Annotated in this window: 56 protein-coding genes, 1 tRNA gene, 2 rRNA genes and 1 pseudogene; 32 read left to right on the top strand and 28 right to left on the bottom strand. The window is 59.1% G+C overall.

Annotated features, from left to right (window positions below):
- The first annotated feature begins 378 nt into the window (after positions 1-378).
- The 3 genes from N2600_RS20255 (at position 379) to N2600_RS20245 (ending at position 3,846) form a co-directional block, all read left to right on the top strand.
- A 23S ribosomal RNA gene (locus N2600_RS20255) occupies positions 379-3,249 on the top strand.
- Between the two features lie 260 nt (positions 3,250-3,509).
- Positions 3,510-3,624 (top strand): 5S ribosomal RNA (rrf, locus tag N2600_RS20250).
- 145 nt (positions 3,625-3,769) lie between these two features.
- A tRNA-Met gene (locus N2600_RS20245) sits at positions 3,770-3,846 on the top strand.
- A 386-nt stretch (positions 3,847-4,232) separates the two neighbouring features.
- Here the strand turns inward: N2600_RS20245 and N2600_RS20240 are convergent.
- On the bottom strand, positions 4,233-4,637 hold the full coding sequence (locus N2600_RS20240) for a hypothetical protein (protein WP_260297233.1): 405 nt from the start codon (positions 4,635-4,637) through the stop codon (positions 4,233-4,235).
- Positions 4,638-4,694: 57 nt separating this feature from the next.
- Positions 4,695-4,865, bottom strand: coding sequence for a hypothetical protein (locus tag N2600_RS20235; RefSeq protein ID WP_260297232.1), 171 nt, complete (start codon positions 4,863-4,865; stop codon positions 4,695-4,697).
- A gap of 294 nt (positions 4,866-5,159) precedes the next feature.
- Here N2600_RS20235 and N2600_RS20230 point away from each other — a divergent pair, with 294 nt between their 5' ends.
- From N2600_RS20230 to N2600_RS20200, 7 genes and pseudogenes are all read left to right on the top strand, one after another.
- On the top strand, positions 5,160-5,972 hold the full coding sequence (locus N2600_RS20230; protein WP_260297231.1) for a hypothetical protein: 813 nt from the start codon (positions 5,160-5,162) through the stop codon (positions 5,970-5,972).
- Between the two features lie 85 nt (positions 5,973-6,057).
- The gene (locus tag N2600_RS20225) at positions 6,058-6,402 is read left to right on the top strand and encodes a transposase (RefSeq protein WP_163856647.1); all 345 of its coding nucleotides are present in this window, start codon (positions 6,058-6,060) and stop codon (positions 6,400-6,402) included.
- Positions 6,399-6,743, top strand: coding sequence for an IS66 family insertion sequence element accessory protein TnpB (gene tnpB / locus N2600_RS20220; protein ID WP_011053349.1), 345 nt, complete (start codon positions 6,399-6,401; stop codon positions 6,741-6,743). The genes N2600_RS20225 and tnpB overlap by 4 nt, the downstream gene beginning before the upstream one ends.
- A gap of 73 nt (positions 6,744-6,816) precedes the next feature.
- A complete protein-coding gene (tnpC, locus tag N2600_RS20215) occupies positions 6,817-8,409 on the top strand; it encodes an IS66 family transposase (protein WP_260297203.1) in 1,593 nt (530 codons plus the stop codon).
- Positions 8,391-9,128 (top strand): ATP-binding protein, encoded by a 738-nt coding sequence (locus N2600_RS20210; RefSeq protein ID WP_260297228.1) that lies wholly within the window; start codon positions 8,391-8,393, stop codon positions 9,126-9,128. The genes tnpC and N2600_RS20210 overlap by 19 nt, the downstream gene beginning before the upstream one ends.
- The gene (locus N2600_RS20205) at positions 9,125-9,925 is read left to right on the top strand and encodes an ATP-dependent Zn protease (RefSeq protein ID WP_170262988.1); all 801 of its coding nucleotides are present in this window, start codon (positions 9,125-9,127) and stop codon (positions 9,923-9,925) included. Before N2600_RS20210 ends, N2600_RS20205 begins: the two co-directional genes overlap by 4 nt.
- Before the next feature lie 654 nt (positions 9,926-10,579).
- Positions 10,580-10,732, top strand: a pseudogene (locus tag N2600_RS20200) (NADP-dependent oxidoreductase); the annotation flags it as partial.
- A gap of 663 nt (positions 10,733-11,395) precedes the next feature.
- On the opposite strand, the gene N2600_RS20195 reads toward N2600_RS20200, so the two are convergent.
- On the bottom strand, positions 11,396-11,896 hold the full coding sequence (locus N2600_RS20195; protein WP_017967227.1) for a YciE/YciF ferroxidase family protein: 501 nt from the start codon (positions 11,894-11,896) through the stop codon (positions 11,396-11,398).
- A 463-nt stretch (positions 11,897-12,359) separates the two neighbouring features.
- Between N2600_RS20195 and N2600_RS20190 the strand changes: the two genes are divergently transcribed.
- Positions 12,360-12,887: a sigma-70 family RNA polymerase sigma factor gene (locus tag N2600_RS20190; protein ID WP_170262995.1), complete on the top strand. Its 528-nt coding sequence runs from the start codon at positions 12,360-12,362 to the stop codon at positions 12,885-12,887.
- Positions 12,888-13,081: 194 nt separating this feature from the next.
- On the top strand, positions 13,082-13,882 hold the full coding sequence (locus N2600_RS20185; protein ID WP_222280630.1) for an SDR family NAD(P)-dependent oxidoreductase: 801 nt from the start codon (positions 13,082-13,084) through the stop codon (positions 13,880-13,882).
- A 58-nt stretch (positions 13,883-13,940) separates the two neighbouring features.
- On the opposite strand, the gene N2600_RS20180 is transcribed toward N2600_RS20185, so the two are convergent.
- Entirely contained in the window at positions 13,941-15,041 is a 1,101-nt protein-coding gene (locus tag N2600_RS20180; protein WP_260297227.1) for a flavodoxin family protein, read from the bottom strand.
- A gap of 175 nt (positions 15,042-15,216) precedes the next feature.
- On the opposite strand from N2600_RS20180, the gene N2600_RS20175 reads away from it, so the two are divergent.
- Positions 15,217-16,614, top strand: a complete 1,398-nt coding sequence (locus tag N2600_RS20175) for a cytochrome P450 (protein WP_260297226.1) — start codon at positions 15,217-15,219, stop codon at positions 16,612-16,614.
- A gap of 44 nt (positions 16,615-16,658) precedes the next feature.
- Here N2600_RS20175 and N2600_RS20170 read toward each other — a convergent pair whose 3' ends face one another.
- Genes N2600_RS20170 through N2600_RS20135 form a run of 8 tightly spaced genes read right to left on the bottom strand, consistent with a single transcriptional unit; the run spans position 16,659 to position 26,095 of the window.
- Entirely contained in the window at positions 16,659-17,420 is a 762-nt protein-coding gene (locus N2600_RS20170) for a TIGR04290 family methyltransferase (protein ID WP_162115716.1), read from the bottom strand.
- A 33-nt stretch (positions 17,421-17,453) separates the two neighbouring features.
- A complete protein-coding gene (locus N2600_RS20165) occupies positions 17,454-18,509 on the bottom strand; it encodes a UDP-glucuronic acid decarboxylase family protein (protein ID WP_162115715.1) in 1,056 nt (351 codons plus the stop codon).
- A gap of 10 nt (positions 18,510-18,519) precedes the next feature.
- Entirely contained in the window at positions 18,520-19,638 is a 1,119-nt protein-coding gene (locus N2600_RS20160; protein WP_017967234.1) for a CgeB family protein, read from the bottom strand.
- Positions 19,635-20,723 (bottom strand): CgeB family protein, encoded by a 1,089-nt coding sequence (locus tag N2600_RS20155; RefSeq protein WP_222280633.1) that lies wholly within the window; start codon positions 20,721-20,723, stop codon positions 19,635-19,637. Before N2600_RS20155 ends, N2600_RS20160 begins: the two co-directional genes overlap by 4 nt.
- Complete coding sequence (locus N2600_RS20150; protein ID WP_260297225.1) at positions 20,720-21,850, bottom strand: CgeB family protein; 1,131 nt, start codon at positions 21,848-21,850, stop codon at positions 20,720-20,722. Before N2600_RS20150 ends, N2600_RS20155 begins: the two co-directional genes overlap by 4 nt.
- Positions 21,847-22,926 (bottom strand): glycosyltransferase family 4 protein, encoded by a 1,080-nt coding sequence (locus N2600_RS20145; protein ID WP_260111077.1) that lies wholly within the window; start codon positions 22,924-22,926, stop codon positions 21,847-21,849. Before N2600_RS20145 ends, N2600_RS20150 begins: the two co-directional genes overlap by 4 nt.
- A gap of 23 nt (positions 22,927-22,949) precedes the next feature.
- Entirely contained in the window at positions 22,950-24,992 is a 2,043-nt protein-coding gene (locus N2600_RS20140) for an NAD-dependent epimerase/dehydratase family protein (protein ID WP_162115714.1), read from the bottom strand.
- Positions 24,989-26,095, bottom strand: coding sequence for an NAD-dependent epimerase/dehydratase family protein (locus tag N2600_RS20135; RefSeq protein WP_260297224.1), 1,107 nt, complete (start codon positions 26,093-26,095; stop codon positions 24,989-24,991). The genes N2600_RS20140 and N2600_RS20135 overlap by 4 nt, the downstream gene beginning before the upstream one ends.
- A gap of 273 nt (positions 26,096-26,368) precedes the next feature.
- On the opposite strand from N2600_RS20135, the gene N2600_RS20130 reads away from it, so the two are divergent.
- Together N2600_RS20130 and N2600_RS20125 are read left to right on the top strand one after the other, a co-directional pair.
- Positions 26,369-27,355 carry an MDR/zinc-dependent alcohol dehydrogenase-like family protein gene (locus tag N2600_RS20130; protein WP_222296022.1) on the top strand — a complete coding sequence of 329 codons (987 nt, stop codon included), beginning with the start codon at positions 26,369-26,371 and terminating at the stop codon, positions 27,353-27,355.
- A complete protein-coding gene (locus tag N2600_RS20125; RefSeq protein ID WP_260297223.1) occupies positions 27,355-28,377 on the top strand; it encodes a Gfo/Idh/MocA family protein in 1,023 nt (340 codons plus the stop codon). The genes N2600_RS20130 and N2600_RS20125 overlap by 1 nt, the downstream gene beginning before the upstream one ends.
- Before the next feature lie 39 nt (positions 28,378-28,416).
- Here N2600_RS20125 and N2600_RS20120 read toward each other — a convergent pair whose 3' ends face one another.
- Positions 28,417-28,629: a hypothetical protein gene (locus N2600_RS20120; protein WP_170282043.1), complete on the bottom strand. Its 213-nt coding sequence runs from the start codon at positions 28,627-28,629 to the stop codon at positions 28,417-28,419.
- Positions 28,630-28,834: 205 nt separating this feature from the next.
- On the opposite strand from N2600_RS20120, the gene N2600_RS20115 reads away from it, so the two are divergent.
- From N2600_RS20115 to N2600_RS20085, 7 genes are all read left to right on the top strand, one after another.
- Positions 28,835-29,392, top strand: coding sequence for a DUF1003 domain-containing protein (locus N2600_RS20115; RefSeq protein ID WP_170282042.1), 558 nt, complete (start codon positions 28,835-28,837; stop codon positions 29,390-29,392).
- A 233-nt stretch (positions 29,393-29,625) separates the two neighbouring features.
- Positions 29,626-32,025, top strand: a complete 2,400-nt coding sequence (locus tag N2600_RS20110; protein ID WP_260297222.1) for an FdhF/YdeP family oxidoreductase — start codon at positions 29,626-29,628, stop codon at positions 32,023-32,025.
- A gap of 134 nt (positions 32,026-32,159) precedes the next feature.
- A complete protein-coding gene (locus N2600_RS20105; RefSeq protein ID WP_162115708.1) occupies positions 32,160-32,765 on the top strand; it encodes a c-type cytochrome in 606 nt (201 codons plus the stop codon).
- Entirely contained in the window at positions 32,762-33,754 is a 993-nt protein-coding gene (gene coxB / locus N2600_RS20100) for a cytochrome c oxidase subunit II (protein WP_162115707.1), read from the top strand. Before N2600_RS20105 ends, coxB begins: the two co-directional genes overlap by 4 nt.
- A complete protein-coding gene (ctaD, locus tag N2600_RS20095) occupies positions 33,751-35,664 on the top strand; it encodes a cytochrome c oxidase subunit I (protein ID WP_260297221.1) in 1,914 nt (637 codons plus the stop codon). The genes coxB and ctaD overlap by 4 nt, the downstream gene beginning before the upstream one ends.
- Positions 35,661-36,263 (top strand): cytochrome c oxidase subunit 3, encoded by a 603-nt coding sequence (locus N2600_RS20090; RefSeq protein WP_162115705.1) that lies wholly within the window; start codon positions 35,661-35,663, stop codon positions 36,261-36,263. Before ctaD ends, N2600_RS20090 begins: the two co-directional genes overlap by 4 nt.
- Positions 36,264-36,654: 391 nt before the next feature.
- Positions 36,655-37,062 (top strand): c-type cytochrome, encoded by a 408-nt coding sequence (locus tag N2600_RS20085; protein ID WP_017967250.1) that lies wholly within the window; start codon positions 36,655-36,657, stop codon positions 37,060-37,062.
- Between the two features lies 1 nt (position 37,063).
- Here the strand turns inward: N2600_RS20085 and N2600_RS20080 are convergent, their stop codons facing one another.
- The 5 genes from N2600_RS20080 to N2600_RS20060 all read right to left on the bottom strand — a co-directional run bounded on the left by N2600_RS20080 (position 37,064) and on the right by N2600_RS20060 (position 40,785).
- The gene (locus N2600_RS20080; RefSeq protein WP_261327174.1) at positions 37,064-37,924 is read right to left on the bottom strand and encodes a c-type cytochrome; all 861 of its coding nucleotides are present in this window, start codon (positions 37,922-37,924) and stop codon (positions 37,064-37,066) included.
- Positions 37,925-38,066: 142 nt separating this feature from the next.
- Positions 38,067-39,869, bottom strand: a complete 1,803-nt coding sequence (locus N2600_RS20075; protein ID WP_260297220.1) for a thiamine pyrophosphate-binding protein — start codon at positions 39,867-39,869, stop codon at positions 38,067-38,069.
- Between the two features lie 114 nt (positions 39,870-39,983).
- Positions 39,984-40,154, bottom strand: a complete 171-nt coding sequence (locus N2600_RS20070; RefSeq protein ID WP_168724663.1) for a hypothetical protein — start codon at positions 40,152-40,154, stop codon at positions 39,984-39,986.
- Complete coding sequence (locus N2600_RS20065; RefSeq protein WP_168724662.1) at positions 40,154-40,306, bottom strand: hypothetical protein; 153 nt, start codon at positions 40,304-40,306, stop codon at positions 40,154-40,156. Before N2600_RS20065 ends, N2600_RS20070 begins: the two co-directional genes overlap by 1 nt.
- Positions 40,307-40,365: 59 nt before the next feature.
- On the bottom strand, positions 40,366-40,785 hold the full coding sequence (locus N2600_RS20060) for a response regulator (RefSeq protein WP_017967255.1): 420 nt from the start codon (positions 40,783-40,785) through the stop codon (positions 40,366-40,368).
- Positions 40,786-41,137: 352 nt separating this feature from the next.
- Between N2600_RS20060 and N2600_RS20055 the strand changes: the two genes are divergently transcribed.
- A complete protein-coding gene (locus N2600_RS20055; RefSeq protein WP_017967256.1) occupies positions 41,138-41,398 on the top strand; it encodes a hypothetical protein in 261 nt (86 codons plus the stop codon).
- Between the two features lie 52 nt (positions 41,399-41,450).
- Here N2600_RS20055 and N2600_RS20050 read toward each other — a convergent pair whose 3' ends face one another.
- A complete protein-coding gene (locus N2600_RS20050; RefSeq protein WP_260111076.1) occupies positions 41,451-42,797 on the bottom strand; it encodes a PQQ-dependent sugar dehydrogenase in 1,347 nt (448 codons plus the stop codon).
- Positions 42,797-43,243 (bottom strand): DUF2231 domain-containing protein, encoded by a 447-nt coding sequence (locus N2600_RS20045; protein WP_170258592.1) that lies wholly within the window; start codon positions 43,241-43,243, stop codon positions 42,797-42,799. The genes N2600_RS20050 and N2600_RS20045 overlap by 1 nt, the downstream gene beginning before the upstream one ends.
- A 565-nt stretch (positions 43,244-43,808) precedes the next feature.
- On the opposite strand from N2600_RS20045, the gene N2600_RS20040 reads away from it, so the two are divergent.
- Complete coding sequence (locus N2600_RS20040) at positions 43,809-44,528, top strand: Crp/Fnr family transcriptional regulator (protein WP_162115701.1); 720 nt, start codon at positions 43,809-43,811, stop codon at positions 44,526-44,528.
- A 34-nt stretch (positions 44,529-44,562) separates the two neighbouring features.
- Here the strand turns inward: N2600_RS20040 and N2600_RS20035 are convergent, their stop codons facing one another.
- Entirely contained in the window at positions 44,563-44,790 is a 228-nt protein-coding gene (locus N2600_RS20035; RefSeq protein WP_162115700.1) for a hypothetical protein, read from the bottom strand.
- 95 nt (positions 44,791-44,885) lie between these two features.
- On the bottom strand, positions 44,886-45,257 hold the full coding sequence (locus tag N2600_RS20030) for a hypothetical protein (RefSeq protein ID WP_260297218.1): 372 nt from the start codon (positions 45,255-45,257) through the stop codon (positions 44,886-44,888).
- Positions 45,258-45,513: 256 nt separating this feature from the next.
- Between N2600_RS20030 and N2600_RS20025 the strand changes: the two genes are divergently transcribed.
- The 3 genes from N2600_RS20025 to N2600_RS34630 all read left to right on the top strand — a co-directional run bounded on the left by N2600_RS20025 (position 45,514) and on the right by N2600_RS34630 (position 46,491).
- Positions 45,514-45,813, top strand: a complete 300-nt coding sequence (locus N2600_RS20025) for a hypothetical protein (protein WP_260297217.1) — start codon at positions 45,514-45,516, stop codon at positions 45,811-45,813.
- Positions 45,810-46,118, top strand: a complete 309-nt coding sequence (locus tag N2600_RS20020; RefSeq protein WP_020486205.1) for a hypothetical protein — start codon at positions 45,810-45,812, stop codon at positions 46,116-46,118. The genes N2600_RS20025 and N2600_RS20020 overlap by 4 nt, the downstream gene beginning before the upstream one ends.
- A gap of 121 nt (positions 46,119-46,239) precedes the next feature.
- Positions 46,240-46,491 carry a DUF6894 family protein gene (locus N2600_RS34630; protein WP_017967265.1) on the top strand — a complete coding sequence of 84 codons (252 nt, stop codon included), beginning with the start codon at positions 46,240-46,242 and terminating at the stop codon, positions 46,489-46,491.
- On the opposite strand, the gene N2600_RS20015 is transcribed toward N2600_RS34630, so the two are convergent.
- Positions 46,475-47,215, bottom strand: a complete 741-nt coding sequence (locus tag N2600_RS20015; RefSeq protein ID WP_260297216.1) for a Crp/Fnr family transcriptional regulator — start codon at positions 47,213-47,215, stop codon at positions 46,475-46,477. The genes N2600_RS34630 and N2600_RS20015 overlap by 17 nt on opposite strands.
- Before the next feature lie 411 nt (positions 47,216-47,626).
- On the opposite strand from N2600_RS20015, the gene N2600_RS20010 reads away from it, so the two are divergent.
- Positions 47,627-48,769 (top strand): Crp/Fnr family transcriptional regulator, encoded by a 1,143-nt coding sequence (locus N2600_RS20010; protein ID WP_260297215.1) that lies wholly within the window; start codon positions 47,627-47,629, stop codon positions 48,767-48,769.
- Between the two features lie 23 nt (positions 48,770-48,792).
- Here the strand turns inward: N2600_RS20010 and N2600_RS20005 are convergent, their stop codons facing one another.
- The 4 genes from N2600_RS20005 to N2600_RS19990 all read right to left on the bottom strand — a co-directional run bounded on the left by N2600_RS20005 (position 48,793) and on the right by N2600_RS19990 (position 50,984).
- Positions 48,793-49,047 (bottom strand): hypothetical protein, encoded by a 255-nt coding sequence (locus N2600_RS20005; protein WP_017967270.1) that lies wholly within the window; start codon positions 49,045-49,047, stop codon positions 48,793-48,795.
- Positions 49,048-49,114: 67 nt separating this feature from the next.
- Entirely contained in the window at positions 49,115-49,375 is a 261-nt protein-coding gene (locus N2600_RS20000) for a hypothetical protein (protein WP_026154469.1), read from the bottom strand.
- Between the two features lie 114 nt (positions 49,376-49,489).
- Positions 49,490-50,017: a DUF4142 domain-containing protein gene (locus N2600_RS19995; RefSeq protein ID WP_017967272.1), complete on the bottom strand. Its 528-nt coding sequence runs from the start codon at positions 50,015-50,017 to the stop codon at positions 49,490-49,492.
- Positions 50,018-50,207: 190 nt separating this feature from the next.
- Positions 50,208-50,984 (bottom strand): cytochrome c oxidase assembly protein, encoded by a 777-nt coding sequence (locus N2600_RS19990; RefSeq protein ID WP_020486207.1) that lies wholly within the window; start codon positions 50,982-50,984, stop codon positions 50,208-50,210.
- Positions 50,985-51,187: 203 nt separating this feature from the next.
- Here N2600_RS19990 and N2600_RS19985 point away from each other — a divergent pair, with 203 nt between their 5' ends.
- The 3 genes from N2600_RS19985 (at position 51,188) to N2600_RS19975 (ending at position 53,183) form a co-directional block, all read left to right on the top strand.
- Positions 51,188-52,357: a zinc-dependent alcohol dehydrogenase gene (locus tag N2600_RS19985; RefSeq protein WP_026154471.1), complete on the top strand. Its 1,170-nt coding sequence runs from the start codon at positions 51,188-51,190 to the stop codon at positions 52,355-52,357.
- A gap of 57 nt (positions 52,358-52,414) precedes the next feature.
- Entirely contained in the window at positions 52,415-52,678 is a 264-nt protein-coding gene (locus tag N2600_RS19980; RefSeq protein WP_260297213.1) for a hypothetical protein, read from the top strand.
- Positions 52,679-52,769: 91 nt separating this feature from the next.
- Positions 52,770-53,183, top strand: coding sequence for a gamma-glutamylcyclotransferase family protein (locus tag N2600_RS19975; protein ID WP_222386959.1), 414 nt, complete (start codon positions 52,770-52,772; stop codon positions 53,181-53,183).
- Between the two features lie 54 nt (positions 53,184-53,237).
- On the opposite strand, the gene N2600_RS19970 is transcribed toward N2600_RS19975, so the two are convergent.
- On the bottom strand, positions 53,238-54,263 hold the full coding sequence (locus N2600_RS19970) for a sensor histidine kinase (protein WP_017967278.1): 1,026 nt from the start codon (positions 54,261-54,263) through the stop codon (positions 53,238-53,240).
- A 207-nt stretch (positions 54,264-54,470) separates the two neighbouring features.
- Here N2600_RS19970 and lov point away from each other — a divergent pair, with 207 nt between their 5' ends.
- The gene (lov, locus tag N2600_RS19965; protein ID WP_162115693.1) at positions 54,471-55,508 is read left to right on the top strand and encodes a blue-light-activated histidine kinase; all 1,038 of its coding nucleotides are present in this window, start codon (positions 54,471-54,473) and stop codon (positions 55,506-55,508) included.
- Positions 55,509-55,718: the final 210 nt, after the last annotated feature.

The following is a 55,718-nucleotide window of genomic DNA, read 5'->3' as shown; positions in this document are numbered from 1 at the left end:
TCCAGGTGTTTTGGGTTTTACCCAAGGCGTCCGAGCCCAGTTCTGATGATCCCATGAATGGCCTAGCCGGCCGGATATGGGTGAAGGACTGGAGGTAGGAGGAAGCTTGTCACTCTGGATCGTTTGTTGTTCGTTGCCTTTGGGCTTCGTCTGATGAACGATCGGATTACCGTTGCCTGACCGCGCGGTATCGGATCATATCTCGAGAAGCTGGTCTTAAGACAGGCTGCAAGCGAGCTGCTCGGCGTAGCTCCAATAAAGCAGACCTGTCGAACACGTTAATGGCATTGTTGGATTGACTGGGTTGTAAAAGGTAACCCGGTCTGTTGCCGTTCCTTTGGAACGGGCAACGAGACGATGAGCATTGGCAATGAGAACGATTAAGTGTCGTAAGGGCATTTGGTGGATGCCTTGGCATGCACAGGCGATGAAGGACGTGATACGCTGCGAAAAGCCGTGGGGAGCTGCGAATGAGCTTTGATCCATGGATCTCCGAATGGGGCAACCCACCTTAAATGCTTGGGAATCTGGCGCCGCAGGCGCCGCGAATAGTGAGTAGCGAATAGTTTTTAAATTCTATTCGCTATTCGCTAACAACTATTCGCTGCGTCGCAAGGCGACGCCAGGTTCCAAGCATTGTGATAAGGTATCTGCACCTGAATACATAGGGTGTAAGAAGCGAACGCAGGGAACTGAAACATCTAAGTACCTGCAGGAAAGGACATCAACCGAGACTCCGCAAGTAGTGGCGAGCGAACGCGGACCAGGCCAGTGGCAATTGTGATTAAAGTGGAACGCTCTGGAAAGTGCGGCCGTAGTGGGTGACAGCCCCGTACGCGTAGATATCATGATTGTCCTAGAGTAGGGCGGGACACGAGAAATCCTGTCTGAACATGGGGAGACCACTCTCCAAGCCTAAGTACTCGTGCATGACCGATAGCGAACAAGTACCGTGAGGGAAAGGTGAAAAGCACCCCGACAAGGGGAGTGAAATAGAACCTGAAACCGGATGCCTACAAACAGTCGGAGCCCGAAAGGGTGACGGCGTACCTTTTGTATAATGGGTCAACGACTTAGTGTAACAAGCAAGCTTAAGCCGGTAGGTGTAGGCGAAGCGAAAGCGAGTCTGAATAGGGCGATTTAGTTTGTTGCATTAGACCCGAAACCGAGTGATCTAGCCATGAGCAGGTTGAAGGTTGGGTAACACCAACTGGAGGACCGAACCCGCATCTGTTGCAATAGATTGGGATGACTTGTGGCTAGGGGTGAAAGGCCAATCAAACTCGGAAATAGCTGGTTCTCCGCGAAATCTATTTAGGTAGAGCGTCGAGCGAATACCCCCGGGGGTAGAGCACTGGATGGGCTATGGGGACTCACCGTCTTACTGATCCTAACCAAACTCCGAATACCGGGGAGTACTACTCGGCAGACACACGGCGGGTGCTAACGTCCGTCGTGAAAAGGGCAACAACCCTAACCTCCAGCTAAGGTCCCCAAGTCATGGCTAAGTGGGAAAGGATGTGAGGATCCCAAAACAACCAGGATGTTGGCTTAGAAGCAGCCATCATTTAAAGAAAGCGTAACAGCTCACTGGTCTAAATAAGGGTCTTTGCGCCGAAAATGTAACGGGGCTGAAGCCATGCACCGAAGCTGAGGATGTGTAGCAATACACGTGGTAGCGGAGCGTTCCGTAAGCTGATGAAGGGAGACCCGTGAGGGCTCCTGGAGGTATCGGAAGTGCGAATGTTGACATGAGTAACGATAAAGAGGGTGAGAGACCCTCTCGCCGAAAGACCAAGGGTTCCTGCTTAAAGTTAATCTGAGCAGGGTTAGCCGGCCCCTAAGGCGAGGCAGAAATGCGTAGTCGATGGGAACCACGTTAATATTCGTGGGCCTGGTGGTAGTGACGGATTGCACAAGTTGTTCTGGTTTATTGGATTATCAGGGCAGCGGAGCGGTTCCAGGAAATAGCTCCACCGTATAGACCGTACCCGAAACCGACACAGGTGGTCAGGTAGAGTATACCAAGGCGCTTGAGAGAACTATGTTGAAGGAACTCGGCAAATTGCACGCGTAACTTCGGAAGAAGCGTGACCCCATGGTAGGCAACTATTATGGGGTGGCACAGACCAGGGGGTAGCGACTGTTTATCAAAAACACAGGGCTCTGCGAAGTCGCAAGACGACGTATAGGGTCTGACGCCTGCCCGGTGCTGGAAGGTTAAGAGGAGAGGTGCAAGCTTTGAATCGAAGCCCCAGTAAACGGCGGCCGTAACTATAACGGTCCTAAGGTAGCGAAATTCCTTGTCGGGTAAGTTCCGACCTGCACGAATGGCGTAACGACTTCCCCGCTGTCTCCAACATAGACTCAGTGAAATTGAATTCCCCGTGAAGATGCGGGGTTCCTGCGGTCAGACGGAAAGACCCCGTGCACCTTTACTATAGCTTTACACTGGCATTCGTGTCGGCATGTGTAGGATAGGTGGTAGGCTTTGAAGCGGGGACGCCAGTTTCCGTGGAGCCATCCTTGAAATACCACCCTTATCGTCATGGATGTCTAACCGCGGCCCGTCATCCGGGTCCGGGACAGTGTATGGTGGGTAGTTTGACTGGGGCGGTCGCCTCCGAAAGAGTAACGGAGGCGCGCGATGGTGGGCTCAGACCGGTCGGAAATCGGTCGTCGAGTGCAATGGCATAAGCCCGCCTGACTGCGAGACTGACAAGTCGAGCAGAGACGAAAGTCGGTCATAGTGATCCGGTGGTCCCGCGTGGAAGGGCCATCGCTCAACGGATAAAAGGTACGCCGGGGATAACAGGCTGATGACCCCCAAGAGTCCATATCGACGGGGTTGTTTGGCACCTCGATGTCGGCTCATCGCATCCTGGGGCTGGAGCAGGTCCCAAGGGTTTGGCTGTTCGCCAATTAAAGCGGTACGTGAGCTGGGTTCAGAACGTCGTGAGACAGTTCGGTCCCTATCTGCCGTGGGTGTAGGAATATTGACAGGATCTGTCCCTAGTACGAGAGGACCGGGATGGACATATCTCTGGTGGACCTGTTGTCCTGCCAAGGGCATAGCAGGGTAGCTACATATGGACGGGATAACCGCTGAAGGCATCTAAGCGGGAAACCCACCTGAAAACGAGTATTCCCTATCAGAGCCGTGGAAGACGACCACGTTGATAGGCCGGGTGTGGAAGTGCGGCAACGCATGAAGCTTACCGGTACTAATAGCTCGATCGGCTTGATCGTTCTCATTGACTATGCTCATCGAACAAAGTTCGATGTGCCAGACCTTTGTCCTGACGCGCCATGGCGCTGCGGACGGCCCGCCAAACGATTGGCGACGGCCTCTGGCCTGTATCGGTGCCACAAGCACCCGCAGCCGGAAGAGGTTCCAAAAGACGTGTTCAAAACCAGCGAAAGAGAACCAAATAGCGCTATTCGCTATTGGCTACTCCCTATTCGCTCCAAATCCAGCTTCTCAAAACAACAAAGTTGCGCTTTGCCGACCTGGTGGTTATGGCGGGGTGGCTGCACCCGTTCCCTTTCCGAACACGGCCGTGAAACGCCCCTGCGCCCATGGTACTTCGTCTTAAGACGCGGGAGAGTAGGTCGCTGCCAGGTCTGCAAAACGCAACTTTGATAAAACAATCTTCTCTAAACAAAACAAACGGCCCATGCCGTCGCAAAAGGGCCGCTCACAAGCGGCCCTTCTGCGTTGAACAGACAGACAAGAAATACCATATTTGCCATAGGCAAAATAAAATGGCGCGGGGTGGAGCAGCCCGGTAGCTCGTCAGGCTCATAACCTGAAGGCCGCAGGTTCAAATCCTGCCCCCGCAACCAAATCCCAAATACACTCCTGAGCAATATCGCTGGCGCGAAGACTTCATCTTCGCTGGCGATGGTAGCTCCTCGTCCTGCGGACCATAACCTGAAGGCCGCAGGTTCAAATCCTGCCCCCGCAACCACTGAAACTTGCAAATTTGCCCACTCCGGGTATTTGCTCTTGAGTTCCTCCGCGTAAGCGTCGAGGAGCTTTTGTTTTTTGGCTTCCGTGTCGATCTCGCCGGAGGCAATCTTCGCCATCAGGTCGTTCTGGGCGGCAGCCAGAAATTGCTGCTCGAGCACGTCAATCGCCTCCATGGATGCCATGATGTTGGCGATTGATCCGTGGACCTGCAGGGATGCCGGCTGATGGCCCGGCGTCTTGCCGATCACGACGGTCTGGATCAAATCGCGACTATGGGCATCAGCCGCTGCTTGGCTTGTTCATCGGCATTGTGGCGAGCGAGGAGGATGAGCTTGCGGATGATGATCTCCATATTAGTGGGATTGAACTGCGCCTTGAGCTTGGCGATCTTCTCCTGAAAATCCTCCACCGGCTCTGCCAGTGCATTCAGGTCCGCCGCCAGCTTCTCGCGCGTCGCTTCCAGTTCGTCCAATTGATCGTCGAGCGCGGCGAGGCGAGGGCGGCCTTCCGCAGCTCGATCGCTGATCTGCTGGATGATGCTGTTCTGGCGTTGGGTGGTCGCCTTCAGCGCGGCCGTCAGCTCATCCCGTTGGGAAGGCGACTGCTTCAGGAGGTTGACCTCATGCGTAATCATCCTCTGCGAAATGCGATCGAAAATCTCCATCGAGTAGAACGCCACCGGAATGCAGTTCAGGCACCATTGGGCCGCCTTGAGCGATCTTCACGCTGCCATGCCTCGTGCTGGTGCTGCGGAAATTGTTTCCGCTTCTTTGGTTGATGCGATGGAGGAAGGCTGATGGATCGTCTCTCTTCTTTCCTGCTTCGACGCCTGCGTCATGTCCAGCGCCGTAAGACCCGGCGGTTGGCCGTCCGTACCGGCCTGCTGACCCATGACCGCCGCCATCGTCGACGGCCATGTCGTCGGCCGCTTTACGCCGGCCTTCGATCAGTCCTATCTGACGGGCGAGGCCGAGCGAGATCGGCAGTAGGTGCGCGATCATCTCGCATCCTTCCTGATCGAGGCCCCGATGGACTCGAGCAGGCGGCCCGACCTCCTGCCCCCCGCATCTGTCTGGCCAGCGCATCTCAAGCGACACTCTCCAACCGGAAGCGGCGTCGATGATACGACGCCTATCTATGCCGTGAGGGCTGTCGGCGAGCCGGTGAGGTGCCGAGCATCAAAGACATGGCGACAGTGCTTTTGCTCGCAGCGACCATGGAGGAATCGGGTGTTGAGCTGCGCGATGTGGTCTCGCTCCTTCGTCGGCCTGCTGCAGTCTTCGCCGTGGAGGTGCTGGTAGAAGGGTTCGAGCGGGCGCTGCCGCAGCTTGTCGAAGCGACAGCCTTTATGCCGTTCGGCCCCTATGTCGGCATGGCCGCGGATTTTACCTTTGTTGACGAAATCTGGAGGTGGGTAGAAGGCGAAACCAAACGTGTCTTCCTGCAGATTCCGGTCGCCCGGACTGACCGCCCAAGCCGCTCGTCCATGCGGCGCCAGTTGCTCTGGGCCGTGGCGCACGGCTCGCCGGTTCTTGCCGTATCGGAGACTGATCAGGGCGTTCCGGATCAAATCGATCTGACTTGCGACGTGCGGCTTAGCGGCAGCGGAATCGACACTATCCTCATCACGGATCTGCTGGAAGCGGTATACGGAAGCGGCACCGTCTCGTACCATGCCGGCTCCATTGCCGAGATCGACGCGGGCGCATTGACTCTGGACGATCTTGCCATCGCCATCCGGCCTGGCCGACCGCTGCTTGCCAGCATTGATGCGCTGGCCGGGCTGGCGGACCACAATCGCGAGGATCGCGACGGTGAAAAAGAAAGAGACACTACTGCCTCCGCGCGGCGGCTGATCATGCAGAGCCCCACTGATCGAGCGCGCCAGACATCGCAGGAGCGCACCGCCGATGGCGACGCCTTGTCCTCATCGACGGACAAACGCAAAGGCGGATCGAAAGGCAGTAAGCGGCAAGGAGACCCCATCTGGCGCTGCTGATGCTGGGCAGGGTATTTCGGACATACGACTTCTCTGAATGTGAGGATCTATGTCTAGGCCTGCGGCTAGCCTTGGATTGATGCGGATGATCGAGGCGGTGCCCGATCGTCTTGACGGCTCGCCGCGACAGTTGCGGCGGTTCTGGTCTGACGAGTTCAAGGCCACAGCGGTCGAGCAAGCCTGTCAGCCGGGTGTGAACGTCTCGGCAATTGCGCGGCAAATCGGGATCCTTCCGTCTCAGCTCTATCGCTGGCGCAGAGAACTGTCGGGGAGTGATGAGCTTGGGCAAGCTGCAGCGACAGTGGATCCACAGAGCGTTGTATCCGACCCCGTCGTGGAAATCATCATTGGCAATATCGTCGTGCGGGTGGGCCGGCATGTCGACGAGGCGCATATGCAGCGCGTCATCCGGGCGGTTCGTTCGGCATGATCCCCGCGGGTGTAAAGGTATTCCTCGCCAGTCATCCCATCGACTTCCGCAAAGGGCCGGACAGTTTGCTGTCGCTCGTGCGCGACGCCGGCAGTGATCCGTTCAACGGCTCGCTTTATGTCTTCCGGGCGAAACGGGCAGACCGGGTCAAGATCGTCTGGTGGGATGGATCAGGGGTCTGCCTCTATTCCAAGCGGCTAGAGAAGGCGCAGTTCTGCTGGCCGCGGATCGGCCACAACCGGGTGCAGCTCAATCATGCCCAGCTCATGGCGCTCGTTGACGGCATGGACTGGAAACGGGTTCGCTCTGTGGCGGTGAAGCCACCGGAGATTGTTGGGTAAAGGCCTGCGGCGAAGTGAATCAACCGCCTGAAAGGGCAGGAAATCCGGAGCAAAATATGCTCTGGTAGGCCTCATGACGCCGCCCGATCTGCAGCTCCCGGATGATGTAGAGACACTGAAGGCCATGGTCCTTGCCATGGCTGACAAGGCGGCGCGGACTGATGCTCTTGAGAGCGAGGTCGCAGATCTGAAGGCGCGAAACGCCCATGCTGATGAACGCATCGAACGACTGACCCAGATCCTGAAAGCCTTCGATCGTGCTCGCTTTGGCCGACGATCGGAAAAGCTTGGACCTTCAGGCATCGACGATGAACAGCAGGCATTTGTCTTTGAGGAGATTGAGACCGGCATCGCCGCGATCCGGGCCCAGGTCACCAAGGGCGCAGCCCATCCGGATGGCAAACGTCAGCCGCGGCCGCGCAAGGGCTTCGCACCTCATCTGGAGCGGGTCGAAGTGGTGATCGAGCCGGATGAACTGCCTGAGCATGCCGGCAAGCAGAAGGTGCTGATCGGAGAAGACATCTCTGAACGGCTAGATGTCGTGCCGGCGAAGTTCCGGGTCATCGTCACCCGGCGGCCGAAGTATGGCTTCAAAAACGAAGACGGTGTCGTCCAGGCATCGGCGCCCGCGCACATCATCGAGGGTGGCATTCCGACGGAAGCACTTCTGGCCCAGATCGCGGTCTCGAAGTATGCCGATGGCCTTCCGCTCTATCGGCAGGAGGCAATCTATGCCCGCGACAAGGTCGATCTCGATCGCAAGCTGATGGCGCAATGGATGGGCAAGCTCGGCTTCGAGCTCGACATTCTGGCCGATTACATCCTCGCCGAGGTCAAGAAGGCCGAGCGTATCTTCGCTGATGAGACGACGTTGCCAACGCTCGCGCCGGGATCCGGATCGGCAAAGACGGCCTGGCTGTGGGCCTATGCCAGGGATGACAGACCCTTTGGCGGCAGTGGCCCGCCGATGGTCGCCTATCGCTTCGAAGATAGCCGCGCTGGCGATCGTGTCGCCCGGCATCTGAATGGCTATCGTGGCATCCTTCAGGTCGACGGGTATGGCGCCTACAACAAGCTTGCCCGATCTGACGGCGGCAATGACGGAGTGATATTGGCCGGCTGCTGGTCCCATAGCAGACGCAAGTTCTACGAGCTCCACGCCTCGGAAAGCTCAAAGATCGCCACCGAAACGGTGGAGCTGATGGCAAAGCTCTGGCAGGTCGAAGAAACTGCCCGCGGGCAAAGCCCTGACGCTCGTGCCGCGGCGCGTCAGCAGACATCTGCTGCCGTCGTCAATGAGCTCTTCGACCTTTGGCAAAGAACCCTGCCGCGGATCTCCGGCAAATCGAAGCTTGCCGAGGCGATCCGCTATGCTACCTCGCGTCGCTCCATCTTCGAACGCTTCCTCACCGACGGTCGCATCGAGCTCGACTCCAACATCGTTGAGCGCGCGATCAGGCCCCAGACAATTACGCGAAAGAACTCCCTCTTCGCCGGCAGCGACGGCGGGGGCAGGACCTGGGCGACAATCGCCACGCTCCTTCAGACAGCAAAGATGAACAACGTCGATCCGCAGGCCTGGCTCACCCAAACCCTCGAGCGCATAGCCAACAGCTGGCCCAGCAGCGAAATCGATGCACTCATGCCGTGGAACTACACAGGCTGAACGGCCTCGGCTTGCCGCTTACGAAAGGCAAGCCGACCGGTGCGGAGGTCATCCAGCCAGAGCCTGCCGACCGTGGAGTGTCGGGAAAGGGTGGACCGGCGCTGCTGGTCGAGACCTTGACCGGATACGACGCGGCAAAGGACTGGGCGCTCGGGTTGAAATCGGACCTGGCGGATTATCTTGCCGGGAATCTTGCCTGGTTCGATATGAGCACCAAGCTTCTCTTGTCCGGCCCACCGCGAATCGGCAAGACGACCTTTGCACGCGCTTTATGCAATAGTCTGCAAGTGCCTCTGGTCGTCAGCTGCGTCTCGACCTGGCTGCAAGGAGAGTATCTTCATGCAGTGCTTGATCGTATGGCGGACACTTTTGCCCAAGCGAGGGCACAGGCGCCGTGCATCCTCTTCGTCGACGAGATCGATGGCATCGGCATGAGGGTAAGCGCTTCGAGGCAGTACGCGGACTACTGGAACGCTTACGTCAACAAGCTGCTTGAGCTCCTCGATGGCGCGGTGAAGAGCGAGGGCGTCATCGTTGTCGGCGCCACCAACCGGCCGAATGAGATCGACGAAGCGATCCGTCGATCAGGGAGGCTGGAGACGCACATCGACATCCCACGGCCCGACATTCTGGCGCTCGCTGGCATTCTCGCCCATCAACTCGGTCCCGATCTCGACATCATCGTGGGAGTGGAAGGTCTGGAAGGAGCGCAGCCATGATCAGGATCACGGAAACCAGACGCGAAACGTTTCGGCCCGATAGCGCTCGGGAAGGAAGTAACGGGCCGGATCGGCATGAAAGAGACAACGTCGTTGCGCAAACTCTCCTGCGTCTGGCAACGCGGGCGATGGGCCTCACCGGCGCCGACATTGAACGCATCGTGCGCGAGGCAAGGCTAAAGGCGCGACGCGAAAAGCGGCGCCTGACTTATGACGATATCGAAGCCGGCATCCGCGGTCATCGACCGCCGGTTCCTTATGACGTCCGCTGGCGATTTGCGATCCACGAGGCAGGTCATGCCATCGTCCATCACGCTCTGCGTCTCGGATCCATCAAGGGCCTAACGATTGATACCAAGGACGGGGGCCACAACGCGGTGTCTTTCGCGACTGGCGCACCGGATACCGCGGAATGGTATGAGCGGCTCCTCGCCATGTTACTGGCCGGACGCGCGGCCGAACTGATCGTGCTCAAATCTGCGTCGGCCGGTTCCGGCGGCGCAGAGCACAGCGATCTCGCCCGTGCGACACGGATCGCTCTCGACATGGAGCAGGCCCTCGGCTTCGGCGGTCATCATCCCTTGCTCTATCTCGCACACCGGGATCTAACCGTTGCCCTGACGCGCGACGTCGAGCTCGCAGATCGAGTTCATCGGCGGCTGGAGTTTGCGCAGGCAAGGGCAACCGAGGTGATCCGCGAAAACCGAGCCGCCTTCGACCGGCTGGCGCGGGAACTCTTTGATCACCAGGCGCTCGATGGGGATGCGGTCGCCGCGATTCTAGGCGCGCCGGCCTGAAAGGCTATCATAGACCAGCACGCCACTGCTCAGACGGCGGCGTGCGAACACTATCAGGACTTGGCCGTCCTGCGATCCACGTCGCCTTTGGTTGCGGGCACGTTGAAACAAATTGAACTCATTTATTTCAATGCCACGGAAATCCGATTCAGAACCTGAAGATTCCGTTTCTGCGACAAACGCCTTGCGCCGGTCCTCTCTCCATCGACGGCTATCAACGACAACAAGAGGGAAACACTTAGCACCTCAGTCTCAGCGCGAGCTGAACGCGAGGCAGCCGCGGATCCGACGCCGGTAGATAATAATATTAAGAATAATTCAGGGTGAATTTCGGGAAAAGTTAAATAAAATAGCCATAGAAGAAGTTCTGGCGTCCAGAATTAATATAATTTCTCCTTTTATTATAGAAAATATAACCATCGGTAACCAGTACTTATCGCTGGTCAGGATCTGATTTAAAATTTACGGCCATGGCGGAAGATAAATCGCATATCGCTTCTGGTTAATTGCTTATTTACCATATCTTCAATGCCTTACGATCTCTCAAAATTGCCGACCCGGACCCTGCTGCGGCTGCTGCGGCCGATTTCTCGCCCCGGCCTCGCATTGGCGCGCCTGGACGAGCGCATTGCCCGTTCTTCGGTCGGACCGGGCGATCGTACCCAGCTGTCCGAGCTCGTTCAGCGGGTCCGGGACGGAAGAGTTCGGACGAACATCGGCAAAGTTCCAAGTCTGGACGATGCGGTCGCCGCCTTCAATTCGACGGAGCGGCGCGCGGGAAAGACGGTCATCCGCATTCTCCCGTGAAAAACAACGGAAGGCGCTGAGCACTGTGCCGCGAGTGCGCTGGTCCCGTTCGCCGGAGGCGCGTCAGCGGTCCGTTGTTGTTTGTGAGAGGATGATGTCACTGCCGGCGGTCACCATTTGTGATCTTTCTGTTGAAACGCATCGCGCCTTGCGCGCGCGACTCGCCTATGAGCCGCCGGAGCCGATATGTTCGCGAGGCAACGGAGAGTGTTGCAGCTCTCGGTAGGGCATGCGACGCCGCGTTGCCAGCCTTATCAGGAAAGTCAGGAGCGGCGGATCTAGCTGTCCACCGTCGATCGATTGCTTTTCGGTCGATTAAGTGCCTATCGACGTATGCATCTGCCCGCAGACCGTAAGGCTCTCACGCATTGCCTTCACCCGCATTTCGGCATCTTCAAATGAATAGGCCCAGATCTTGGCAGACCAAGTCGATTGGCCCATCTCGTATTCAAGTGCGAAGAGATACATTACCTGGCCGTGGTCGTCCGTTCGGACGAATTGAGCGTCAGGCCGTTCGCGCCTGTCGCGGAGTTTATCGAAACTGATTACGCTCATATCGAACTCATCTAGCATTGGGGCATGATGGCTTGCCGTCTATCGCCGAGGCCGAGTGCAAAACGATAAACGGCCGCCATGCGGCGGCCGTGAAGGCGCGTTACCGTATCAGGCCGCTCGCTTTCCCTTGGCATTTGCTGTGGACTCGGCAATCTGCGTGAGTTTCTTGTCGGTCGCCTCTTCTTCCGCAAGTGTTGCCTGCAGCAGCGGGACGGCGTCCTTGAGGCCGAGTTGCTTTGCCCATGCGATCAGCGTGCCATAGCGAGCGATCTCGTAGTGCTCCACGGCCTGAGCCGAAGAGATCAGTCCGGCATCCAGGGCAACCGTGCCCTTGAACTCCTCCATGATCTCATCAGCTTCGGCAATGATTCCCTGAATGGCTTCGCAGGTCTTGCCACGTGCCGGCTTGCCGATCATTTCAAACACCTGTTCGAGACGTTCGACCTGGGCTTGGGTCTCGTCCCGATGCTGCAGAAAACCGGCTTTGCCTTCCTCCGACTGGGCGGCGCGGGCCATTTTCGGCAGCGCCTTCAGGATCTGTTTTTCGGCGTAATAAATATCCTTGAGCGTGTCGAGGAACAGATCGTTTAGGGTCTTCTCGGTTGCCATTGAGTCCTCCTATGGCTGTTAATGAGCTCTCGCCGGTCGAACATTTGAGCGCGGAGATGACGCCCCGGTAACGGCGGCGCCATCTCTGTCCGGCCAAGGACGAGGCCGACTCAAAGGGTTGCAGTCGGCGATAGATCAAACCATTGCCGGCGTTTGTTGTTCCTGCCCTGCCTATCTTTTCACGAGATCTGGCACCTTACGCACGGACCTCGCCGGATAACGTGAGCGTTATCAATGCTGCGGCATCGCCGCAGGAACGATTTTTGCCGGATCGTCGTTTCAAGTCTGGATCGTGTCGCCTACCAGCGATGCCTTTGGACGATCTGCCACTGCCTTCCGGCATCTTTGTGCGTCCTGTTGCTTTGGAAGAGGTATGCCGATGAGCGAAAATGAGATTTTCGTCCGTTATCGTACAGCAACAATTAAGATGTCCGGAACTTTCCTTTCATCCCAGGAGAGAAAAATGACGTCTTTATCTTCACCACGTCCCGCGTCGCATTGCCAAAAAACATCCTCGGTCGAGCTGGAGATTGTTGAACTGACACCGGCGTTGCACGCGTTTGCCCGAAGATTCCTGCGCAGTGAGGACGACATCGATGATCTCGTGCAGGAAACGCTGCTGAAGGCACTGAATTCAATTCATCTCTACCATCCCGGCACCTCTCTTAAATCTTGGCTCTTCACCATCCTTCGAAATACGTTCTGCAGCAACTATCGTCGCCGGCAGCGCGAGCCGGTCGGGATGGATGTGACGATGGAGCAAGTCGCAATCGCGCCAAGCCAGGAGTGGGCGCTTCGCGAGCGCGAACTGCGACAGGCATTGACGCGCCTCTCCGACGACAGACGCCGTGCCCTGACGCTGGTCGCCGCCGGAACGAGTTATGAAGAGGCCGCCAGGATCTGCGGCTGCCGGGTTGGCACCTTGAAAAGCCGCGTCAGCCGCGCCCGCGAAACCCTGCAATCGCTGCTGGGGAACCAACTCATCGACTGATGCCGCTCCTGTTCCGCCAGCCGCCAATCAGCAATCATCACACAGCCGTCCTTTTATGCGGCTGAACATCGGGAGCCACATGGCGCACCACCGAGCTCCCGCACCACACGTTCGAGACGCCGCCCCTCGCCGGAACATACCCTCTCTTTTCAGGTTCGGTGGCTGCAGCTTTTCCGAACTCTAGGAGACAAAACATGGATAGGAATGAACCTGGCAAAGGTCTCGCGGTGATCACCGGCGCCTCGACGGGTATTGGCTATGAACTTGCCAAATGCGCGGCGCAGGAAGGCTATGATGTGATTATCGCCGCCGACGAGAGACGCATCCAGCAAGCAGCGGCGAGCCTCAAGGAATTTGGCACTTCGGTCGAGGCGATCGAAACCGATCTTTCCACCGAAGAAGGCGTCGACCGGCTGATGGAAGCCATCGAAGCTTCTGGGCGGTCGGTCGATCTGCTGATGGCCAATGCCGGGCGCGGCCTCGGCAACGGTTTCCTCGACCAGGATTTTGCGCAGGTCCGGAAAGTCGTCGATACGAACATCGTCGGCACCATTTATCTCGTCCAACAGATCGGCAACCTGATGCGCAGCCGCGGCGAGGGTCGCATTCTGCTGACCGGCTCCATCGCCGGTTTCATGCCTGGTTCCTATCAGGCCGTCTACAATGGCACAAAGGCTTTCATCAACAGCTTCTCTTTCGCGTTGCGCGAGGAGTTGAAAGAGACCGGCGTGACCGTCAGCTGCCTGATGCCCGGCGCGACCGACACCGAATTTTTCAGGCGCGCCGACCTCATGGATACCTCCGTCGGACAGGCCAAAAAGGATGATCCCGCCGAGGTTGCCAAGATCGGCTTTGACGCCATGATGGACGGCGAAGGCGATGTCGTGAGCGGCTGGAAGAATAAGCTGCAGGCAGCCGTTGCCAAGGTGACGCCGGCGAGCATTCTTGCGCATCAGCATGCCAAGATGGCTGAACCAGGTTCGGGCAAGGAGTAGATTATCCCGACGGGTCTAACGAGATCGGCAATCACGTCTAGACCCGTCGGGCTGCCGCTCATTTCTCACGCGGCTGCTTCAACCGCCTTCCCGCCGTCACCATCTTGCTGTTGCGTCGTGACGTGATGCCTTCCAACAGCGTCCGGGCGGCATTGCGCACTTCCTCCTGAAAGGCTTTATCTCTTTCGAAGGCGTCGTGGCTGGTGGCGTAGGGCTCCCAATAGCCGATGTAGCGTTCGACCTCGACCAATGCTCCTGCCGGTATGAGGTCCATCGACGTCAGCCAGTTCGAAACGCTGTGGCGGACATTCTCGACACCTTCGGTATCGCCGTGGACGACGACCGAAAACAGGCGGCCGGAAAGATGGCGAGGATAGTCCCATCCCTGCATCTCAAGCTCTTTGGCCTCCTTGGCATGTTTTCCATGCGTGCTTGTCGGATCCGGATTGCCTCCGTCGGCGCAGACAAGCCGGTCGATCATCAGTTTCAGCGGCGAGGACGTCTGGTACCAATTCACCGGACTGACGATCATGATGCCATGGGCCTCGACCCACATTGGGTAGATATCGTTCATCCAATCGTGGATCTGTCCGAGCGAGTAATTCGGATAGCAGGAGCACGGCCAATGACAGAGTGCGGCCGATGTCGAGAAGCACGCCTTGCACGGATGGATCTGTCGGCCGTATTCGGAAGCGATGCGACTGAGGTCGAGGACATTGACGATGGCGCCGGCGGCGGCGAACACCTCCTTGGCGATTTCGACCATCCGAAAACTTTTCGAAAGCTCGCCCGGACAGGTATGTTCGCTTCGCGACGAACCGTTGATGAGAAGGACGCGCGATGGCGCGCGCTCGTCCTCGAAGCGCGCTTGCGCAGCGCGAATTTCGCCGCTGGCCACAATCCAATTCACGGCGAGATCATAGTCTGGATCGGCAAAGCCTGGTCCAGCCTTTCTGGTTATGGGACTCTTTCGCGAATGGGCGTAAGCATCCCAGGCAGCCGCGGCGAGTTTGCCGAGTTCGGCTTCCAGGGGCTGATACGCTGCATCCATGAACTGGCTCAGGAAACGCGTCTTGAATTCGCTCTCGTCGAGGCGAGGGCTTGGGCTGCCTTTTCGCGGTTCGAGGTCAGGTGCGTCTGCGGCTGGTTCATCAGGCATGGGGCCTCCACGCATCTATGCGCTCGACACAACGCGGTGAGCCGACTTCTGTTCCGCTGTCTCCAAGTTGCATCATGTATCAAGGATCAGTGATTCAGACCGGAACAATCGGCCGTTGTCCTGGTTCGGAAATGAAGCCGATCAAATATCCCATGCAGCAAGGGGCTTTGCGGTCATGAATTCTCGCAACCAAGCCGTCTTTTCCAATGCAAGACCCGCCGGCTTCGCCCGCATAAATCGCGCCAGCTGGATCGACACACTGCGCGTGGTTGCGGCTATCATGGTTCCGACGGCTGCCAAAGGCATCATCATTCGCCGCCCGATTATGGAACGCCTGGCACAGCGGCAGGGTCTGGATACCGGCGCCGTCAAGCAGATGCCGCGGCTGGTGAAAAAATATGGTCGGGCACCTCTCCTTTTGCCTATACCATTCCGGCCGCAGTTGCTTATCCTTGACCCTGTCGACGTCTCGACGGTGCTCCAGTGTTCGCCCCAGCCATTTGACACGGCAACCCGGGAGAAGCGTGCCGCTCTTGCGCATTTCGAACCGGAAAACGTGCTCATTTCAGACGCCTCGCAGCGAGCCGAGCTTCGGCCGATCCATGAACATGCTTTGGCAAGCGCGGACCGGCTGCATCCATCTACGGCCCGCTTCAAGGCCATCGTTGATACCGAACTCCTGGAGGTTTTGAACGGCATCGGTTCCGACGGCCGGAACGAACTCGATTGGTCAGCTTTCTCGCAAGCCTGGTTCCGGATTGTCCGCCGGATCGTACTCGGCGATCTCGCACGCAACGACGTCACTTTGACCAAGACCTTGAACGACCTTCGAAGCCGGGCGAATTGGGCTTTTGCAGCTTCCATCGATCGGCGCAAGCGCCGGCAGTTTCAGCAGCAGCTCGGCCAATATCTGCGCCAGCCGGGAGAGGGCAGTCTGATCGGTCGGCTGCCGAAAGGCAGCGATTTCGGTTTGGAAAGCCAAGTGGCCCAATGGCTGTTTGCCTTCGACGCTGCCGGAATTACCATTTTCCGGACGCTTGCGCTGCTTGCCTGCCATCCGAGCTACTGGGCCAAAGCCGTTGACGAAGCCAAAGATCCCGAACTTGATCGTCCTTTCACGCGCAATTGCCTGCTCGAGGCGCTGCGCCTCTGGCCGACGACCCCCGTCATTCTCAGAGAGCTGACGGCGGATATCAAAACCGGCGATAGGACCGTGGCGCGCGGCACTGGCGTCGTTATCTTCGCGCCTTTTTTTCACCGGGATCCGGAGTGGGCTTATGCCAACCGCATGGAACCGAGTATCTGGGGACCGAACGACGCGTTGCCGGCGATCGGATTCGTGCCTTTCAGCGCCGGCGCTGCCATATGTCCAGCCCACAACCTCGTACCGACGATTGCAAGCCTTGCCATTGGCACGCTGTTGTCGGGGACTGATGTCATGCTGCTTCAGCCATCTCTGACAGTCGACGATCTGCCCGGCACCCTCAACCATTTCGATATTCGGCTACGGCTCAGCAGGCAGCGGGTTGGGGCCAGTGCACCGCATGCTGCGGCAGGCTTTCCGCCTCATTGAAATCCATTCCTCGTCGCAGTGGCGATCCGCAGCAACGATAGTCTTTAGATCATTACTACCAGGGGCGGCTCTACCGCATAATGGCGTTGGCCTCGTCGGCAAAGATAGACCTCGCGTTCCGGATGGGCGTCAATTCGAAAGCCGGCGCTGCGCAGCATTGCCTCGGCCGCCGCCTGGTTGGGAATGAACCAGTTTGTCGGATCGGATGCATAGCGTTCTTCGACAAAGAAAAGCTTCGGATATTCAGGCTGGTCGAAGATGTTCCATTCTGAAAAGTCGTAATCTTCCCTAAGGTCGGGAATGCGCTCGTCGCCGCGCTGGAGGCATTGGAACAGCATCATGTCACCGACAGCGTGTTCATAAAGAAGATCCAGCGCCAGCAGGGGGTGTCGCAGGTGATAGAGCACACCCATGAAGATTACCAGATCGAATTTCTCGCCTAGTCGGGCGACGTCATAGACCGACATCTGCCGGAATTCGATTTCCGCTTGCAATTGTTCCGCCGCGAAGCGGGCCTGCGCCAGGTAGCGCGGGTCGGGATCGATGCCGACGACACGGGCGGCGTTGCGGCGTTTCATCTCGAGGGAATAGAAGCCGGCGTTGCAGCCGACATCGAGCACGGTGAAGCCGCTGAGATCGGCCGGCAGCACATGCTGGAACCCTTTCCATTTGAAGGTGGGATAATCTCCGAGGAAATGATCGGCCGCTGTCATGTGGCCGCCGATGTTCAAATTCTGAAACCACGGCCCGAGTTCCTGAATCCGCTTTTGCAGCTCCTGATCTCTCGTCGGCTGTGCTGCATCCATCTCGGCTCTCCTTTGTCATTTATCGCTCGCATGTCAGACGCCGATCGCGGTGCGTCCGGCTTTTGCACGCCGCCGCCAAGTCGACCGCCGCGTGACCTGCGCGCCATCGAAGCCGCCGTCAGGACGGGCCGCGGCGATGAACCACTCGGCGGTCAGACGAAGACCTTCGGCAAGCGGAATCGTCGGATGCCAGTCGAGAAGTTCTTTTGCCCGTGAGATATCGGGCCGTCTGCGCTGAGGGTCGTCTTCCGGCAGCGGCTTGTGGACGACAACGGATGTCGACGGCACCATGGCCAACACCATATCGACCAGCTGGTTGATCGTGAATTCGCCGGGATTGCCGAGATTGACCGGGACGCCCGGATTGGGATCGACATCCATCAGCGCCATCAGGCCCGCGACGAGGTCGCTGACGAAGCAGAAGGAGCGCGTCTGATCGCCGCTTCCATAGATTGTCAGCGGCGCGCCTGATATGGACTGCACCAGCAGATTGGAGATGATCCGCCCGTCGCTCGGCTGCATACGCGGCCCATAGGTGTTGAAGATGCGGGCAACACGTGCGTCCACCTTGCCGGCCCGCAGCGTATCGAAGCAAAGCGCTTCCGCCGCCCGCTTGCCTTCGTCGTAGCAAGCGCGCGGGCCTATGCAGCTGACATTGCCGCGATAGTCCTCCGTCTGCGGATGCTCGACGGGATCGCCATAGACCTCGCTCGTCGACGCCTGCAGGAGCGAGGCATGATGCTGTTCGGCCAGCGAAAGCAAATTGCCGGTGCCCGCGACACAGGTCATCATCGTATGCACCGGGTCTGCCTGGTATTGTGGGGGCGATGCCGCACAGGCGAGGTTGTAGATCTGGTCCAAAGGCTCGTCGAGGCTATGGAGATGGCAGATGTCCTTTTCGACCAAACGAAACTTCGGATGGTTGATCAACGGCCGGACATTGTCCTCCGATCCGGTGATATAGCTGTCGACACAGATCACTCGGTCGCCGCGTGCCAGCAGCGCATCGCATAAATGCGAACCGACGAAACCGGCTCCTCCGGCGACCAGCACAGTCTTCACTCTTCCGTTTCGCGTCCTTTGCAGCATCATGCGTCTCCTAGGCTGAAATGGATTGAGGTTCGGGGGCGCTGTCGTTCACCCCTTCTTCTGGCAGTTCTCGCAGGGCGGCGGCGAGTTCACGAGCCCGCACCTCGCCGGTATGGCGCTGCATCACCGTCGCCGCGGCGGCCGAAGCCAGCGCACGACGCCCTGCGGCAGAGGTGGTTGTCAGGGCGTCGACGACATCCCCCGATCCTTTGGCGATGATGATTGCCTGACGGTCGGCAAAGAGCTCGTCCAGGCCGCGCCAGTCGTCGCTGATGATCGGCGTGCCGCAGGCAGCGGCCTCGAACAACCGCACGCTCGGCGACCAGCCCGCTGCGATCATGTCGCTTCGAGTGACGTTCAGCGTAAAACGCTGCCGGCTGTAGAAGCTCGGATGATCAGGGGGAGGCAGGTGCTCGATGCGCTCGACGTTTGGCGGCCAGTCGATATCCCCGGGATATTGAGGACCGGCAACCACGAAGCTTAGATGCGGCAGCTGCCGGGCAGGCTCGATCAGCAGCCGCTCCAGCGTTGGCTGCCGGTCGGGGCTATAGGTGCCGAGATAGCCGAAATCCCAGCGGAAGGCTTCGCCGGTCGATTTGTATCGGCTCGCATCGACGGAGCAGTAGAGAGCGATCGCTTTGCGCGCGCCGTATCTGCGTTCGAGCCTAGCCAACACGTCACCGCCGGAAAATGAGAAGTAGCCGTCGAAGGTCGCAAGCTGTCGGCGCGCCAGATACTCCTCGTCGCCACGGTCGAGTTTCGCCAGCGTGACCGGCGTATCGATGTCATAAAAGCAAAGGCGCCGCGGCTTCAGGGCGGCGATCCTGTCGATGACTGTCACGCCAGAGGGCACATAAGACCCGATGACGACCGCGTCCGCCGCCTTGATACGATCGGCATGTTTTTCGATCATCTCATCGATGTCGCTGTAGTGGACGAGCTGGCAGAAGTCAGGGTCGGGAAGATCTCGATGCGCTGCATACCAGGGCACATCGTGTTCCAGGAACAGCACCCGGTGCCCCTCAGCGCGCAAGCCGCCGATGAGGGCGCGATAGGTCGTTGCGTGACCATTGCCCCAGGAGGACGACAAGGAGAGGCCGAGGATGACGATATCAAGAGGACTGGTCATTCGGCAGCCTCCGCTCGCGTGGCGCGGGCGCGGAAGATGGCATCGGCGGTCTCGGCGCGATTGCTATAGGTATGTTCGGCAAGCACGCGTCTCAGCGCCCGCTGTCCGATCGCCTTAGCCTGCGGCCATGTCAGGCCGGTCAGAAGATCGGTGACATCCTTGCCGTCCCGCGCCACCAGGATTTCGTCACCGGGCTTGAGAAACAGGTCTATGCCCTGCCAGTAGTCGGTGATCAGGCAGGCGCCGGCGCCGGCGGCTTCGAAAACGCGGGTTGCCGGCGAAAAGCCGTTTTCGGCCATGCTGGCGCGGGAAATATTGAGCACGGCTTTCGGCGTCGCATTGAAAGCATTGTGGTCACGGGTTGGGACATGCCCGATGTGAACGGTATTCGAAGACATGGATTTGTCGCTCCAGCCGGACCCGCCGAGCAGGAAATTTTGCTGTGGCAAGCGGGCAGCCGGCTCGAGGAAAAATTGCTCGACCCGCGCTTCGCGGTCAGGCAGACGGTTTCCGAGAAAGGCAAGATCCGCGGTGAACCGCGCCTCCTCCTGCACCGGATAATGGGTTTGAGGATCGAGCGCGTTATAGATCGGCACACAGTCGGCTGCCCCGAGGCTGCGATAGGCGTCGACCACGGGGTTGCCGCCGCCATAGGTGAGGACGAGGTCGATCCGGCCCAGGGATTTGCGAAGCGGGTGCTCGGGACTCTGCCGCAGCTCTGAGAGCGTTGCCGGCGCATCCACATCCCAAAAGATTTTCAGAGCCCCTTGTCTGGCATGGCGAAGGACTTCCTGCAGCAGGAGATCGTCCTCGAAACCGACGCCGCTGGCTTTGACGACGATATCGGCCTCGACCGCAGCCGCCGTCACCTCCTTCAGCGCCTCGACGGTGCCTTGGTAGACGACGACCTTGCACCATTCGGGCGGATCGATATCACGGTTTTTCTGCCGCTCGTAGACGTCGGGCTCGTAGAAGGTGATGTCGTAGCCCTTCTGCGCCAGAGCGCGCAGCAGGCCGCGATAGTAAGTGGCGGCACCGTTCCAGTAGGCGGAAACCAGGCTTGATCCGTAAAAGGCGATTTTCATTCGGCAGCCTCCTTGGCTGGCAGCTGGCCGACGACGCCCGCCGTGCCGCATTGCTCCAGAATGGAGAAGAGTTCATCGACGCGATGCCGGCAGGTGTGCCGCGCCCGGATCGTCTCGAGACCGGATGTGACCAGCGCAGCCGCGAGAGCATCGTCCGTTAGCACCTCACGCAACAGGCGCGACATCTCCCGGCCATTCTCGGCGACGAGATAATCCCTGCCCGAGCTGAAAAGCGCCTCGGCATCTTGCCAGGGTGCTGAGATCAGCGGGATGCCGCAGGCCAGCGCTTCGAAGACACGGATCGTCGGAATGCCGGGGAGGTTTTCGACATAAGGGCGCCGCGGAATATGCACGGTCGCTTTGTGGCCGGCGAAAGCGAGCGGCGCCTCTGCATTGGCGATCCAGCCGCCATAGTCGATGCCTGCATCCTCAAGAGCGTCAAACGCCTGTTTGGGATAGCGCACCCCGCGAACGGTCGTCTTCAACCCGAGCTCACGCGCGGGGCGGACGAGGAATTCCATCAGCTCGGCGGAGCGCTCGTCATCGCCCCAATTGCCGATCCAGATGAGATCGCCTGTCTTTTCGATCTCCGGCCTCGGATAAAACAGCGCGTCGTCAGCCGCCTCATGCCAGGTGAACACCGATCTGCCCCAACCGGCCTGCAGATAGCGCTGCCGCAGCGTCTCGCCGAAGGCGAGCACGCCGTCATAATCCTCAAGCGTCAGTCCGGCGATGTCGCTCTTTGCCGACACGGCGCGGTGATGTGTGTCGTGGAACAACAGGGTGAAATCGGCGCCGCTGCGCCGGGCTTGGCCGATCCGTTCCACCAGAGCCGGCTCCGTCCATTCATGGACGACTACGACGTCCGCCTCGGTGATCGCCGCCTCGTGATCGAAATGCGGTCCGTACATTTGCGAACGAAGCTGCGGGAACGTCTCGTGAAATTTCTCGACCGCCCTCGGCCCTTGATCGCTGAGCAGGTTGCTCCGGCTCCAGGATTCCTCGGGTTCGAGCGCTAGCGCCTGGTGATCGCGGCGTGTCAGCTCCCGCATGATGCCGCGCAGGAAGTGAGCGTTGCCGTGGTTCCAATCCGAAACAAGCGAATGGGTGTAAAACAGGAATTTCATGATTGCTCCGCCGTTGCCGGGGTGAAAATGTCGTTCATCAGTCGCGCGTATGTTTCGAGCATCGATGCCGCCTGGCGTTCCAAACTGAAGGCTCGCGAGCGCTCCAGCGATCGCACCACGAGTTCGGCGAGCAATTGCTCGTCTTCGCAGAGGCGCATGCACGCTGCTGCAAGGGACTGGGGATCATGCGGATCGAAGAACAGCGCGCACCCATCCCACAGCTCGCGATAGGTTGGGATATCAGACAGCACCAGAGCCGCGCCGCATCGCGCCGCCTCGAGAGCGGTCAGGCCGAAGGGCTCGTAAACGGACGGCGATACGACAATTTGCGCGCTCTGCATCAAGGCGATGGTCTTCGGATAGGGGAGCGGCCCACGATCGTCGGCGTCTTTGAGCTGCAATCGCTGCCCATTGGGACCTGAGCAAGAGCCTGCCATGACGACGGGCAAGGGCATTGCTGCTGCCGCCCTGTCGAGGACGACCCCGTTCTTGCCGTCATCCCACCAGCGCCCGGCCGCGAAGACGAAAGTCTTCTTTGGACGCTGGTCGGATCCGACGCGGCTCGCATTGTAGACCACCCTCAGCCGCGAGAGCGGACCATAGGCGGCTTGCAGTGCATCCGCATGGCTCATGCTTGGCGCAAGGACGGCATCGGCGCGGTCGAAACCTTCTTTGTTTGCATCGCACTGCCATCCCCAATCCGGCGGCACCAGCGTCTGGCGCACCGCGGCAAACCAGGTGACGACGCAGGAATGGGACACGACGACTACGGGCAGCGGCGTGTCGATCCCGGCGGCCTGGGACGGCAGGTTGAGATGCAGCAGATCGACGTGATAATCCCTGGCAATGCGGGAAATTTCGGTGGGCGCGGCTGATATTTCGGCCCTGCTCGACGCCATCCAGTCGAGAGGGGCATCGAGCCATACCAGCTGTCCCAGCGCTTTCGCCTCTGCGGTCTGCGTTGCCGACGGTGCGGGGCCGAGACCGGCAAAGACGATTTCCATCCCCTGGCGCCGAAGCCCGGCGGCGAGATCCATCGCATAGCGCCAGACGCCGCCAACCGCATCCAGGGTCATCAAAATCCGGACTCGTCGACGGATCATGCGGAGGCCCTCCGATCGCGGCGCAGGAGCGGTCGGCCGCCGAAACGATTTTCGACAAGCCACTCCGCGAGGTGCTGCAGTCCGCTTTCCCAGCCGACACGCGCACTCCAGCCGAGAGTCTGTTGCAGCTTGCGGGTGTCGGCGACGAAGAAATACTGATCGCCTGATCGCCAGTCGTCGAAGGAGGTTTCGACCGGGTGCCCAATCAGCCTGCCGATCGCGCGCAGGACTGCAAGCACGCTGACGGCATTCGCCGGACCGCCGCCCAGATTGAAGACGCGGCCTTTGATCCCGTCAATGCCATCGAGAACGCCGCGATAGGCGGCAATCGCATCCGCGACGTGAAGAATATCGCGAACCTGCTTGCCGTCGCCGTAAATTGAGACCGGTTCGCCGGCGAGCGCCCGGATCAGGAAATGCGCCACCCAACCCTGGTCCTCGGTGCCGAATTGGCGCGGGCCGTAGATGCAGCTCATGCGCAGCACGGCCGTCGGGATGGAGAAGGATTTCGCATAGTCCAGCACGTATTGGTCGGCCACGCCTTTCGAGCAGCCATAGGGGGTGCAGAAATCAAGCGGCCTGTCTTCGCCGATCCCGTATGATCGGACGGTCTCATCGACCGGCATGTAGCGGTCCTCGGCCTCCCGCATGGCAAGGTCGTCGAGCCCGCCATACACTTTGTTGGTGCTGGCAAAGATCACCGGAGCCTGGCGACCGGCCTTTCGCACCGATTCCAGCACATTGATCGTGCCGCGCGCATTGGCCTCGAAGTCATTGATCGGGTGAATGAGGCTGGTGGTGACCGCGGTCTGGGCGGCGAAATGAAAGACTGCTTTGGCGTCGGCGAAGGCTGCCTCGATGCTTCTGGCGTCGCGCACGTCGGCAAGCACCGGATGTAGCCTTGACCCATGCCTCTCGGTCAGCCAGCCGAGGTTTTGGTCGACGCCGGGCCGCCCGAGATTGTCGAGCACGACGACGTCTTCGCCGTCCTGGAGGTAGCTGTCGGCGAGGTTCGAGCCGATGAAGCCGCAGCCTCCGGTGATGACGATCGGGGCGGCTCCCTTGTCGAGGTTGGGCGTGGCGAGCCGCGCGACCTGCTCGAGCCGATCGACGCCGCCTTCCATCAGCAAACGCGCGAGCAGCTTCGGCTGATTCTCGTGGGTGACGGCACCAAGATGATAGTGCCGCGGATCGAACCACAGGCCCTCCTGCACCGGCACGTCCGGCGGCACATCGCGCCAGGAATACCAATACATCCGGTCGGCCGGCACGCTCAGAGCCCTCACGAAACGCCGTGCCTGCTCCATCTCGTCGTTGCGCCAGGTCGAATAACCGGTTTCGGTAATCCAGATCTCGGCCTTGTCATTAAAGCGGTCGATAATGTTTCGCATCTCGCCGAGATGCATGTCCCAGCCGCCCCAGGTGCCTTCCTCGCTGTCCCACGTGCCGGGAAAACCGTGGAAGCCGACGGCATCGACGACGCCGAGCACACCGCGCTCGCCCATCAGGTTAAGCCAATAGGGGTCGAAGGGGCATGGCCCGCCGAGCACCGGCTGCCAGCCGCGATGTTTGGCCCAGTAGGCGGCGGCGCCGACCATCTCGCAAAACAGCAGGAAGTCCTTGTCCTCGCGCCAATCCCAGTCGAGCAGGTTGTTAGGCTCGTTCCACAATTCGATATGACTGAAATACTGACCGTATCGGGTGAGCACGTGGTCGACGAAGTCGGCATAGGATTTGAGATCGGCCGGTGCGCCGGAGGACCTTCCGGTCCGCGACAAGGACGGCGGCGTGTAGTGAAGGCAGGGCAGGAGATCGATCTCGCGGCCAAGCTTCGGGATCAGCCAGTCAAACCATGCTTCGCCACCCGGAGCGAGGTATTCGGCCCATGACAGATGGGTGCGCAAGTAGCTGGCGCCGCTGATGCGGACGTCTGCGATCGTCTGCGACGTCCGCTCGTATTCGCCCGGGCGGAACCATTCGACGAAGCCATAGGATCTTGAGGACGTGCCGGTCGCGGCGGACAATGCGGCTATGGTCATGATACCAGCCCCCTTTCCTCCAACTGCCGCTTCATTTCCGCGCCGCGATCGATCGCTCCGGTCTGTTTCACCCAATCGACGAAAGGTCCGAGCGCGTTTTCCAGCATGAAGCGCGGCTCAAAGCCGAGCAGTTCACGCGCCTTCGCAATGTCGGCAAAGCAGTTGCGGATATCGCCGGACCTCGCCTTGTTCATGATTTCGGGCAGGATCTCAGGCACGCCCATCGCATCGGCGAGAAGCGTTGCGACTTCCGCGATCGTATAGGCCTGACCGCTGCCGATATTGATCACATGTCCCGGCGCATTGGGTTTTTCGAGCGCCAGGCGGAAAGCGCGCGCGACGTCGCGCACATGCACGAAATCTCGCCGCTGCTCGCCATCCTCAAAGATCATCGGCGGCTGACCATTGGCGAGCCTTGAAGCGAAGTTCGCCAACACTCCGGTATAGGGATTGGACAAGGCCTGGCCGGCGCCGAACACGTTGAAGAGACGGAGCGCCACCGCCTCGAGGCCATAGGCTTCGCCAAAGATCAGGACCTGTTTTTCCTGCGCATACTTGGTCAGCGCATAAATCGAGGAGAGATCCACCGGCTTTTCTTCATCCGTCGCAACCGGCCTCAGGACTTTGCCGTCAGCGCCGCGCGGATTCCATTGACCGGCCTTGATCTCGTCGCTGCGCCGCCTGACCAGGTCGAGCTGCGCACCGTCGGCGGTTTCATAGCGGCCCTCGCCATAGACGCTCATAGACGAGGCGACGACAACGCGTTTGGGTCGGCGGCCGATCATCGCCTCCAGAAGAACCGCGGTGCCAAGATCATTGCCCCCGACATATCGAGCGATCTCGTACATTGACTGTCCGACACCGACCTCCGCAGCGAGGTGGATGACGCCATCGGCACCCAACAGAGCCCGTTCGACCGCAGTCTTGTCTCTGACGTCGCCGCGGATGATTTCGGCAGCCTCCGGCAGCGACGTTTCAGCATCGCCGTGAACCTGATCGATCAATGCATCGAGAACCCGTACCTCATACCTATTGTCGAGAAGCTCCTCGACAACATGTCTTCCGATGAAGCCGCAGCCGCCAGTTACAAGGATCATCGCCATCTGATTTCCGTCCGCTCAAGTTGAAGATGACCTGCCGAACCAACCGAGGCGAAGATTGTTCCTGCATCAATGTCATCTTCTTTGACATGTTCTTTGACATCGTCCGGAACAACTGGCGGCGTCGCTGGTTCGGCGGCCAATCTATAAGCGAAATAACGTCTCGAAGATTGAGAAGCGGCGACCTGGTGAGAGGTCGATGGTCGGAATCGGAGCCACACTGCGGCAACGACGTCTGCCAACACCAAGCCGGCCAATTAGATGAAGGAGCAACTCATGAACGTGTTGCCAAGGGCGACCGAGGGAGCGATCCGGGCGGCAATCATCACCGGCCCCGGACAAATATCGGTCGAAGAGAGGCCTCTTCCCCAGCCAGGGCCGGGCCAGGTCAGGATCAGGATCGAAGGGTCGGGCGTGTGCGCTTCCAATCTTGCGCCCTGGGCAGGGCCAGAATGGATGACCTTTCCGACGGAGCCGGGTGGTCTCGGTCACGAGGGATGGGGCAGGATCGATGCGCTTGGGGAAGGGGTGTCTGGCCTCAGCCTGGGAGACCACGTCGCTGCACTCTCATATCATGCCTACGCAACCCACGATATCGCGGATGCCGACATGGTCGTGCCGCTGCCGCCGGCGCTCGACGGCCAACCCTTTCCGGGCGAACCGCTCGGCTGCGCGATGAACATATTCCGGCGCAGCCGCATCGAGCCGGGCCAGACCGTCGCCATTATCGGTATCGGATTTCTCGGCGCCTTGCTGACGCAGCTTGCCAGCGGCGCCGGTGCGCGCGTCATCGCCATCTCGCGCCGTCCGTTTTCCCTCGAGACCGCCAAGCGCATGGGCGCCGCCGAAGTACTGGCGATGGACGACCACTGGCGGATCATCGAAGCTGTGAGAGTGTTGACCAACGGTGCTTTCTGCGACCGCGTCATAGAGGCGGTCGGCAAACAGTGGCCGCTCGATCTCGCCGGCGAACTGACCGCGGAGCGCGGCCGGCTGGTTGTGGCCGGATACCATCAGGACGGTCCGAGGCAGGTCAATATGCAGCTCTGGAACTGGCGTGGCCTCGACGTCATCAATGCTCATGAACGCGATCCAAGGATTTATATCAGCGGCATGCGCCAGGCGATCGAAGCGGTCGTTTCCGGCAGGCTCGATCCATCATCGCTCTATACCCATGTTTATCCGCTCGAGGGCCTGGGCGAGGCGCTCGACGCCACTCGGGACAGGCCGGATGGTTTCCTCAAGGCGATGGTGACGTGCTGATGAACAGGTTGGTAGAGCGCTCTCTGCAGATGCGGGTCAAGCCTGTCAGACTCGGCTTCCTCGGTGTCGGCTGGATCGGCAGAAATAGAATGGAAGCAATCCTCCGCACGCAGATGGCCAAAGCTGTTGCCATCGCCGATCCCTCCGAAGACATGCGGAAAGAAGCCCTGCGCCTTGCGCCGGATGCGGAAATCGTCGCCGATCTCGATGCGCTCCTGTCGCTCGACCTCGACGGCGTCGTCATCGCCACTCCGAGCGCCCTGCACGCCGGGCAGTCGATCCGGGCGCTACAGGCTGGGGTTGCAGTATTCTGTCAGAAGCCACTCGGCCGATCTGGCGCGGAAGCGGCAGCGGTCGTGGCCGCCGCCAGATCAGCCGACAGGCTGTTGAGCGTCGATTTCTCCTATCGTTACACGCAAGGCATGCAGCGCATCCGCGATTTGCTCAGATCAGGCGAGCTTGGCACGGTCTTCGCCGCCGATCTGGTCTTCCACAATGCCTACGGTCCCGACAAATCCTGGTTTTACGACAAATCGCTGTCGGGCGGAGGATGCGTGATCGACCTCGGCGTCCACCTCATCGACATGGCGCTCTGGTGCCTCGAGTTTCCCGAGGTGGTCGACACCACGAGTACCCTGATGAAAGGCGGCGAGCCAATCAGCGCAACGGGGGATGTCGAAGATTTCGCTGTTGCCACCCTGACGTTGGCGACTGGCGCGGTCCTCCGCCTCGCCTGCTCCTGGCGGCTGCAGGCAGGATGCGATGCGGTCATCGGCGCCGACTTCTTCGGAACATCGGGGGGTGCATCTTTCAGGAACGTCGGCGGGTCGTTCTATGACTTTGCGGCCTATCGCTTCCGCGGCACATCGACCGAAGAAATTGTCCGGCCTCCCGACGATTGGGGTGGCCGGGCGGCAGCGGACTGGGCCGCCCGGCTCGCCAGTGGTCAGGCTTACGATCCGTCCTGCGAACGCCTTGTCGAGGTCGCCGAAATCATCGACGACATCTATCGGCGCGGATGAAGCGGCGGCGTCGGGGCGACCGGACGAAATTGTTTGCGGTCATCGGTGAATCGGCTGGAACCGCCGAGCCTCTTTCCGGTTTTGGCGGTCGCAAATCATCTGCGGGATGAACATGGCCTCTCGAACAGCAGGGAAGACATCAAAGCCGCCGGGAGCCTCGAGCGATATGCTCGCCCGCAGCAAAATTCCTGCCTGGATCGTCAAAGCGCTTTTTTCCAGCGGCATCAAGCGTGTCAGTAAATTGTCCTCCATGACCGACGACGAACTCCTGGCGCTTCCCGGCATAGGTAAGCGGGCCGTGGAATTCATCCGGTCGTCTCTGAACAGCTGTGAAAGCGGCGGGAGCGGGAAGCCAAGCCATCGCGAATCGCCGGTTCGCCGGTGAAATGAGCAGCACTGCTACGCGCGGAACTCTCTGCTTTCAAGGAGGTTTGGATTTCCCAATATGGAAGATTCAATGTCGGTGCCGAGATCCGAGCAGAAGCAAAGCACGATATCGAGACGTCTCGACCGCAACATCGAGGCTCTGCTGAAGCGGCGAGAGGAGGAGGCGCGACAATCGAGCCGGCAGGAGCGGGTGGCCGATGCCATTACCCGTTTCGCGGGATCGATGAAGTTCGTCTACCTGCACCTGCTGGTCGTTACGCTCTGGATCATCTTCAATACCGGCCTGCTTCCGCTCATGCCGGTCTTCGACCCGTCATTTGTCATTCTGGCGATGGTCGCTTCCGTCGAAGCCATTTTCGTCTCGACATTCGTGCTGATCAGCCAAAATCGTATGGCGGAAGCTGACGACAAGCGCGCCGATCTCAACCTGCAGATCTGTCTTCTGGCAGAGCATGAGACGACGGAGTTGCTGACCCTGGTCTCAGCCATTGCCGAGAAGCTCGGCATCGAAATCGAGACGACAGAAGAGCTCGAGGAACTAAAGGAGCAGGTGAGGCCGGAAGAGGTACTGGACGAGATCGAAGAGAAAATGCACCGGCGGGGAACTACAAAACCGCCGCCAGCGTAAAAGGGGCCCAAGGCCCGCCTGATCATCGGTGCACTACCGCATGATGTGGCAGAATTCCGGCGGGTCCCAACCGCATCTCCGCGACCGCGGAACAACGGGTCCTTTCGGGAGTTTGGCAGCAACACTGGCGGCAGTCGATTCGACCTTCCAGTGTCAGGACTGGATGTCCGACCGGCGGCTGCCCCGCAGGGCATCAGCAGCAGTTGCGATAACTCTCGGGATAGTTCAAAACCATGACGTCAAAACCCAGAAGAACACCGAAGATCGGATTTGACAGCGGGCCAGCGGGCGGATGGGGCTCGGCAAAATCGGTGGGAGAAATCCTTGTCCGCGAACATATCCCCCTCTCGGGCCCAGCGCTCTTGGCGCATCAGAACAAGCCGGATGGATATATGTGCGTAAGCTGCGCCTGGGCCAAACCCGCCAAGACCCATCCGCTTGAATTTTGCGAGAACGGCGCCAAGGCGACGACATGGGAGACGACAAATCAACGAGCAGATCGGGCTTTTTTCGCGGCGCATACCCTGACCAAACTCGAAAGCTGGCGCGACCACGACCTGGAGGAACAGGGGCGTCTCACCCATCCGATGCGATGGGATCCGACAGCGGATAAATATGTTCCGGTCTCGTGGGCTGCCGCTTTCGAAGAGATCGGCCGCGAATTGCGGGCGATTTCGCCGGAGAAGGTGGACTTCTATACGTCGGGCAGGGCTTCGCTCGAGACATGCTACATGTATCAGCTCTTCGCTCGCATCTTCGGCAGCAATAATCTGCCCGACTCCTCCAACATGTGTCACGAGAGTTCATCGGTCGCGCTGCCGGAAAGCATCGGCGCTTCCGTCGGCACGGCGGTTCTTTCCGACTTTCAAAATTGCGACTGCATATTCTATATCGGCCAGAATGTCGGAACGTCGTCGCCACGTCTGCTGCATGACCTTCAGGATGCGGTCGACCGTGGTGTTAAGATCGTAACCTTTAATCCGCTGAGAGAACCGGGGCTACTGCGCTTCATCAATCCGCAGGCGCCGAGCCAGATGCTGACGGGTAAGGAAACACCGATTTCCAGCGAATATTATCAAGTCAAGAACGGTGGGGACGTCGCGGCCATCTTTGGCGTCTGCAAGGCTTTGATAGAGGCCGACGACGCCCTGCATAGCTCCGGTTTCAGCAGAGTCGCTGGATCCGATGCAGTGCCCGGCGATCCTGCCAATGCGGCAGCCGTTGCCTTTGCGGCCTCGATGCGGGCGGTCGATAGAAAACACGTCCTGGACCATGATTTCATCACCGAACACACCTCCGGCTTCGAGGAGTTCGCCGCCGCCGCGCGGGGCTATCAGTGGCCAGAATTGGAACGAGTATCAGGGTTGACCCGCGAGCAGATGACGCACGCGGCCCGTACCTATGCCGCTTCCGATGCGGTTCTTATGGTCTATGGGATGGGGCTGACACAGCATGTCATGGGCGTTCAAAATGTTCAGATGGTGGTTAATCTTGCCCTGTTGCGGGGCAATATTGGCAAGCCCGGCGCCAATATCTGCGCCGTCAGAGGCCACTCCAATGTCCAGGGGCAGCGCACGGTCGGCATAACCGAAAAGCCGGGTCTTGTACCGCTGGACAAGCTGGCGGAACTTTATCATTTCGATCCGCCGCGCTGGAAGGGTCACACGACCGTCGATGTCTGCAAAGCCATTCTGGGCGGCGAAAGCCGGGCCTTCGTCGGCCTCGGCGGCAATTTCCTGCGCGCAGCCCCTGAGACGGAGGCGATGGAAGCTGCATGGCGAAAGCTACGCCTGACCGTGCAGATTGCCACTAAGCTTAACCGAAGCCATGTCATCCATGGCGAGATCGCTTACCTTCTTCCGTGTCTTGGCCGGTTGGAGATCGATAAGCAGGCAAGCGGCCCGCAGGCGGTGTCGATGGAAAGTTCGGTGGCACATTTCCACGGCTCGCGGGGCAGGGCGACGCCGGCCAGCCCGGACCTGCTGTCCGAGCCGGCCATCATCGCCGGCATCGCGAAGGCGACGTTGCCGGAAAGCCCCGTGCCTTGGGATAGCTGGGTTGCGGATTATTCCGAGATTCGCGATGCCATCGAGCGGACATATCCGGAGACCTTCAAGGGATTCAACCGGCGGCTCTTCCAGCCCGGCGGTTTTCCACGGCCGCTGCCAGCCAGGGAGCGCCGCTGGGTGACTCCGAACGGCAAGGCGAATTTCATCACTCCGCAACGCCTGTTTCCGCAGTTCGAAGGCGTTGGCGACGAACGAGTTCTTCACCTTATGACCTTACGGTCAAACGATCAGTTCAACACGACGATTTATGGTTACAGTGACCGCTTCCGGGGCATCGACGGTACGCGCCGCGTAGTTTTTGTGAACGCCGCCGATATTGCCCGGTTGGGTTTTGTCGCCGGAGACTTTGTCGATCTGTCGACGGCCATTGAGCCCGAGACTAGACGCATGATCTCCGGCTTCAGAATTGTCCCCTACGACATTCCGGTCGGATGTTGCGCAGCCTATTACCCTGAAGCCAATCCGCTCTTTCCACTCGACCACCACGACGAGAAGGCCAAAACGCCATCTTACAAGCTGCTGCCAGTCCGCCTCAGTCGATGTGAAACAGCACCACTCGAGTGAATGGCTTATAAACAGGATGATTTTAGGAGATCAGTCGGCCCAAGACCGAATTCTGTTTCACAATACATAGCTGGAGCATGATGTCATCCGAAATCCGGTCATGCGTTCGGGATCATGCTCTAGAGGATCAAGCGATGCCGGAGAAGATTTTGAAGGGGAGCCTTGGCTGGTATTCGAGCATCTTAGTTTTAATCCTTGCCATCATCTTGGCCGCCGCTATCGGTTGGCTGCGGGAGCCGAGGCAGTACCGTGTCGACCCGCCGGTAGCGGCGGCGCTGGACGGTATCCGGTTGATGGCAAACGGGATCAGCGGCGCGCCCCCGGAAATCTATTTTGCGCTCAACAAGCCTTATGAGGCGACTGGCTACGATCTAAGCCAGGGTAAGCGGCTCTACAGCTGGTTCGGTTGTGCGTCCTGTCACGGTGACGGCAGAGGCGGGGCTGGTCCGTCCTTCCTCGACGGATGGTGGCTCTATGGCCCTTCAATGGTGTCGATCGTCGCCTCCATTCGCGACGGACGGCCGCATGGGATGCCGGCCTTCAAAGACAGGATGACGATCGATCAGATCTGGCAGCTCGCCGGCTATGTCAAGACGATCGGAGCCTATTCCGCCAACCCTGTCGCCCCCGGCCGCAACGACGATCGATATACGCGCCCGGCCGAAAACCGAGCGCCCGCCGCCAAATTTTTCGAGGAAGGTCCAATCCCGCTGCATCCTCAGCAGGGGCCATCGCCGTGAAGCTCCGCTGTCTGCCGCTCGCGCTATTGATCATGCTTTCCGGGTGCAGCACTGCGCAGTCGGTACTCCACGCTCATGGTGAAGCGGCCATTGCGCTTAAGAACCTGATCATCTTCATTGCGTGGGTAGCTGCCATCATTTGGCTCGCCGTGGTGGGTTTTTTGACATTCGCGCTGGTGCCCCGCAGGAACCACTCCGCGGGCCCGGATAATCGCTCGGAGCGGACGATGACGATCGCCGTTGCGACGGCCACTGCTGCCACTGCGCTCATCATCGGCATCCTCACCGTGGCAAGTTTCTATACGACCCGCGCCTTGAACAGCGGTGGAAACGCCGATGTGACGGTCGTTGTCCGGGCCCAGCAGTGGTGGTGGCAGTTCATTTATGCCGATCACGATCAAACGCAGATATTCCAGACGGCGAACGAGCTTCACATCCCCGTGGGTAAAACCATCCGCCTTCGACTTCAGGCGGTCGATGTCATTCATTCCTTCTGGGTGCCGAGCCTCGCAGGCAAGTTGGATCTTATCCCGGGGCGAGAAAATACCCTGACTCTGCGGGCCGAAAGGCCAGGTATCTATCGTGGCCAGTGCGCCGAATTCTGCGGTCTTCAGCATGGCCACATGGCCTTCGCCGTCATTGCAGAAGACGATGCGGACTATCAGCGCTGGTTGGCCAGGCAACGCCTCGATGCCGCAACGCCGACCGAAGCCGAGGCGATCGCCGGGCAAGGGGTCTTTCTGGCAAAACAGTGCGCCGCCTGTCACGCGATCCGCGGAACGTCCGCATCGGGATCAACCGGACCCGACCTCACCCATGTCGCGGGGCGGCGCACTATCGCAGCCGGCCTGCTTGAGACCACCCGCGGCTCGTTCGCCGCCTGGATTGCCGATCCCCAGACCCTGAAACCCGGAAACAACATGCCGATGGTACCGCTGACGGCCGATGAGCTGCGGCAGCTTTCCGCCTACATGGAAAGTCTCCGATGAAAAAGGATCAAGCCTCAGCGGTTCCGGCCGATACCGGGCTTGCCGATGCCGAGGTCGAGCGCCAGCTTACGACAATCTGGGGCTCGCGCCCGGGTTTCTGGGGCGCCGTCGCATCCGTCGATCACAAGGTCATCGCCCGACGCTACATCGTGACGGCCTTCATCTTCCTCATCCTCGGCGGATTGCTTGCGCTCGCCATGCGCCTGCAATTGGCGCAGCCGGAAGCCCGCTTCATCAGCCCCGACCGTTACAACCAGATTTTCACCATGCACGGGTCGAACATGATGTTCCTCTTCGCCGTCCCGGTGATGGAAGCCATCGGCGTTTACTTCGTGCCTCTCATGGTCGGCACCCGCAACATCGCGTTCCCGAGGCTGAACGCCTTTTCCTATTGGGTATTCCTTTTCGGGGGAGTCCTGCTCTGGCTGTCCTTCGCGCTCGACACCGCCCCCGATGTCGGCTGGTTTGCCTACGTGCCGCTATCGGGACCCGAATATAGTGCGGGCAAACGCGCCGATATCTGGGCGCAGATGATCACCTTCACCGAACTCTCGGCGCTCGCGGTCGCCGTTGAAATCGTGGTCACCGTCTTTAAGCAACGGGCACCGGGTATGTCGTTGGACCGGATCCCGGTGCTTGTCTGGGCGATGCTTGTCATGTCGTTCCTCGTCATCATGGCCATGCCGGCGATCATGTTCGCCAGTTCGACGCTGATCCTGGACCGCCTCGTCGGAACGCAGTTCTACAACCCGGCGGAAGGGGGCGATGCGCTGCTGTGGCAGCATCTGTTCTGGTTCTTCGGCCACCCCGAGGTCTACATCATCTTTCTGCCAGCCGTCGGAATGGTGTCGACCATCCTGCCGGCGTTCGTCGGGCGTCCGCTCTTTGGTTATCTCCCGCTGGTGATGGCGATGATCGCCACCGGCGTGCTGTCGTTCGGGCTCTGGGTGCATCATATGTTTACGGTCGGGCTGCCGCGGCTCGGAGAGAGCTTTTTCACTGCGTCCAGCATGGCGATTTCCATCCCGGCCGGTATCCAGATCTTCTGCTGGCTGGCGACGATGTGGGCGGGGCGACCGGTCTTTCGAACGCCGCTGCTGTTCGTGATCGGCTTCGTCGCCACATTCGTAATCGGCGGTCTGACCGGAGTCATGGTGGCGTCGGTTCCTTTTGACACCCAAGTGCACGACACCTATTTCGTCGTCGCACATTTTCATTACGTGCTGATCGGCGGCGCTGTCTTTCCCTTGATAGCCGCCATTTACTACTGGTTTCCCAAGATGACCGGCAGGATGATGAGCGAACGGCTGGGCCGTTGGGCGTTCTGGTTGATCTTCATCGGTTTTCACCTGACGTTTTTTCCGATGCATCTTCTCGGCCTGCTGGGCATGCCGCGTCGCGTCTACACTTATCAGCCCGAGCTGCCCTGGGCCGGTCTGAACCTGTTCATCAGTCTGAGTGCGGTCCTGTTGGCACTGGGCTTCCTCGTTTTCTTCGTCGACGTCGTCCGCAGCTGGCGAAACGGCCTGCCCGCCGGCCCCAATCCCTGGAAGGCAACGACCCTGGAATGGGCGACATCTTCGCCGCCGCCGTCCTATAATTTTCGCCGCATTCCCGTCGTGGATGCGCGCGAAGCGCTTTCGCCGAACGATGGCGAGCTGGCGGTTGCAAGCGGGCTGAGAACGGATCGTCGGGAGCTTCTGGTGACGAGTGTGGTCGAAGCGCTGCCGGAAGCGCGCGAGTCGTCGCCACGTGACAGCGTCTGGCCGCTCTGGGCGGCGATCGCCACAGCGGTCATGTTGATCTGGTCGATGTTCTCGCCTTGGGCCGTCGTCTGGGGCTCCATTCCGATTGCTGTCACATTGATCGGATGGTTCTGGCCAAAGGGCAGCCCGGAGGATGAATCATGAAGGATCGGATTGTGCTCGACGTCTCGAAACTGTCCCTGCACGGGATGGGCACTGCGTCTCCGACGTGGTGGGCGACGGGAGCCTTCATGCTCATCGAAGGGTCGGGCTTCGGCCTGGCGATTGCCGTCTACTTCTACCTGATGAGCCTCGCACCGCAGTGGCCGATCGATGCGCCACCGCCAGACTTGCTGGCCGGTACGTGTCTGACAGGCCTGCTTCTTATCAGCGTCATCCCTAATATGATGGTATCGCGTTGGGCAAAGCATAAGAAACTGAGAAGGGTACAGCTCGGCCTCGTGGTGATGTCGCTCTTGGGCATTGCTCCGCTTGCTTTGCGCGTTTTCGAATTTCCGGCTCTTCATATCAGTTGGGATGACAACGCCTATGGCTCGATCGTCTGGACCCTGCTCGGACTGCATACGACGCATATCCTTACCGATCTGATCGACACGCTGGTGCTGACATGTCTGATGTTTTCCCGGCACGGCGACAACGCCCGTCGTTACGGCGACGTCCAGGACAACGCGCTTTATTGGAACTTTGTCGTCATTGCCTGGCTTCCGCTCTACCTCTGCATCTATTGGGTGCCTCGCCAATGAGTGTCGCTATCGCAAGAATTTCAGGATTGACACTGTCCCCGGCCGCCTGGGCCGTAAGCACCCAGCTCGGGCAGATGCTTCCCTCCGCAGATTGCGACACGGGAACCGGATGGATCATATTCGCAACTTTTCTGTCAGCTGCTCTGGCTATGGCAGGCGCGCTGATCTCATGGCGGAGCCATCTCTCCGCTGTCTCACGCAGCGCCAGCTTCATCAGCAATGTGGGTGTCTTGTTTGGGGCCGTCTTCGCCTTTGCTCTCATTCTACAGGGGGCGGCGACGCTGCTGCTGAATCCATGCGCGCACTGATCACCTTCATCCTGATGATCCCGGTTCTGCGGTGCTCGATATGGCGTTGCTGCAGATCGATACAATAGACAAGAGAGGCGCCAATGCAGATCTCTTATGCTCGCCTTAGCTACGTCATGGCCGGTGTCGTCCTGATACTGGTCTCGATCGGCGTCGCAGCCAATATCGTCAAAGACCGGGAGAGGCGGCAGAACGTTGCCATCGCCATGACATCAGGCGACCCCACGCGGGCGGCGGAGATATTTCGCCGCTATGGATGTGTGGGATGCCACATTATCCCAGGCGTTCCCGGCGCCGACGGGAAGGTCGGCGGGCCGCTGACCGATCTACGGCAACGCGTCTACATCGGCGGCGTCGTCAACAACACGCCGGAGAACCTCGTGCAATGGATCGTTTTTCCGCAACGGTTTTCGGCGAATTCGGCCATGCCGGCAACCGGGATTTCCGAGGCCGAGGCAAGGGATCTCGCCGCCTATCTCTACGAGCAGTAACTCACGGATGCGGCGTCGGCCGAGGCGGCAGCGATTTGACATAGCGTGCAATCGCATCACGATCGCCTTGCGGGAGCTGTGCAGTGTTGATGACGACATCCGCCATTGACGAGCCAACCCGGCCATGGTCCGGCGTCTCACCGGTGCTAAGCATGAGGGCGATCTGCGCCTCAGACCAGTGGCCTATCCGGCGCGGAGTGATGTTCGGCACAAAGCCGGTGCCCTCGGGGTCCGAGCCTCCGGCAAAGCGTGTCGACGGCTTGATGGCGCCAAGCACGTTCCGGGTCGAATGACAGTCGGCGCAGTGGCCGAGCGTTTCGACCAGATAAGCGCCGCGATCAGCGGCGTTGCCCCCGACCGTCGCCCCCGACTTACCCTCGCGGAAGAACAGCAGCTTCCAAAACGCAAGGAGACGGCGAAATTTGAGCGGCAGAGCCAGATCGTGTGGTGGCGGCCGTCCGGCTACCGGCGGCAACGTCTGCAGGTAGGCGTAAAGGTCTCTCACATCGTCGAGCGACATGCCGGTATAGCTTGGATAGGGGAATGCCGGATAGTAGTGCTCGCCACGGGGAGAAACGCCGGCGATCAATGCATTGGCGAGATCGGCGACCGACCACGCTCCGATTCCGTCCGTTGGATCCGGCGAGATGTTCGGCGGCCTGAATATTCCGAACGGTGAGGCGAGAGCCAGACCGCCACCTAATTTCAATCGGTCGGGCTGGCCCGGGGTCGCGTGGCAAGACGTGCAGTCGGCGGCCAAAAAAAACAATTTTCCTTTCGTTGCGTCGCCAGCCGTTAACGCGGCGGTCTTTGAATCGAAGTGCGGATCAGCATCGGTGATGTAGCGAAAGAGAAAAACCAAGGCGAAAGCGCAAGCCAGAACCCCGGCTATTAGCCCAATTGGTAGGGGCGACAACAAGCTGCGCAAGCGATGCGCTACGCCGCGAAGACAGTCATCGATAGTAGACAAACTGCTCACAATGTTCTTTCCGCCAGCTCACAGTTCACGGCGTGCCCGGCAAATCGGTCGTAGTTTCGGATATCTCCTGTTGCTGTTCGCCAGCGATCATCATCTCGCGAAGCGGCGAGCGGGATATGTTTGCCTCGATCGCCTCATGACCAGGCGTCTCGGGAAGAGCATCGCGAAAGTTCTTGGCGTAGTCTTTCGGCATCCTAGGCGGCATCATCGGCTCGTATTGGTCGACGAAGGCTTGGACGACGACAGGCCCGGCAACTGAGAAAGCTTCAGTCAAAGTCGGTTCGATCTGATCGAACTCCCGGATCGTGAAGCCGCGGCCTCCCATTGCTTCTGCGGCGAGGGCGAAATCGATCGGTGCCAACTCGCAGGCGAATTGCGGATTTCCAAGAAACATCATCTGTTCCCAGGCAATCTGATTGAGCATGCCGTTGCAAATCACCAGCAATTTCAGCGGGAGAGCGAGACGGACGGCCGTCGAGAACTCTCCGAGCTGCATGCCGAACCCGCCATCGCCGACGACCGCGTAAATCGGTCGTTTCGGATCGGCAACGCCAGCGGCGATCGCGTAAGGCAGGCCCGAGGCCATCGAGGCGAGCGCGCCCGAGACGGCGAACCGGTTCCCCGTGCCGAGATCAATATGGCGGGCCGCGAGTTCGGTGTTCTGTCCGGAATCGGCTACGAGGACACCGTCAGGTGCAATGCGATTGCCGAAGGCGCGGACCACCGCCTGCGCCTTCAAGGGCGCACTTCGCTCCGTCTCCATCATTTCCATCTTTCGGCGCCAGCCGGACATTGCTGTTTGCGCCTGTTCCAGAAACGAGCGATCCATCTTCCTCCTCAGCCTGACATTGAGGAGCCGCAGCGTTTCCCTCGCGTCGCCCACTAGGCCAGCATCGATAGGGAAGCGCAGACCCATCCGCTGGGGGTCACTGTCGACCTGCACGCCACGGGCGGCTTCGGGTCGCGGATAATATTCGATATAGGGAAAGGAGGAGCCGACGATCAGCACGGAGTCGCATTGCTCCATGACCTCTTGCGACGGTCCAGTGCCAAGAATTCCGATTCCGCCGGTCGTCAATGGATCGTCGTCGGCGAGAGCCGTTTTGCCGAGCAAGGCTTTGGCGACCGGCGCGGCGAGCAGGTCGGCAGTCTCGCGCAATTCTTCCTGGGCGCCGACGGCGCCCCGGCCAGCGAGGATGGCAACCTTGCGGGCGCTATTCAATATCTCGGCGGCATGATCGAGCTCGCTATCGTCGGGCACTTGGCGGCCGCCGAAAAAGCGGTTCGGCACGTGTTTTGGCCGGTTGCGTTTCGAGCGCGATTTCGAGTCCATCTCCTGGATGTCGTTGGCGATGGAGAGATGCGCAACACTGCGGCGCGAAAGCGCAGAACGACAGGCAAGGCTGGCGACATTTTCCATATGCGAGGCATCACTGACATGCGCATTGTAGATAGCGACATTGTCGAAAACGCGGGTCAGGTCGACGTCCTGCTGGGTGAAGGTCTCGATCAGGTCGTGAAACTGCGTTCCGGTGATCGCAAGCACCGGCATCTGGTCGAGCTTGGCATCGTAGAGACCCGTCAGCAGATGCGTGCCTCCCGGTCCAGACGTCGCAAGGCAAACGCCGAGATTTCCGGTGAACTTGGCGTAGGCGCTCGCCATGAAGGCGGCCGATTCCTCATGCCGGACCTGGATGAAGCGGATCTGATCTTGGCGCTTGCGCAACGCCTCCATGACCCCGTTGATCCCGTCTCCAGGAAGGCCGAAGATGACCTTCACGTCCCACTCGATCAGCGTGTCTATCAATATATCGGCGGCATTGGGCATCGAACTCGTCCTCTGCTTGTCAAAGACCGCAAACCTTTGTCGCAATGAAAGGTTCCGAGCTTGCGTCCTTGGGCCAGCACCCAAATATGCCAGGCAGATCCGCCACGGATGCAGTCACGTTCTGTGCGCCAGCCCGTAGACGAGGATCATGGTGTAAAGCAGGAAGGCGATGGCGGCCACGGTCGCGATCAAGATGACCGCAATCCGCCCACCTGAAAGGCTATTTCGCTGTTGTTCAGCGCTGGTACGGGTTGCCTGAATGGGATCGTTTTCGGGCCTGTCCATCAGGGCTTCACTTCCGTCGAAATCTTTACAGGCTCGTCATTTCTGCCGCTTGCGTTAAACGAGATTATTGAGCCGCAAACGATCAAAAGCCCGACTAACGTGATGGCGCCGATGTAGATGATCAAAGCCCGACCGTCCGATTGCTGGTTCATCTGCCTCTCCCTTGGTTCGCCAAACCAAAGAACAACGGCAATGTTCCCGCCAGATGGCCCTATCGCGTCTTTTTGCTTTCCCTGCAGCCATCGACTACAATCGACGTCGGCCCCTGACGTATGCAGCGCATGACTTCCGTCAGCAATGTCGCCGGCTCGCACGGTTTTTCCAACCACACGCCTTCGGAAAATGATAAGGCATCCGGGTGCATCTTCCGCTGAGCACCGGTGTAAACGATGAATGGGATATTGCGGTCGCGCAAAGATCTGGCAATCGCTCCAGCGACCCCGTCCGTCAATTCGATGTCCATCACCACGAGATCGGGATCGTTCGCTGTCAGCCACTCTTCGGCTGCTCGACAAGACGACACTGTCTCTATCCGATCGAAGCCGGCGCCATGAAGGATGTCTTCCACGTCCATCGCGATGAAAATCTCATCCTCCATCAGAAGGATGGACGTCGTCCCTGCAACGTTCATGGCCAAACTCCTAAAATACAGGGTGATACAATAAACCTTTCCGGCCAAAATGCAGGGATCGTGCGCTATCGCACCGTCATCTCACCTGAGCATCTGTTGCGGCATGTCGGTTATCAAATATCAGTACCATCGCGATCCTTCATCGTTTCGATCTTCTGAGAGGCTTAATCAGTCGCTCATATTCCTCCTCAGATTTTCCATAGGTGTCGGAAGCTCCGCTCCAGCGCGAGACGATCTCTGCCTCTTGCCCGCGTCATGTTGAGGCACGCTATCGCCTGGAACTTTCCCTCGTGAGATCGGTTCGGCACCGTGCCGCGAGAGACCGCGGGGCCGAAATCGAACGGAGGTTTCAATGACAACCGCAACTACGACGACCGATCATTCGGCAATTCGCAAATGGGTGGAAGCGCGCAAGGGACAACCCTCCCGTGTCAAAGGCGCCAAGCAAGGTGGCATACTGCGGATTGACTTCGGAGAGCCGGAAGAGAACCTGGAAAAGATCTCCTGGGACGAATTCTTCGCCATTTTCGATGAAAACGAGCTGGCCTTTCTTTATCAGGACAAGACCGAGGATGGGACAAGCCGGTTCAACAAATTCGTCAGTCGAAAATGATTGGCTGACATCGTCGAATAGGCCGTGCTGCCATCTCTATGTTCGCCAGGAGCTAAGGCGCGCCGGTGACGCGCCAGATCGTATCGCCGACGTCGTCGGCGATTAACAGCGCCCCGGCCTTGTCGACGGCAAGTCCGACCGGCCGGCCGTGTGTTTCGTCCTCGCCTCGCAGGAAGCCGGTGACGACATCCTCCGGTTTGCCGCTCGGACGCCCCTCCTTGAAGGGCACATAGACTACCTTGTAGCCGTTGAATTGATAACGGTTCCAGCTTCCATGTTCGCCGATGAACGCTCCGCCTTGATATTGCGCCGGCAGATTTTGGGCGGTGTAAAACACCATGCCGAGAGGCGCGACATGGGAGCTCAGCGCGTAGTCGGGAATGATCGCCTTGGCGACAAGGTCAGGCCGTTGCGGCTCGACCCGCGGGTCGACATTCTGGCCGAAATAGCTGTAGGGCCATCCGTAAAAGCCGCCATCCTTGACCGACGTCATGTAGTCCGGAACCAGATTGGGGCCGAGTTCATCACGTTCGTTGACCACGGTCCAAAGAGCATGGGTCTGTGGTTCCCAGCTCAATCCGTTGGGATTGCGCAAGCCGTCTGCAAAAATGCGGTGGCGTCCCGTCTGTCTGTCGACCTCCCAGATCGACGCACGATCCTTCTCCGCCTCCAAGCCATTCTCTGTGATATTGCTGTTCGAACCGACGCCGACATAGAGCAACCTGCCGTCCTCACTGGCAACGAGGCTCTTCGTCCAGTGGTGGTCGATCGGTCCACCAGGAAGTTCCGTCAGTACCGTGCCCGGCGCGCTGATCTTGGTTTCACCCGATTGATAGGGATAACGGATGATCGCGTCGGTCGCCGCAACATAGAGATCGTTGTCGACAAGCGCCACGCCGAATGGCGAGTTGAGATGATCGAGAAAAGTCTCCTTGACCTCGGCCACGCCATCACCGTCGGCATCGCGAAGCAAAGTAATGCGGTTGCTCCCTTCGGTGCTCGCTTTGCCGCCTGACGTTGCCATTGCCTCGATCCACCCCATGACAAGGTCCTTCGGGCGCTTGATGGCCGCCTCCGGCGGCGCGACCGATTCGATTGCGAGAATGTCGCCATTCGGCAGCAGGTAGACGGCGCGAGGATGTTTCAGTCCTGTGGCGAAAGCCTTGATCTGAAGACCCTTCGGAACCACTGGCGTCTCGCTTTCCTTCCACCCGACGACCGAGGCGATATGCATCGGCGGGAGGAGATATTGCGATTGTGCGGGCAGTTTCGGATTGGCACCGATTTCGCTGCTGGGATCGGCTTCATTCTCGCTGCAGGCTGTCAGGCCGAGGCTGCAACCGCAAAGCAGCGAGAAGGCCAGGACACGGAGATTGCGGGAGAGAAAAGATCGGCTCATCATGCAGCGTCCTCAAAAAACTGCCGCTGTACCATCCGCCCAAGAACCGCATTGATGACAATGACGACCACCGTCACCGCCGACAGCGTCAAGCCGGTCGGAACCACGGATGTCCATGCGTCGCGGCTGTGAACGAAGGCGTTGAAGAGCGCGAGTACAAAGACCGCGAGATTGCCGAGCGCGTAGAGCAATCCGATGCCTGCTCTTAACGGCAGCCGCCCAGTCGCGAAATCGGCAATGCCTCCGATTGCGGCGATTCCGCCAAGCAGCAGGCCAGCGGCCAGCAGCCATGACGAAAAGTTCGTCCACATCATCTCCGCGGTCCGCCAATAGGCGATATCCGTGGCCAACGCTCCGACAAAACACGCCGCTGAAAAATGAAGTGGGACAGCGCGAAACGGGTGAGAATAGATGAGTACGCGCGAAGAAGGGGTTGGATAGGTCATGTCTTAGATCCACATGAGGCGCTCAGGTGCAGCTAACCTTCGCCATTGCGAATTGTTCCCGCAAAGGGTGTCGTGGCTCGTGCAACCACGCGGTGGCGCGGGTCCTTGAGAGGTGTAAAGCACGCTTTGCGCTTTGAAGTCCGACATAATCTGATGTTTAATCATTGCGACTGAGAAGAGTCATGCCGAGGGTTCAAATCGCGTTTGGCTCTGCCTTGGTGTGCTACCTGGAGGGCGGATTGTCCGAGGTCCTGATCTCGATGCCGTCTTGGCGCTCCCCAATCCAACGCTGAGACCGACTGCTCCGGCTCACGCTCTCCATCTGAAAATAACCCTCGTCGCCTGGCCACTTCCACCGGAAAGGGGCTGCCGACGAGGGGTAGCCGACGGGCCGTCATTCGAGTGGTTTCGGCCATCGAAACCGTCAGGCCCTCTTGTTCACGGTGAACAGGGTCGCGCAGACTTCGAACCGTCTGTACGGTATGGCACAGTGTATTGCTCAACGATTCTAGATGGTTAGGTTCGCAGCAGCAACGGGCGAAGGACGGCCGCATGTGGACGAAACATGGATGACGAGCAATTGAATTTTAGAAATGAGCTGTTGCGGGCTTTGGGCCCACAAGAGCGCGATCTGATCGTGCCTCATCTGGAGCCAATCACTCTCGATGTCCCCTTGATGCTTGAGATGGAGAATACGCCGGTCGGCGACATCTATATCCCCGAGTCTGGGCTTGCATCGATCGTGGCAAGATTTCCAGGCGGGCGCGATATCGAAGTGGGCATCGTCGGCCGGGAGGGAATGACAGGTGCCGCCGTGATGCTCGGCGGTGATCAATCCGCCAACCGGACATTCATGCAGATCTCAGGCCATGGCTTCAAATTGCCGGCACCCATCCTTTCCGCGGCCATGGAAGAAAGCCGCGCCTTGCGCAGCCTGCTTCTCGCCTATGTCCAGACGCTGCTTGCGCAAACGACGTCGACGGTGCTGGCCAATGGTCACGCCAAACTCGAAGAGCGGCTCGCGCGGTGGTTGTTGATGGTCCATGACCGGACGGACGGCATGACGATATCCCTGACGCACGAGTTTCTCGCCGTGATGCTGGGGGTCCGCCGCGCCGGAGTGACGGTTGCGTTGCATCTGCTGGAAGGCAAAGGTCTGATCAGGTCCACCCGAAGGCAGATCGTCATTCTTAACAGGCGCGGATTGATCGAAGAGGCGCATGGCTCCTACGGCGCGGCGGAGGAGGAATATCGACGGCTGATCGGCAGTCCACTTGGGCGCTGAGTGATCTTTTGATCAAGACTGGCGTGATCGGCGTTCAGCGGCGGCGCTTGCGGACAGATGCCAGGCGACCCACCGAAAGCAATTTGTTCTGGTCTGCCACTCCATGTCGGTAAAGGCTGATCAGCAAAGCCGCGATCTCCTGCGTCTCAGGCGCTCGCAGAGGCTTTCCCGTCTCGCGACATATGGTGTTCAAAATCGCCTGCAGATGACTGAGGTCAGCTGAATCAAGGGCCATCAAGTGAGCAGACTGAGAATCGAGCATAGTGCCTTTCCTCGAATAAAGGCTTTGAATTATGCAGCCATCATCATGAGGTCCGCACACATCAAGCGCAACGCTGCGTACGCAAGCGCACGGATCTAGTGATAGTAACCCGAACCGGGTCCGAACAATGCGGCGACGATCGCGTTGATATCGGCGGGGCGATCGCTGAGGACGAAGCCGGCTGAGAGCGCTTCGGACCGATGCCCTTGAGCGAAGACGAAGGGTATTCGCCGCGTCTCCAGCCATTCGTTCATTGTCAGCATCGCCTGGTCGGGGATGGTGACGTCGATGATCGCGGCGTCGCATGCCAAGGTTTCATCTGAGCTATGCATCGCGACCACATCGACGCTGCTGATGACGACCATGGCTTGGCGGGCGGCCCATGCCTCCTTGACGCCGTCTGAGACAAAGCCCGGGCCTCCGATGATGACGATCGTCTTTCCAGCGACCGGACTGAGCGATTTCATAGCGGACGCCTGCAAAAGTCGGTTGGACCGTGATCATGCCGCCAAATGGCATTTCAGGCCGCTCTGGCAGGGCTGTGGGTATCATATTCAAGCTTGCCATACCATGTTCATTTAATCCGCCGAACCCGATCGTGCCGCGTTGGTTCCCTGGCCGACGGCAAGGTGAAAGGGATCCGGACTCGTACGGTTCCGCACCAGCGGTTGAAATCGAAAATTTGGAATTTTAGGATCGCCTCATATGCTTGGGAGGAACACGATGACGCAGCACTCTGGAATTACGAAGCCGGCTCTGCAGCCTGGTGATATCGCCATGTTGCAGGCTGTTTTGCAGGGATGGTGTCAAGAGAAGTCATATGGCATTTCCAGTCCGGCGGCGCAGCATGTCGCGAGGGAACTTGTATCTTGGTTCGAGTGCGGCATTCGAGACCAGCGCAAACTCAGTGGCCTGATGCGATATATGCATATGGATTTCGACAGCGTATCGACTTCGACGAAAACACCGCATTGCGAAACGCTGCGTCCTGCCGTCAATATTGGCTTAACCAGTGTGCTATGATGGACAGACTTCTCTATTTCAAGGCGATCGCCGCGGATCCGGCCGCGCTCGATGCCGTCGATCGGCAGATTGTCGTGGGGCAGATCGTTGATGAACTTCAAGAAATCTGCGATGGCGACGCTGCAGGCGGCGGTGCCGGTCGATACCCGGCGCTCATTCGTCTGCTTCAGACGATCCGCGCTTCGATGCTATCGATCGCCAGAGCCGACGACGAGTGTTGGCAGAGGATCGTTGATGAGCTCCTACAACTTCGCGCGACAATGGTCGATTTGAAGGGCGGCCAGAGCAGCAGGATTTCCCATTGAGGCGCCTAAAACAGTCGTGGGCAGGACCCTCTTGATCGTCCTCCGCTATCTTCGAACCGAGACAGCAGGCGAAATATTTCTAAGGAACTGACTAGAAATTTATGGCATTGATTCCGCAGCGATGGGGCGGGCGATGCCACGATTTTATTTCAACATCGTTTCCGGCGCAGGGACGATCGCCGACTTCGAAGGTACCGAGCTAGCGACGCTCGAGGACGCCAGGCATGAGGCTGTACGCGACGCCAGAGCGCTGATGAGCCAAGCAGTGCTTTCTGGGAAAGATATCTCAGCCAGGGAAATCCAGGTTTGTAACGAAGAGGGCGCTGTTCTATTGATCGTCCCTTTCACGGAAACGATCAGACCTTTCGAGTAACCGATCGCCGGATCGGCAGGCCAATCAGGCGTTCATATTCCCGCTCCGGTATGCCGTAACTGCCCGCGGCGATTTCTTCCAATTTTGCCCGATCGATGATCCTGACATTTCCGCGGGTGGCCCTGATCGCCTTTATCCCTTCGATAATATGCAGCTCGTTGGTGACCCCCGATCGGCGTACGCCAAGCATAAGCGACAGGAATTCATGAGTGAGGGGCAGATCGTTTCCGACCAGACGATCATGGCACATCAGCAGCCAGCGAGCGAGCCGCTCATGCATATTGTAGCGCCCGTTGGCAAGAGCCGATTGGGACAGCTGTATGTCGCAACAATGCACGTAATTGAGAAGCAGATCGTTGACCGCCGGAAATTCGGCCGACACCCGCTTGAGGGTTTTGACGGCGACGAGCAGGCCAGAGCCGGCGACTTGAAGGAAGGTGCGGTTGGGCGTCGTATCGGTCTTCAGGACGACATGGGCTCCCACCATGCCCTCGTATCCGACATGCCCGACTTCGACAGCTTCGTCTTCGGCGCTGGTCGCCACCATCGACGCCAGACCCTCCTCAATGAAACAGACATGCTCATTCGGCTGATCGGATTCGACCAGGACATGCCTGCTCGGCAGGTGGACCGTTTCGGCATCTGCAGTGAGCAGGTCGAAGGCATCGACGGGCAGAGCCTTCAGCAGCAAGTTACGAACGTTACGCTGGTCGGGTGCGGGCATGCACGTCTCCTTCGGGAGAGAGCCCGCGCTCATACCAGCAGCCGTCACGATCGTGGTAATGATCAGCTTATGCGTCAAAAGGGCTGGTATAGCCATATTCGGAAGGGGCTTTGTGCGGTTTTGACAATTCCGCTACGAGGCGCCAGAACCGATTCATCGCCCGGGACAATTGTTATGGATTGCGAGGCAAGCGGATCAAAAATCGCGCACTCGGCCGTTGATCTTCGATCTTGGCTTTCAACTGCTGCACGAGACCGCGTACCACCCTCATTCCCAGGCTTTTGACGTCGTTTTCAAAGGACGTAAATTCCGGCGGCAGGCCTTTTCCGCCATCGGCGATTTCAAGGAATTTGGTCGTCGGTACTATGCGCCCTGACGATAACCGTGCCGGGGACATCAGGGTAGGCGTGTTTGAAGGCGTTCGTCACCAACCCGTTGATGAGAAGGGCGATCTCTATTGCGCGATCGGCATCGACGGCGCGTGGCTCCATCTCGACGGATACTGTGTGCTGGGAGGCAGACTGCCGCAGGCATTGGCAGAGGTTCGACAGGAAGTCCGCCAAATCCACCGTCTCGTATGCGGCTGGCGCCGGCTTACATTCGCACCTCCTACGGCGATTTCGCTGCAAGTCGTTTGCGTACAAAGATAGGAACGACCAGCACCGCGACGCGGAAAGCGATAGATGGCCCGCCCACATTCGGGGCCGATGGACAAACGACTTGCAATGGGGTCTCTTGCGGCCCATACTTCGATCATCGTTGGCAGAATTCTTGGCGCCGACGGCTGGGAGACGATCCGCTCTTGCCACACAAGAGGGCAAGGCGATGCCTCCTTTCGAAAGCAAAAATCTCTTCCTGCTCCATTTGACGACGCCACAGCTTTTGGTTTTCGAGACAATTCTCGAGCCGCTCGCTTTGCCGCGCGATTTCGAACTCGCCTCTATAGGGCTGCCGGTCAGCCACTATTATTTCCTGGAAAGCGGCATCGCCTCCATGGTGGCAACTTCGCCCGAAGGCAAGAAAGCCGAGATCGGCCTGGTCGGCAGAGACGGCGTATCGCCGCCGGCCCTGACGATGGAGGCGGAGGCATTTTCGTTTGACGTAATGATGCAGGTCGGTGGCGCGGGACGTCGCGTGGAAGCGCGCGCTCTGGCAGGGTTTCTGTTTGATCAGCCCGCCGTTCGGCAACTGCTAGCACGCTTTCTTCAAGGCTTCTTCGCACAGGTCGCCTACAATGCGCTTTCCAATGCCGTTCACAAGATCGACGTCCGATTGGCGAAGTGGATATTGATGTGCCATGACCGTATGGATGGCGAGGAAATCGAGCTGACGCATGAATATATGGCGACCATGCTCGGAGTGCGCCGCTCCAGCGTCACCGAAGCGCTGCACATCCTCGAAGGCGAGCACTTCATCTATTCTCACCGGGGGCTTGTTATCGTTCGCAATCGCACATCCTTGGAAGCGTTCGCAGCTGACGCCTACGATGTTCCGGGAGTATCAGGCCGCAGTTGGCCGGATTCCGGCCATCGCTCATTGGCTGCGGTTCAGTAGTTCATTGATATAAGATGTGGGCGCTATTGCAGCGTCAACCGGTCGGGCCGATCCTTCCATTCCTTGTATGGCAACAGCATCTGGCCGGGAAACCGCCTTTCGATCGCGTTCTCCGTCAGAACGATTTTTGCGAAGATCTCATCGGTCGGCGAAGCTCGATTCAATGCTTCACTCCGCTTCTCCAGATCAGCCATCAGTTCGAAAAGCTCGTCGTCCGTCATTGCCTCGAGAGCCAAGGCGAACTCACGCTCCGAGACAGCCGCAAAATTCATCACCATGCACCTCCTGCCGACGGCGCGTTTCTGGGCCTTAGCCAGAAAGCACTGATCGGCAATTGTTTGGGCGTCACTTTCCCGGCAGGTCCTTCTCGGTCGTCGCAGCACCTGGAAGCCTTTGCTGCGACTGCTCCCTGTCCGAGCCGCGCACCGGAGCCGCCGGCGCCCGGGCAATATAGACGCCCGCTCCTAGCGCGCCGATCGCAACGATGAACGCACCGGCTATGGCGAAGACAGACCGTCGCCCGTCCTGCTTGATCATTCCGAAAGCAAGGGCAATTCCGAGAAGCGCTGCTCCTCCTGCCACCGCAAACAGCCAGAGATAATTCATCAGCATAGGCTCCCAATGTCCGGCCGCCTAACCCTGAAGGGGAAAGAAAGGTTCCTGGAGCATTTCCGTTCTCTCCAAGTCACGGAAATGCTCCATCGCAGCTTCGGCGCAATCTTATTTGTTAAGCTCCTCCGCCATCTGCAGATGGTGTTCAAGCGCAGGCCTCGTGCTTGCCGCCCAAGCTTTCAGCTCCGCATTGTCGCCGCCTTCGCCATAGCGCTTGAAGAGGTCGACCGCATCTTCGTGCGCGGATTCCTGATCGGAATGATATTGCTTGATGAAATCACTACCTTGAAGGCCCTTCAGCTTGTCGAGCATTTTCTGCTGGGCGCTGGTCATGGCGGCTGGCAGCTGCGCCTTAACCTTGCCGCCGGAAATCAGCGCCTTGAGCTCGCTGCTCGTTTTCTCATGGTCCGTCACCATCTGCTGGGCAAAGGTCTTGGTTGCCGCATCGCCACGCTCGAGTGCCAGCTTGCTGGATTCGATCTCGAACATGTCGCTGGTGGCGGCCTCCTTCACGAAGTCCGCCGTCTTCGGTGCAACGCCGATCAGCGAGTTGACTCCGGTCTTTTCCGCGGCTGATTGGGCCATAACGGGTCCAGCAAGCGAAACCGCGATGGAGGCGATGATGATTTTCTTCATGGTCTGGTCTCCTGGTTGGTGGCATCAGAACTTCAAAAGCGCCAAACTGTTCCCGGCCCGCTCAGCAATTGTCACGGCGTCCGCTGGCCTTATCAGACGCAAACGGCATGCCTGCCGTCGGGCGGCTGCACAAAGAGACCACGATGGCGCGGCGCTGCCTCGGCGAAACGCTCCGGCCATGCGCCGAAGCCTAACGAGGCAATCTCGCCGCGACTGGGTACCGTCCGGCTGAGAGCCCTCCGTCTGGCCGGGTGATGGCTTGAGCGATCCTGAACAGGAAGGCCGCGGCAAAGGGCAGTGATGCGGGAATCCACATCAACAGACCTGCGAGTTGCTGATCTTCAAGCGGCGACAGGCCATAGGCCGGCGCCGCCAGGAAGTGCGGACTGAACAGAGGATGGGATGCAAAGGTCAGGTACGCACCGAGCGCTGTCATCTGCAGAAGGGTTGCGGCGCAGACCACAAGTGCGCCGCCTGAAGGCCGTCGAGCATCGAGGATTTCCTTCCACAGCCAAGCCGCCGACAGGAAAAGCGGGATTTCCATGATCCAATAGGGAATGCTCCCAGAGAGAGCCCAGGCGTAGGGCAGGGGCAAATGCCATAGCCAGAGCATCGTCGTGTGAAAGACGAATATGAAGATCGACGGCACTCGATCCAGGAGCATCGCGTGGCTGAAGAGAAAGCGCCACGTAAGCGGCGCAACGAGCGAGATCAACACGATATGATGAACTGCCCTTGCCGAGAACAACGCTGAACTGAGCGCACAAAGCGGGGAAACGAAGGCGACGGTGAAAAGAGCGATGGCGGTAAGCCACTGCCCGACGCGCTTGTCCCGACGCGCCGGCAACCAAGTCAACGCAGTCGCAATGCCTATCGCAAGCAGCAGATAGGGATCGAAATTCCAATCCGACATCAGCAACTGAGGTGCCGGCGCGCTGCCGCAATACGGATCAAGATTGAAAGTCATTTCATGCCCGCCATTGTCGATTCGGCCGCTAAACAAGCCTAACGCGGATTTGTTCCCGCCAAACGGGTCCGTCTCGCTTTCTGATGGAACAACTCCCGCGGATCACGGTTTGGCTGTCTTGAATTTTCAGACCGAGGGATGAAGGCCGAATGGGCAAGGCGGCGCGTTGGTTTTGCGGTTCCGATCGAAAGGCAGGCGAAGACATGAAAGCACTTACCTGGCATGGCAAACATGACATCCGATGCGAGAGCGTTCCCGATCCTCAAATCGAGGAAGGGCGCGACGCTATCATCAGGGTGACAGCCTGCGCGATCTGCGGGTCGGATCTCCATCTGTTCAACGGTGTGATGCCGGATATGCATAGCGGCGACATCATGGGCCACGAGACCATGGGCGAGGTCGTCGAAGTCGGCAATGACAATAAAAAGCTCAAGGTCGGTGACCGTGTCGTGGTGCCTTTCACCATCTCCTGCGGCGAATGCTTCTTCTGCCAGCGCGGCTTTTATTCCGGATGTGAACGCAGCAACCCCGATCCGTCGAAGGTCAAGAAGATGTGGGGGAATTCACCCGCGGGCCTGTTCGGCTACACGCATCTTCTTGGCGGCTTCAGTGGAGGTCAGGCGGAGTTCCTCCGCGTGCCTTATGCGGACGTCGGACCGATAAAGGTGCCGGACGGACTGACAGATGAGCAGGTGCTCTTTCTCTCCGACATTTTTCCGACGGGATACATGGCGGCTGACTTCTGCAATATCCAGCCGGGGGACACGATTGCGATCTGGGGCTGCGGCCCTGTCGGACAGATGGCGATCAAGTCGGCCTTCATTCTCGGCGCCGAACGCGTTATCGCAATCGATACCGTGCCGGAGCGGCTTGCTCTTGCCGAAGCGTCGGGAGCAACCACCCTCGATTTCATGGACGAAGACATCTACGACAAGCTCATGGAGCTGACCAACGGGCGCGGCGCCGACGCGTGCATCGACGCGGTTGGCACCGAAGCCGATCCCTCGGCGAGCTGGGACTCAAGGCTTGACCGCATCAAGATCGCTACGTTCATGGGAACCGATCGCCCCCACGTTCTTCGCCAGGCAATCCATTGCTGCCGCAACTTCGGCACGGTGTCGATCGTTGGCGTCTATGGCGGGTTCCTCGATAAGATCCCGATGGGATCGGCGATCAATCGCGGCCTGACGTTCCGAATGGCGCAGACGCCGGTGCAGCACTACCTGCCACTACTCATGGAACGCATCCAAAAGGGCGAAATCGATCCGTCGTTCATTATCACGCATCGTGCGACCCTCGCAGAAGGTCCTGAGCTCTACAAGACTTTCCGCGACAAGAAGGACGGCTGCATAAAGGTCGTTCTCAAGCCGTAGGGAAAGCCGCGGACGTCCTGGGATCACCGCCGGCATTGAAGAAAGGCCCGATCGATCATGCAGAAGAAATCAAACGACCCTATCGAAGACCGGAATAAGCTGCGCCCACCGGAGATGGAGCTCGAGCCGATCCGGTCCGAAGGTGGAGGTGAAGACCCCGGTGCAGTTGTCGGCAAGCGCGTTAAAGCGCGAGCCGGCCGTCCTTCGGAGAGATCGGCGACGCGCCGCGCCCAGCCGGACAATGAAAGGGTAGAAGGATTGCCCGAAACAGACGCAGCAGACAACCTGGCGACGGCGCCAACCGTGATGAAGCGTGACTGAGCGTGATCCTCTTCGGCCTGATGGAAACGCAGGCGATCACGATCGCTCCAATCTTTTGGGGGATTAGCCGATCACGCACGGGCTGGCCCGGATGACACGGAAGCTGTTCGTTTTTGGAACTTTAAAAAAAGGCTTTCCTCTTCATGAGCAGGGACTTTTCCGCGCCAGGTTTCTTGGAATTTTCCGGACGCGGGAATGTTATCCGATGCTGATTGCCGGCCCTTGGTTCGCTCCGATGATGTTCAATGAACCGGGCATTGGCTATCGCGTCGTCGGTGAACTTTACGAGCCCGGCGAGGATACGATAGCAAGTTTGGATCGGCTGGAATCGATCGGCATACCCGGCAACCTGCGCGTAGTGCTAGACGTGGAACCAGTCGCCGGCGGGCCAATATGTTCAGCACTGGCGTACATGAAATCGCGTCGGCTCGCCGAGCCTGTTCACTCGAATTATCTGCGAGTCTATGAGGACAGTCGGTTTATCCCATTCGATCGGAGAGACTGAGACGCCTGCAGCCTGGCGCCGTGTGGTTTCCCCAATGCCCGCTCAACATTCCACTTATTCCTCGGCGTCGGAATAGGTCTTGTATTGCAGCTTCTGGAGCGACGCATCGAGCTTCAGGATGAACCCTGTCGGCGGGTAATCGAGAGCGACTTCTCCGAAGGCCGCCAGGCTGGAGTTGACGAGGCGCGTACCAAACCCCTTGTTGTTCGGCGCCACCACCGCCGGGCCCCCGGCTTCTTGCCACCTGAAGTCCAGGCGCTTTTCGCCCACCGCGCCGCGCACAGACCACTCGATTTCAATCGTCCCGGTATCGACCGACAGCGCGCCGTACTTGTTGGCGTTGGTGACAAGTTCGTGCAGCACGAGGGAAAACGAAAGAGCCGCCTGGGGCCCCAGTTCAACCGCAGGACCGCGTGCTTCGAAACGTCGTGACGCCTCAAGCCCAAGATTGATCGCGGTCGCCTCGACGATTGTCGCCATGGTCGTGCCCAGCCAGTTTTGCTGAAGCAAAATGTCGTGCGCCTTCGAATAAGCATTGATGCGTGCCGCGATCGACTGCTCCGCATCCTCCATAGAGCTGGCGTTTCGGAAGGATTGGCTGGTGATAGCCTGAACGACGGCCAGCGTATTCTTCATGCGGTGAGAGAGTTCGTGCATCAGGACGCGCTGTCGCTCCTCATTCTCTCGCTGCTCGGTGCGATCTCTCAGAATCTTTACGAAGCCCTCGACTTCCCCGTTGTCCGACGTCAACGCCATCATCTGCCCGGATGCCCAGAACGATGAGCCGTCCTTGCGAACGTGCCAGCGCTCATCATTGCCATGACCTTCCGTTAAAGCGGCAGCCATTTCCCGCTGGAGAATCCCGGCCTGCCGGTCTTCCTCGGTGAAGATCATGGCCGCGGGCTGGCCGATAATCTCGGGCTCATCCCATCCGAGAATCCGGCGCGCGCCCTCGTTCCATGTGGTTATCAGCCCATCCAAGTCCGTGGAGATGATCGCATACTCGATCGCGCTTTGCAGGATGGCTTCGAGAAAGCGCTCCCGTGACCGGCTGGAATTGGAAAAGAGTTTCATGATCATATGTTGCGCCTGATCCTCCGGAGCTGCAAGGCCGATCGACCACATCCCGATTCTATAGCGGAGGCCGTCGTGTTGACCAAGATGCGGATGTGGCTCTTCGCCGGGCAGGTGTCGGATGAGTAAATCACGCACTCAAACGAGCGACCTTCTCGGAAACAAAGATACGCGAGCCGCGTTATCAGCCGACGTCTTAGTGAGCGTGAAAGCATGACAGGCCATTCGAGAGAAAAACTGCATGGGGATTTGCCTTCCGCATCTTCAAAAGCAGCCTCCGCCGATCGGAAAGAGCTGGCAGCGATCGCGTTTGAACGCACCAGGATGCCGATGGTCGTCACCGACGCGCGTAAATCCGATCAGCCGATCGTGCTTGCAAACAAGGCATTCCTCGCACTGACAAGTTATGAGGCCCATGAAGTGTTAGGCCGCAACTGTCGTTTCCTGCAGGGCCCTGCGACGTCTCCGATCGCCGTCGCCGAAATTCGTGCCGCCATCGCCGGCGAGCGTGAGGTCAGCGTAGAGATCCTCAATTATAAGAAGAGCGGGGAGCAGTTCTGGAACCGCTTGCATCTAAGTCCCATCCATGGGGATGACGGAAGGATACTGTATTTCTTTGGATCTCAGATCGATATGACGGAATATCGGCGGATCGAGGCACTGGAGGCCTCCGAGCACCGCCTGCTGATGGAAGTCGACCACCGGTCCAAGAATGTCCTGGCAATCGTTGACAGCATTGTCCGTCTGAGCAATGCCGATGACCCGGCCCTTTACGCCGCCGCTATTCAACACCGCGTGCAGGCGCTCGCCCGTGCCCATACCTTGCTTGCTGCACGAAGATGGACAAGCGTTTCTCTTGAGGAACTCATTCGCCAGCAGGTGTCGCCGTTTGCGGCCACCCGCGCTTTTTTTAGCGGACCGGATATCAAAATGGCTGCGCCGGTCGTCCAGCCCCTTGCGCTCGTGCTCCATGAACTCGCTGTCAACGCAGCCCACCACGGTGCGCTTGCCGCTACGCAAGGTAAGCTTTCAATCAGTTGGAAGCCAAGACCGTCCGGGGCAGGCTTTAACATCCGGTGGCAGGAGGTGGGCATCGACACTCCGCCTAGATCAGCCAAACGAGGTTTTGGCACGGTGATTGTCGGCGCAATGGTTGAAAAGCAGCTTAAAGGACGTCTTCAGAAAATCTGGTCGGATGAAGGGCTGCTTATCGACATTGAGATCCCATCGGCAGGCTCGACCTCCGTGTGACGGATCTGTGCACTCGCCTCAGCAGTTGACGACTCAGAATTGGTGCGGTCCATAAAAGGTCGCCCACTTCATGCTCTCGCGGCGTCAGCGGAAGATGAAGGGAGCTTTGCTCCTTCATCCCTTTGCGACAATTTCAATGAAGGCTTCCTTATCCACCGGGCCCGGCGGGGTGCGGGGCACCGGACGCACAACCCCGTCAGTTCCGAAAGC

This window comes from Rhizobium sp. WSM1274 (assembly GCF_025200775.1).
Taxonomy (GTDB): Bacteria; Pseudomonadota; Alphaproteobacteria; order Rhizobiales; family Rhizobiaceae; genus Rhizobium; species Rhizobium leguminosarum_I.
The sequence above is the reverse complement of the archived record's forward strand: the minus strand, read 5'-3'. Positions and strand labels throughout refer to the sequence as shown.

Bases quoted from the DNA above. Each gene is read 5' to 3' on its own strand.
- N2600_RS20125 (WP_260297223.1), top strand. From the start codon at position 27,355: ATGAACAGGTTGGTAGAGCGCTCTCTGCAGATGCGGGTCAAGCCTGTC.
- N2600_RS20065 (WP_168724662.1), bottom strand. From the start codon at position 40,306: ATGAACCAGCAATCGGACGGTCGGGCTTTGATCATCTACATCGGCGCC.
- N2600_RS19980 (WP_260297213.1), top strand. From the start codon at position 52,415: ATGCAGAAGAAATCAAACGACCCTATCGAAGACCGGAATAAGCTGCGC.
- N2600_RS20050 (WP_260111076.1), bottom strand. From the start codon at position 42,797: ATGAGCCGATCTTTTCTCTCCCGCAATCTCCGTGTCCTGGCCTTCTCG.
- N2600_RS20195 (WP_017967227.1), bottom strand. From the start codon at position 11,896: ATGGCAACCGAGAAGACCCTAAACGATCTGTTCCTCGACACGCTCAAG.
- N2600_RS20170 (WP_162115716.1), bottom strand. From the start codon at position 17,420: ATGGATGCAGCACAGCCGACGAGAGATCAGGAGCTGCAAAAGCGGATT.
- N2600_RS20165 (WP_162115715.1), bottom strand. From the start codon at position 18,509: ATGCTGCAAAGGACGCGAAACGGAAGAGTGAAGACTGTGCTGGTCGCC.
- N2600_RS20155 (WP_222280633.1), bottom strand. From the start codon at position 20,723: ATGAAAATCGCCTTTTACGGATCAAGCCTGGTTTCCGCCTACTGGAAC.
- N2600_RS19995 (WP_017967272.1), bottom strand. From the start codon at position 50,017: ATGAAGAAAATCATCATCGCCTCCATCGCGGTTTCGCTTGCTGGACCC.
- N2600_RS20130 (WP_222296022.1), top strand. From the start codon at position 26,369: ATGAACGTGTTGCCAAGGGCGACCGAGGGAGCGATCCGGGCGGCAATC.
- N2600_RS20235 (WP_260297232.1), bottom strand. From the start codon at position 4,865: ATGGGTCAGCAGGCCGGTACGGACGGCCAACCGCCGGGTCTTACGGCG.
- N2600_RS20190 (WP_170262995.1), top strand. From the start codon at position 12,360: ATGACGTCTTTATCTTCACCACGTCCCGCGTCGCATTGCCAAAAAACA.
- tnpB (WP_011053349.1), top strand. From the start codon at position 6,399: ATGATCCCCGCGGGTGTAAAGGTATTCCTCGCCAGTCATCCCATCGAC.
- N2600_RS20005 (WP_017967270.1), bottom strand. From the start codon at position 49,047: ATGGTGATGAATTTTGCGGCTGTCTCGGAGCGTGAGTTCGCCTTGGCT.
- N2600_RS20225 (WP_163856647.1), top strand. From the start codon at position 6,058: ATGATCGAGGCGGTGCCCGATCGTCTTGACGGCTCGCCGCGACAGTTG.
- N2600_RS20240 (WP_260297233.1), bottom strand. From the start codon at position 4,637: ATGGAGATTTTCGATCGCATTTCGCAGAGGATGATTACGCATGAGGTC.
- N2600_RS20105 (WP_162115708.1), top strand. From the start codon at position 32,160: ATGCCGGAGAAGATTTTGAAGGGGAGCCTTGGCTGGTATTCGAGCATC.
- N2600_RS20145 (WP_260111077.1), bottom strand. From the start codon at position 22,926: ATGACCCTGGATGCGGTTGGCGGCGTCTGGCGCTATGCGATGGATCTC.
- N2600_RS20110 (WP_260297222.1), top strand. From the start codon at position 29,626: ATGACGTCAAAACCCAGAAGAACACCGAAGATCGGATTTGACAGCGGG.
- N2600_RS20020 (WP_020486205.1), top strand. From the start codon at position 45,810: ATGATGGACAGACTTCTCTATTTCAAGGCGATCGCCGCGGATCCGGCC.
- N2600_RS20135 (WP_260297224.1), bottom strand. From the start codon at position 26,095: ATGGCGATGATCCTTGTAACTGGCGGCTGCGGCTTCATCGGAAGACAT.
- N2600_RS20150 (WP_260297225.1), bottom strand. From the start codon at position 21,850: ATGAAATTCCTGTTTTACACCCATTCGCTTGTTTCGGATTGGAACCAC.
- N2600_RS20230 (WP_260297231.1), top strand. From the start codon at position 5,160: ATGGCGACAGTGCTTTTGCTCGCAGCGACCATGGAGGAATCGGGTGTT.
- N2600_RS20070 (WP_168724663.1), bottom strand. From the start codon at position 40,154: ATGGACAGGCCCGAAAACGATCCCATTCAGGCAACCCGTACCAGCGCT.
- N2600_RS20040 (WP_162115701.1), top strand. From the start codon at position 43,809: ATGGATGACGAGCAATTGAATTTTAGAAATGAGCTGTTGCGGGCTTTG.
- N2600_RS20205 (WP_170262988.1), top strand. From the start codon at position 9,125: ATGATCAGGATCACGGAAACCAGACGCGAAACGTTTCGGCCCGATAGC.
- N2600_RS20030 (WP_260297218.1), bottom strand. From the start codon at position 45,257: ATGAAATCGCTCAGTCCGGTCGCTGGAAAGACGATCGTCATCATCGGA.
- N2600_RS20185 (WP_222280630.1), top strand. From the start codon at position 13,082: ATGGATAGGAATGAACCTGGCAAAGGTCTCGCGGTGATCACCGGCGCC.
- N2600_RS19970 (WP_017967278.1), bottom strand. From the start codon at position 54,263: ATGATCATGAAACTCTTTTCCAATTCCAGCCGGTCACGGGAGCGCTTT.
- N2600_RS19990 (WP_020486207.1), bottom strand. From the start codon at position 50,984: ATGACTTTCAATCTTGATCCGTATTGCGGCAGCGCGCCGGCACCTCAG.
- N2600_RS20175 (WP_260297226.1), top strand. From the start codon at position 15,217: ATGAATTCTCGCAACCAAGCCGTCTTTTCCAATGCAAGACCCGCCGGC.
- tnpC (WP_260297203.1), top strand. From the start codon at position 6,817: ATGACGCCGCCCGATCTGCAGCTCCCGGATGATGTAGAGACACTGAAG.
- N2600_RS20045 (WP_170258592.1), bottom strand. From the start codon at position 43,243: ATGACCTATCCAACCCCTTCTTCGCGCGTACTCATCTATTCTCACCCG.
- N2600_RS20015 (WP_260297216.1), bottom strand. From the start codon at position 47,215: ATGCCCGCACCCGACCAGCGTAACGTTCGTAACTTGCTGCTGAAGGCT.
- N2600_RS20120 (WP_170282043.1), bottom strand. From the start codon at position 28,629: ATGGAGGACAATTTACTGACACGCTTGATGCCGCTGGAAAAAAGCGCT.
- N2600_RS20055 (WP_017967256.1), top strand. From the start codon at position 41,138: ATGACAACCGCAACTACGACGACCGATCATTCGGCAATTCGCAAATGG.
- N2600_RS20035 (WP_162115700.1), bottom strand. From the start codon at position 44,790: ATGCTCGATTCTCAGTCTGCTCACTTGATGGCCCTTGATTCAGCTGAC.
- N2600_RS20140 (WP_162115714.1), bottom strand. From the start codon at position 24,992: ATGACCATAGCCGCATTGTCCGCCGCGACCGGCACGTCCTCAAGATCC.
- N2600_RS20160 (WP_017967234.1), bottom strand. From the start codon at position 19,638: ATGACCAGTCCTCTTGATATCGTCATCCTCGGCCTCTCCTTGTCGTCC.
- N2600_RS20025 (WP_260297217.1), top strand. From the start codon at position 45,514: ATGACGCAGCACTCTGGAATTACGAAGCCGGCTCTGCAGCCTGGTGAT.
- N2600_RS20180 (WP_260297227.1), bottom strand. From the start codon at position 15,041: ATGCCTGATGAACCAGCCGCAGACGCACCTGACCTCGAACCGCGAAAA.
- lov (WP_162115693.1), top strand. From the start codon at position 54,471: ATGACAGGCCATTCGAGAGAAAAACTGCATGGGGATTTGCCTTCCGCA.
- N2600_RS20115 (WP_170282042.1), top strand. From the start codon at position 28,835: ATGTCGGTGCCGAGATCCGAGCAGAAGCAAAGCACGATATCGAGACGT.
- N2600_RS20000 (WP_026154469.1), bottom strand. From the start codon at position 49,375: ATGAATTATCTCTGGCTGTTTGCGGTGGCAGGAGGAGCAGCGCTTCTC.
- N2600_RS20085 (WP_017967250.1), top strand. From the start codon at position 36,655: ATGCAGATCTCTTATGCTCGCCTTAGCTACGTCATGGCCGGTGTCGTC.
- N2600_RS20060 (WP_017967255.1), bottom strand. From the start codon at position 40,785: ATGAACGTTGCAGGGACGACGTCCATCCTTCTGATGGAGGATGAGATT.
- N2600_RS19985 (WP_026154471.1), top strand. From the start codon at position 51,188: ATGAAAGCACTTACCTGGCATGGCAAACATGACATCCGATGCGAGAGC.
- N2600_RS20075 (WP_260297220.1), bottom strand. From the start codon at position 39,869: ATGCCCAATGCCGCCGATATATTGATAGACACGCTGATCGAGTGGGAC.
- N2600_RS34630 (WP_017967265.1), top strand. From the start codon at position 46,240: ATGGGGCGGGCGATGCCACGATTTTATTTCAACATCGTTTCCGGCGCA.
- ctaD (WP_260297221.1), top strand. From the start codon at position 33,751: ATGAAAAAGGATCAAGCCTCAGCGGTTCCGGCCGATACCGGGCTTGCC.
- N2600_RS19975 (WP_222386959.1), top strand. From the start codon at position 52,770: ATGACACGGAAGCTGTTCGTTTTTGGAACTTTAAAAAAAGGCTTTCCT.
- N2600_RS20090 (WP_162115705.1), top strand. From the start codon at position 35,661: ATGAAGGATCGGATTGTGCTCGACGTCTCGAAACTGTCCCTGCACGGG.